Origin of the sequence: Azohydromonas lata, from assembly GCF_034427735.1 — a bacterium.
Lineage (GTDB): Bacteria > Pseudomonadota > Gammaproteobacteria > Burkholderiales > Burkholderiaceae_C > Azohydromonas > Azohydromonas lata.
The window spans coordinates 1-41835 of the sequence record NZ_JAXOJX010000056.1 but is presented as its reverse complement, the minus strand read 5'-3'; the positions used below and the strand labels follow the sequence as shown (position 1 = coordinate 41835).

Here is a 41835-nt window from a genome sequence, read left to right as displayed (position 1 = left end):
GAGCTATCGGGGAACAGAGACAAAGATTCTAGCAAGGATTTCAGACTTGGCAAGCGTTTTAATCACTTTTTTTGTCTGACGGCTCTTTGCGGGCCGCGTGGACTCTTGTGGATGGTTGAGTCCGCAAGAACCGAGGGCGGGAGTGTACCCGACGCTCCTGGGCATCGGGCACACGGCGCGCCTTACATGTTCTCGATCATCACCTGGCCGAAGCCGGAGCACGACACCTGCATGGCGCCTTCCATCAGGCGCGCGAAGTCATACGTGACCTTCTTGGACTGAATGGACTTCTCCATGGAGCTGATGATGAGGTCGGCCGCCTCGGTCCAGCCCATGTGGCGCAGCATCATCTCGGCGGAGAGGATTTCGGAACCGGGGTTCACGTAGTCCTTGCCGGCGTACTTGGGTGCCGTGCCGTGCGTGGCTTCGAAGCAGGCCACGGAGTCGGAGAGGTTGGCGCCCGGGGCGATGCCGATGCCGCCGACCTGCGCGGCCAGCGCGTCGGAGATGTAGTCGCCGTTGAGGTTGAGCGTGGCAATCACGCTGTACTCGGCCGGGCGCAGCAGGATCTGCTGCAGGAAGGCGTCGGCGATGGAGTCCTTGATGGTGATGTCGCGGCCCGTCTTGGGGCTCTTGAACTTGCACCACGGGCCGCCGTCGATTTCCACGGCGCCGAACTCGCGCTTGGCCAGCGCGTAGGCCCAGTCACGGAAGCCGCCTTCCGTGAACTTCATGATGTTGCCCTTGTGGACGATGGTCACGCTGGGCTTGTCGTTGTCGATAGCGTACTGGATGGCCTTGCGTACCAGGCGCTCCGTGCCCTCGATGGACACGGGCTTGACGCCGATGCCGGAGGTCTCGGGGAAGCGGATCTTCTTGACGCCCAACTCGTCGATCAGGAACTTGATGAGCTTCTGAGCCTTGTCGCTCTTGGCCTCGTATTCGATGCCGGCATAGATGTCCTCCGAGTTCTCGCGGAAGATCACCATGTTGGTCTTCTCAGGCTCCTTGAGCGGGCTGGGCACGCCCTTGAAATACTGCACGGGACGCAGGCAGACGTAGAGGTCCAGCTCCTGGCGCAGCGCCACGTTGAGCGAGCGGATGCCGCCGCCCACCGGCGTGGTCAGCGGGCCCTTGATGGAGACCACGTACTCGCGCAGCACGTCCAGCGTCTCGGCAGGCAGCCACACGTCGGGGCCGTACACCTTGGTCGACTTCTCGCCGGCGTAGACCTCCATCCAGTGAATCTTGCGCTCGCCGCCGTAGGCCTTCTGCACCGCGGCGTCCACCACTTTCAGCATCACGGGGGTGATGTCCAGCCCGGTGCCGTCACCCTCGATGTAAGGAACGATGGGGTTGTTCGGGACGTTGAGCGAGAAGTCCGCGTTCACGGTGATCTTCTGGCCGCCCTCGGGCACCTTGATGTGCTGGTACATGAAAACTCGCTCCTGTGTGGGGGTTATGGAAGCAGACCGCCATTCTATTCACGGCGGTTTCAAGTCCTGTGTCTTACATAAGACCAGGCGACACAGCCAACTTAGTCACAAAGCATCGCAGTGCAGCTTGACGCGAACTTGACGCCCTTCCTAGGGACTGTCCCCAGGTGACGACGCCCCCCGGCGCGTCAGCTCACGCACCAGGCGGCGATACGCATCCACAGCCCGTGGCCCAGCGCCCAAGCGGATGCGCACGCCAGCCCCAAACCGGCCAGGCGCACCGCCCAACCACCTGAGGCCAGCCAGCGCGAGCCCGGTGCGCCCAGGCGCCACCACAGCGCCGGCCCAAGCCACAGGCCCAGCGAGGAGCCCACTGCGAAGGCCGCCATGATGGACGCCCCGGAAGCCGCATGCTGTCCAAGCGCAGCCACCACCAGCGCCGACTGCAGCAGCCCACAGGGCCAAGCCACCCAGGCCGTGCCGGCCAGGCCGGCCTTGACCGGACCCAGCATGGGCTGCCAGCCGCCGGAGGACGTGCCGCCCTGCCCGGCTGCCACCGCGGGCGCCAGCCGCGTGCCGCGGCCCAAGTTCTCCAGCCACTGCGGTTGCCGCCCCTTGATCAGCAGCCACAGGCCCAGGCCCAGTGCGGCCACGTGCACCAGCGTCCACAGCGGACGCAGCGCCGGCGTGAGCTGTGAAAACCGTGCCAGCAGCGTGACGCTACCCGCCGCCACCGCACCCGCGGCCGCGTAGCCCAGCAAACGGCCCAGGTGAAAACCCAGCAGCGCCTGCTGCGGCCGCGCACCACCACAGCGGCCGGCCAGCGCGGTACAGGCCGCGCCGCACATGGCCACGCAGTGGGGCGATCCGGCCAGGCCCATCAACAGGGCGCTCAAGACGAGGGCTGCATCCATGACCGGAGAAAAAAACAGGCGCGGGTACTGCGGGGAGCTCGAAGCGAAGCCTTAAATGATCCGGGAAAAGCGCTCGCGCGTCTTATCGGCACGCAAATGCCGGTCGAACACCATGGCCACGCCGCGGACGAAGTACCAGCCGCGCGGCGTCACCTGGATGGCGTCGGACTCCAGCTCTGCCAGGCCCATCTCCACCAGCGGCTTGAGCGACTCCAGCTCCGCGGCGAAGTACTCGCGCATGTTCACCAGGTGCGCCAGCTCGATGGACTCGAACTCCACGCGGCCCTGGCACATCAGCGCCATGATGACCGCCCGGCGCACGAGGTCATCGCGCGTGAGCGCCAGGCCACGGACGATGGGGAAATGCCCCTGGCGCACGGCGTCGTAATACTCCGGCAGCGTCTTGGCGTTCTGGCTGTACGTGGCGCCCATGCGGCCAATAGAGGACACGCCCAGGCCTATGAGGTCACAGTCCGGCTGCGTGCTGTAGCCCTGGAAGTTGCGGTGCAGCCGTCCCTGGCGCTTGGCCGCAGCCAGGGTGTCGCCGGGCAGCGCGAAGTGGTCCATGCCGATGTAGGTGTAGCCAAAACCCAGGAAGCCCTGGATGGCGCCACCGAGCATCTGCACGCGGTCGCCCGGCGGCGGCAGTTGCTCGGGGTCTATGCGGCGCTGCGGCTTGAAGCGCTGGGGCAGGTGCGCGTAGGCATACAGCGCGATGCGGTCCGGCCGCAGCTCGCCCACCAGCTCCACCGTGCGGGCGAAGGACGCGGGCGTTTGCTTGGGCAGTCCGTAGATCAGGTCCACGTTCAGCGACTCGAAGCCCAGTGCGCGGGCGCTGACCACCAGCTCGTGCACGCTCTCGAAAGACTGCACCCGGTGCACGGCCTTCTGCACCTCGGGATCGAAGTCCTGCACGCCGAAGCTCAGGCGGTTGAAGCCCATGCGGGCCAGGTTCTGCAGCCGCTCGGTGGTGACCGTGCGCGGATCCACCTCGATGGAGATCTCCGCACCCGGCGCAATGCGGAAGGCCGAACGCATGGCCGCCATCAGGCGCTCGATCTCGGCGTCGGACAGGAAGGTCGGCGAGCCGCCGCCGAAATGCAGCTGCGACACCGACTGGCCCTTGCCCAGCACCGCCACGTGCAGGCCGATCTCGGCTTCCAGAGCCTGGATGTACTCCTCGGCCCGCTCGTGATGCTTGGTAATGACCTTGTTGCAGGCGCAGTAGTAGCAGACCGACTCGCAGAACGGGATATGGACGTAAAGGGACAGCGGGGGCGTGCCGCCCACCGTGGCGCCTTGTGCGCGTTGCTCCAGGGCCTGTGCGTACTCCACCGGTCCAAACGCCTCGACGAAGCGGTCCGCGGTTGGATAGGAGGTGTAGCGAGGCCCCGGCACGTCCAGTCGCTGGAGCAAGCTTTCGGTCAGGATGGGCCCGGGGGCGGATGTATCGCGTAGCATGGCGACACTTTGCCAAACCCGGGACACAAGAGCTTGATGTGCCTCAAGTCGGCAAGTTGAGGCGCCGCCAAGAATGGCGCCAGTGATTGAGGCATATCATGTTGAAGACCGCTGACTCTCCTGAAGAAACCTGCGCCCAGGCGGCCGGATGTGCCGCCACGGCATCGCGATGCAACATGAACAGCACTCTGCCGCCCATTCGCTCTGAACCTTTCAAGGTCGCCTGCTCCAGTTGCAACCTGCGTGAGCTGTGCCTGCCGGTGGGCCTGTCGCGCACGGACCTGGAGCAGCTGGACACCATGGTGGCCACGCGGCGCTCGGTGGTGCGCGGTGACACGCTGTTCCGCGCCGGCGACGTCTTCCAGTCGCTCTACGCGGTGCGCACGGGCTTCTTCAAAACCTGCGTCTCGGCTGAGGATGGCCGCGATCAGGTCACGGGCTTCCAAATGGCCGGCGAGTTGCTGGGCCTGGATGGCATCGGCAGCGACCGCCACACGGTGGACGCCGTGGCGCTGGAAGATTCCCAGGTCTGCGTCATCCACTACGGCCAGCTCGAAGAGCTCTCGCGCGAGTTCTCTGACCTGCAGCGCCAGCTTCACAAGATCATGAGCCGTGAAATAGTTCGCGATCATGGCGTCATGCTGCTGTTGGGCAGCATGCGCGCCGAAGAGCGCCTGGCGGCCTTTCTGCTGAACCTCACGCAGCGCCTTCAGGCACGCGGTTTCTCAGCCTCCTCGCTCATCCTGCGCATGACGCGCGAGGAAATCGGCAGCTACCTGGGCCTGAAGCTGGAAACGGTGAGCCGCACCTTCTCCAAGTTCCAGGAAGAAGGCCTGCTCGAAGTGAAGCAGCGCCAGATTCGCATCGTGAACCAGGACGGCCTGCAAAAGCTGGTCAACGGCGCCGCCTGCTGACGGCCCGCCCTACGGCTTCAAATAAAAATGGCGCCCGCGGGCGCCATTTTTGTTGCCGTCTTCGGCCGTGGAAACGGTCTTTCAGTGGCCATGGACGCCGTGCATGTGGCCGGCGTCGATCGCGTTGGGCGGGGTACCCAGCCAGTGGCCCAGGGCGCCGGCCGCGGCGATCACGGCCCAGAACAGGAAGAAGGCCAGCGAGTACACGCCGGTAGGCGTGAGCTCGGCCGGTATGGCACCGGCACCGAGCAGGTCGTGCGGATCCACCAGCGCGAACACCAGCATCTCCAGCACCGCGGCCATCAGGAACGAAGGCCAGGCCACCAGCATCACCGCTTGGGCACGAGGGGTTGTCGTCATGTCGATCACCTCCTGGCGGCCATTCTTGCGCGCGGCCGCCCTGCCCCGTCCTAGCGTTGACCCGGAGCTAGCGTTGAGCCGAAGAGGCTCCGACTGCGGCGGCTTCGGCAGCTGCCTTGTTGCGCGCCTCTATGGCGGGGCGCATGTCGCCTGAGGAATCTTCCGCGGGCTGCTGCGACTGCGGCGCCGCGCCGGAGCCTATGACCACGTCCGCTCCACGGATGGCGATGACGGCGGTGACGAGGGCCGCCACCACCACGGCCAACGGGCCACCCACCACCAGCCACATCATGCGCACGCGCCACCACGGCACGCGCTGGCCATTGCCGGCCTGTTTGTCGGTCTTGCGGTCCATCAGGGAATACTGCCTCGGTTCACGGGCACCGCGCCGGCCGGAGGGCCGACACGGCACGACGAACGTGGAAATGAAAACAGAGGGAGCACGGCGCGGGCCCGAGCCGTCAAGCCGCCCCAGGCCCATGCCGCCGCCCCCAAAAGACATCGCGCGCCAGAGCCGAAACCGGCTTGGCGCGCGCTTTTTCCTTTGGTTTGGCGGGGTGGCCGCTTATGCGGACATGAGCCCCCCGCCAAACACCGCTGGCGATTACTGCGCCGGCGTGGCGGCGCCGCCCTTGTTGGACAGGCTCCACACATAGGCAGCCAGCACGTGGATCTGCTCGGGGTTCAGGCGCGAAGCATGGGCCGGCATGACGTTGGTCTTGCCGTTGTTGACCATGTTCATGATCGCCTGCTCGCCCCAGCCGTGCAGCCAGACCTTGTCGGTCAGGTTGGGAGCGCCCATGGCCTGGTTGCCCTTGCCGTCGGCGCCGTGGCAGGCCGCGCACACGGTGGTGAACTTCTCCTTGCCCAGTTGGGCGTAGACCGCGTTATGCGGGCTGCCGGAGAGGCTCAGCACGTAGTTGGCAACGTTGCGCACGTTCTCGCCACCGCCGATGGCTTCGGCCATCGGGGGCATCATGCCCTGGCGGCCACCGGTGATGGTCTGCTTGATGGTGTCGTGCGAGCCGCCATACAGCCAGTCGGTGTCGGTCAGGTTGGGGAAGCCCTTGCCGCCGCGGGCATCCGAGCCGTGGCAACCGGCGCAGGTGTTGACGAACAGGCGCTCGCCGATGCCCATGGCCGCCGGGTCCTGAGCAAGCTGCTCGGCCGTCATGGTCACGTACTTGGCGTAGACCGGCGCCATGGCGGCGCGGGCCTTCTCCTGCTCGGCCTCGTACTGGCCACGGCTGGACCAGTTGAAGGCGCCCTGGCTGGAACCCAGGCCCGGATACAGGGCCAGGTACACCGCGGCGAAGATCACCGTGATGATGAACAGCCACAGCCACCAGCGCGGCAGCGGGTTGTTCAGTTCGCGCAGGTCCTCGTCCCAGATATGGCCGGTCGTGTTGTCGGCAGCCATGGGCTTGGTTTTGCTGGCCACCATCAGGACGAACAGGCAGAACGCCAGGCCGCCCACCACAATGGCGATCACGTACCAGGACCAGCCACTGTTGAAGAAATCACTCATTACTTACTCCCTTGGAAGCGGGCCGCGGCCGCAGCGACGGGCTCGTCATCCTCATCAATGAAGGGCAGTTGTGCCGCCGCGTCATGTTGGGAAAGCTGACGCTTGCTCCAGGTCCACAGCGCGAGGCCGATGAACAGCACGAAGCTGAACAAGGTCACGACGCTGCGCAGGACGTTGATGTCGAAGTCCATCGCTTTGGCTCCGGGGTCTGGTTTACTTCAGCGCGGTGCCCAGCACCTGGAGGTAGGACACGACCGCATCGAGCTCGGTCTTGCCCTTGACCTCGTCGGCCGCCTTGGCGATCTCGTCGTCGCTGTAGGGCACGCCCACCTTGCGAAGCGCCGACATCTTGGGTGCCAGGTCCGCCGGGTTGAGCGCGGCCTTTTCCAGCCACGGGTAAGCCGGCATGTTGGACTCCGGCACCACGTCACGCGGGTTGTTCAGGTGAATGCGGTGCCAGTCGTCGCTGTACTTGCCGCCCACGCGGTGCAGGTCAGGACCGGTGCGCTTGGAGCCCCACTGGAAGGGATGGTCGTAAACGAACTCGCCGGCCGTGGAGTAGTGGCCGTAGCGCAGCGTCTCGGCGCGGAAGGGACGCACCATCTGCGAGTGGCAGTTGTAGCAGCCTTCGCGGATGTAGACGTCCCGGCCTGCGAGCTGCAGCGCCGTGTACGGCTTGAGGTTTTCCACCGGCTTGGTCGTGCTGTGCTGGAAGAACAGCGGAACGATCTCAACCAGGCCGCCGAAGGCGACCGTGATCAGGATCAGCACGATCATCAGGAAGTTGCTGGTCTCAATCTTCTCGTGACCAGTCGGATTTGCGTGTGCCATGTCGGTCTTTCCTCAATCCAATCAGGCGTGGGCAGCCGCAACCATGGGCACCGGCGTCTCGACGACCTTGCCGCTGCGCACGGTCATGATCGTGTTCCACAGCATGATCACCATGCCGCTCAGGTACAGCAGGCCGCCGACCATACGGATGATGTAGAACGGGTACGTGGCCTTCACGCTTTCGACGAAGCTGTAGACCAGCGTGCCGTCGGGGTTCACGGCGCGCCACATCAGGCCCTGCATCACGCCGGCAATCCACATGGCGGCGATGTAGAGCACGATGCCGATGGTGGCCACCCAGAAGTGCAGCTCGATGGCGCGGGTGCTGTACATCGTCTTGCGGCCGAACATGCGCGGGATCAGGAAGTACAGCGAGCCGATCGAGATCATGCCCACCCAGCCCAGGGCGCCGGAGTGCACGTGGCCCACGGTCCAGTCGGTGAAGTGCGACAGGGCGTTGACGGTCTTGATGGACATCATCGGACCTTCGAAGGTCGACATGCCGTAGAACGACAGCGCAACGATCAGGAACTTCAGGATCGCGTCGTCGCGCAGCTTATGCCAGGCGCCCGACAGGGTCATGATGCCGTTGATCATGCCGCCCCAGCTCGGAGCCAGCAGCACCAGCGAGAAGATCATGCCCACGCTCTGCGTCCAGTCCGGCAGAGCCGTGTAGTGCAGGTGGTGGGGGCCCGCCCACATGTACGTGAAGATCAGGGCCCAGAAGTGCACGATCGACAGGCGATACGAGTACACCGGGCGCTCGGCCTGCTTGGGGATGTAGTAATACATCATGCCCAGGAAGCCCGCGGTCAGGAAGAAGCCCACCGCGTTATGGCCGTACCACCACTGCACCATGGCGTCCTGAACACCGGCGTAGGCCGAGTAGCTCTTGAACAGGCTCACGGGGATGGCGGCGCTGTTGACGATGTGCAGCAGGGCCACGGCGATGATGAAGGCGCCGAAGAACCAGTTGGCCACGTAGATGTGGCGCACCTTGCGGGTGCCGACCGTGCCGAAGAACACGATCGCGTAGGAAACCCAGGTGACGGCGATCAGGATGTCGATGGGCCACTCCAGCTCGGCGTATTCCTTGCCGGAGGTGTAGCCCAGGGGCAGCGTCACGGCCGCCGCGACGATGATCAGTTGCCAGGCCCAGAACGTGAACATGGCCAGGCCAGGCGCGAACAGGCGCGTCTGGCAGGTACGCTGCACCACGTGGTAGGACGTGGCAAACAGCGCGCAGCCGCCGAAGGCGAAGATGACCGCATTGGTGTGCAGCGGACGCAAACGTCCGTAGCTCAACCAGGGAATGCCGAATGTAAGATCAGGGAAAGCAAGCTGGGTGGCGACGAAAACGCCCACCAACATGCCCACCACACCCCAAAGCACCGCCGCCACTGCGAACATTCGCACGGGGGCGTCGCTGTAAACCGGTCTTCCCGGTTGCGCCGCTTGAGCCATCACTGGCCTCCTTCTTAGTGAGAATCCACCCGGGGCGCATTGTTCGGCGCCGAGCTTTCGCCAAGCTTGATTACCGTCAACGCTTCCCCATCCGTGTTCAGAATGCGCTCGCCTTCTCGTTCGAGATCGTCGAACTGCCCGCCGTGCAGGGCCCAGCCGAAGACGCCGATGATGATCAACACCAGCAGCGCCGACAGCGGAATGAGCAGGTACAGGATTTCCATCGTTCCTCAGCGCGCCAGGCGCAGCGAGTTGCCCACCACGAGCAGTGAGCTCGCTGCCATGCCCAGGCCGGCAGCCCACGGCGGGAGCCAGCCGGCCAGCGCCAGCGGAATGCAGGCCAGGTTGTAGAGCGCGGCCCAGGCAATATTTTGCCGCACCACACTCATGGCCTTGGCGGCAATACTGCGCGCATCGGCCAATGCTTGAAGCCTTTGTGAGGGCAGGATGGCATCGGCGTGCGCCCGCGCCACCAGCGCGCCCTCGCCCATCGCGAAAGACACGTCGGCCTGCGCCAGCACCGGCGCGTCGTTGACGCCGTCACCCACCATGGCCACCACTTCGCCACGCGCCTGCGCTTCGCGCACGGCCTGCAGCTTGGCCTCCGGCGTGGCGCCGGCGGCGGCCACGGGCAGGCTCAGGCGCTGAGCCACGCGCTGCACACGCGAGGGCGCGTCGCCCGACAGCAGCGCCGGCTCCATGCCGGCCGCACGCAGCGCGGCCATGGCGGCGGCGGCATCCTCGCGCAGCCGCTCTTCAAAACAGAAGGTCAGCAGCACCTGCCCGCGCGGGCCAAAGGCGGCCTGCAGCGCGTCGCTGCCGTCCTCCACGGGCGCATCAGCCACCCAGGAGGCACGGCCCAAGCGCCACTCCACGCCCTGGGCGTCCAGCGCGCTCAGGCCCTGGCCTGGTTGCTCACGCACCTGCGTCCAGCCGTCTGCAGAGGGCACCATGGCCGCATCCGCCCCGCCCTGCTCCACGGCCTGGACGAGCGCCCGCGACAGCGGGTGCGTGGACCAGCGCGCCATCGCCGCAGCGCGCGGCCGCAGCGCCGCAGCTTCGTGCGCGCTCAACGATTTGGCGTGAACGATTTCACGCAGCGCGAGGCTGTCCTCGGTCAGCGTGCCGGTCTTGTCTATGAAGAGATGGCGCACGCGCGCCAGTGCTTCCAGCGCATCCAGCCGCTGCAGCAGCACGCCGCGGCGGGCCAGGCCGCCGGCGGCGGCCACCATCACCGAGGGCGCCGCCAGCGACAGCGCGCAGGGACAGGTGACGATGAGCACCGACACCGCCACCCACACCGCGCGCGACGGATCGATGAAACTCCACGCCAGCGAGGCGCCCGCGGCCAGCGCGAGCACCACCCACAGGAAAGGCCGCGCCCAACGGTCGGCCGCGCGCGCCAGCGCGGGCCGCTCGGTGAGCGCCTGCTGCATCAAGGCCACGATGTGCTCGTAGCGCGTGTCCGCGCCCACGCGGTGCACGCGCATGCGCACCGGGGCGCCCACGTTGACCGAGCCGCCCACCAGCGCGTCGCCCGCGCCGCGCGGCACAGGGCGCGACTCGCCGCTGAGCAGCGACTCGTCGGCCTGGGTCCGGCCCTCCACCAGTTCGCCGTCGGCCGGAAAGCTCTCGCCCAGCGCCACCTGCACCAGGTCGCCCGGGCGCAGCGCGTACACGCTCACGGTTTCCAGGCTGCCGTCCTCGCGCACGCGGCTGGCGCTTTGCGGCATGCGCGCCAGCGCTTCTTCCAGCGTGGCGGCCACGCGGTGGCGCGCGCGCATTTCCAGGTAGCGCCCGGCCAGCAGGAAGCTCACGAACATGGACAGCGAGTCGAAATAGACCTCGTGGCCGAAGATGCCGCCCGGGTCGAAGGTCGCGCCGCTGCTGGCGATGAAGGTCACCAGCACGCCCAGCGCCACGGGGACGTCCATGCCTATGCGGCGGGTGCGAAGGCTGCGCCAGGCGCCCTTGAGAAACGGCGCGGCCGACCACCACACCAACGGAATGCTCAGCACCCACGAGCCCCAGTTGAGGAGCTGGCGCAGGTCCGGCGCCATCTCGCCAGGGCGGGCGACGTAGATGGGCGTGGCCATCATCATCACCTGCATCATGCAAAACCAGGCCACGAAGAGCCGCCAGATGGCCTGCCGGTTCTCCGTCACGCGCAGCGCCCGCGCGGGCTCCGCGGCGTCGGGCACGGCGTCATAACCGGCGCGGCGAATGGCCTGCACCATGTCGGCCACGCGCACGCGCTGCGGATCCCACTCGATGCGCGCCCGCTCGGCCGAGGCACTCACGCGGGCCGACTCGACGCCCGGCACCGCGGCCAGCGCCTGCTCGATGGTGTCGGCACAGGCGGCACACCACATGCCGGAGAGGCGCAGCACCGATTCGCCCATGCGCCGCCCCTGGCGGTCCACGCGCCAGCGCGTGAAGCGCTGCTGCTCTTGCGGATCGTCCAGTACGGCGAGGTCGTGCTGTTCGGCGGTGCTGGGGGCGAAGGTGGCGGTGGAAGCGTTCATCGGCGACAGGCGCGCGCCGGCCACAGGCCCGACGACGCCGGATAATCTAGGGTTCATCCCCTGGTGACGGCATGATCAAGATCAAGACACGCGCATCCCTTACGGGGCTGTTGGCCCTGGTGATCACCACCTCGCCTGCCATCGCGCAGCAAGGCCAGCCCCAGCAGCTCGAAACCATCACGCTCAACGCGGGCATGCACAACATCCGCGCCGAAGTGGCGCTCAGCCCGGAGCAGCGCGCCACCGGCCTGATGTACAGGCGCGAGATGGCGGCTCACGAAGGCATGCTGTTCGTGTTCGAGCAGCCGGCGCCGCAGTGCTTCTGGATGAAGAACACGCTGCTGCCGCTGTCCATCGCCTTCCTGGCCGATGACGGGACGGTGGTGAACATCGCCGACATGAAGCCGCAGACGCTGGACTCCCACTGCTCGGACAAGCCGGTGCGCTATGCGCTGGAGATGAACCAGGGCTGGTTTGCCAAGCGAGGCATCCAGGCCGGCGCGAAGCTTAAAGGCCCCGTCTTCAATTCGGTGCGCTGAAAGACAAAGGCCGATCGCGAGATCGGCCTTTTGACACTGATCAAGCCGTCATGCGGCACCCGCCCCGGAGCGCCGCCGGGCTTTGAGCCGCTCTTAGGCGGCGAAGTTGCCTTCCGCGAACTCCCAGTTCACCAGCTTGTCGAGGAAGGTCTCGACGAACTTGGGACGCAGGTTGCGGTAGTCGATGTAGTAGGCGTGTTCCCACACGTCCACGGTCAGCAGCGGCTTGTCGCCGGTGGTCAGCGGGGTGCCGGCGGCGCCCATGTTGACGATGTCCACGCTGCCGTCGGCCTTCTTCACCAGCCAGGTCCAGCCCGAGCCGAAGTTGCCCACGGCGCTCTTGACGAAGGCTTCGCGGAAGGCGGCGTAGGAGCCGAACTTGGCGGTGATGGCCTGGGCCAGCGCGCCGCTGGGCTCGCCGCCGCCATTGGGCTTCATGCAGCTCCAGAAGAAGGTGTGGTTCCAGATCTGCGCGGCGTTGTTGTAGATGCCGCCGGAGGACTTCTTGATGATGTCCTCGAGGGCCATGCTCTCGAACTCAGTGCCCTTCTGGAGGTTGTTCAGGTTCACGACATAGGCGTTGTGGTGCTTGTCGTGGTGGTACTCCAGCGTTTCGCGGCTGTAGTGGGGGGCGAGGTCGTCGTAGCCGTAGGGCAGCGGGGGCAGCACGTGTTCCATCTTTTCTCCTGTGTTCATTGATGCACGTCAAAAGACGCGCAGAGGGCAAAGCCGGGGTGATTGTAGGAGTGCACGAAGGCCCTCGCCGGGTGTGCAAGGGCCTTGGGCTTTGAAGGCCTTTCAGCGCTCCCCGTCGAGTTTCACCTGTTGAACCTGGGCCAGGGCTCGGCCGTCGCTCCACACGGCCTGCACCTGCTGTCCAGGCACCAGGCCGCGCGCGCAGACGATGGGGCTGCCCGCCTCGTCCGTGACCCAGGCGTAGCCGCGCGAGAGCACGCGGTGCGGGTCCAGCGCCGACAGCCGCGCTTCCACGCCTTGCAGCTCCAAGCCCAGGCGCTGGCGGCGCACGCTCTGGGCCCGCTGCAGCCGTTGCGCCAAAGCCTGCAACCGCACGGCGGCGCGCTCGCGCTGCACGCCCTGCGCGCGCTCCAGGCGCGCGGCCAGCCGCTGCGGTGCCTCGGCCGCGCGCTGCAGCGCGTGGCGCAGCGCGTGGCGGGCGCGTTCCTCCAGCCGGTCGAGCTGCTGCGCGTGGCGGGCCAGCACGGCGCCGGGGCGGGCGAGCTGCAGCGCGCGCTGGTCCAGGTCCTGGGCCTGGCGCTCCAGTTGGCGCTGCACCTGGCGGCGCATGCGCCGCGCCAGCGCCGCAAGCTGCTCCACGCACTCGGCCTGCGATGGCGCCACCAGCTCCGCCGCGGCGGTGGGCGTGGGTGCGCGCAGGTCGGCGGCGAAGTCGGCCAGGCTCACGTCGGTCTCGTGGCCCACGCCGCACACCAGCGGGATGTCGCTGGCCGCCACCGCGTGCACCACGCGCTCGTCGTTGAAGGCCCACAGGTCTTCCAGCGAGCCGCCGCCGCGGCAGAGGATGAGCACGTCCACCTCGGCGCGCTCGTTGGCCTGCTGCAGCGCGGCCACCAGCGCCGCCGGCGCCTCGGCGCCCTGCACGGGGCTGGGATAGATCACCACCTCCACCTGCGGCGCGCGCCGCGCCAGTGTGGTGAGCACGTCGCGCAGCGCCGCCGCGGCCAGCGACGTGACCACGCCCACGCGACGCGGAAAGCGCGGCAGCGGCCGCTTGCGCTCGGCGTCGAACAGCCCCTGTGCCTGCAACCGCTCCTTCAGGCGCAGGAACTGCTCATAGAGCGAGCCTGAGCCCACGAGCTGCATGCCCTCCACCACGAACTGCAGCTCGCCGCGCGGCTCGTACACCGCCACGCGCCCGCGCAGCTCCACCTGCAGCCCGTCGCGCGGATTGAAGTCCACCAGCGACGCGGCGCGGCGGAACATGGCGCAGCGCAGCGCGGCGGCCTGGCCCTCGGCGTCCTTGAGCGTGAAGTAGCAGTGGCCGCTGGCCGCGCGGGTGAAGCCGGAGAGCTCGCCGCGCACGGTGCACGCACCAAAGCGCGCCGCCAGCGCGTCGCCCATGGCCAGCAGCAGGCCGGCCACGCCCCAGACCTGGCGCGCCATCGTGCTCGGCTCGGCCATGCGGTTCTCCTGAAAAAAACAGTGCTTAAAAAAGATGCAGCCCAGCGCCCGCGCCCGGCTGACAAGCAGTTCCGAACGCTGTCCCTGCGCAAATCACAAACTTGTCCACAGCAACGGTGGACAGGTGGGGGTGCACGGACCTGCACGCGCCAAGCGCGCGGGGGCCCTTGGGCATAATTGACGGTTTGTCCGGGCCAGCGTTTGCAGCGTCTTTGAAGTCCCGGTTCCTAGTCATACACGTTCCGGGGACGCCTTGTTTTCGATCATACAAGCCGCCGGCTGGCCCATCTGGCCGCTGCTGCTGTGCTCGGTGCTGGCCTTGGCGCTGATCATCGAGCGGCTCTTGAGCCTGCGCAGCGCGCGCATCGTGCCGCCCAAGCTGCTCGACGAAGTCTTGGCCCTCGTGCGCGGCGGCCTGCCCGCGCCGGACGTGGCCGAGAAGCTCGAACAGCATTCCGTGTTGGGCCAGGTGCTGGCGGCGGGGCTGCGCAGCGCGCAGCGGGAGCCGCGCATCAGCGAGGAGCGGCTGCGCCAGTCGCTGGAGAGCGCCGGGCGCGCAGCCGTGCACGGGCTGGAGCGCTATCTGAGCGCGCTGGGCAGCATCGCCTCGGCCGCGCCGCTGCTGGGCCTTTTCGGCACCGTGGTGGGCATGATCGAGATCTTCGGCTCGCAGACGCCCGGCGGCGGCAACCCGCAGGCGCTGGCGCACGGCATTTCGGTGGCGCTCTACAACACGGCCTTCGGCCTCGTGATCGCCATTCCCACGCTGCTGTTCTACCGCCATTTCCGCGCCCGCGTGGACGACTACGCCCTGTCGCTGGAACTGGCCGCCGAGCAGCTCATGCCGCTGCTGCTGCGCCACACGGCACGCCCCGCTTGACGGCAGCCACAGCGAGCCCAGCGCCATGAATTTCCGCAAGCCGCGCCGCGACGAGCCGGAGATCAACCTGATCCCCTTCATCGACGTGCTGCTGGTGGTGCTCATCTTCCTGATGCTGTCCACCACCTACAGCCGCTACACGGCGCTGGACGTGACGCTGCCCACCGCCAGCACCAAGCCCGTGGATCAAAAGCCCCAGGAGATCGTGGTGGCCGTGGCCGCCGACGGCCGTTACGCCATCAACAACCGCGCCGTCGAGGGCCGCAGCGTGGAAGTGCTCGCGGCCGAGCTGCGCGCCAGCGCCCAGGGGCTGCAGCAGCCGCTGCTCATCGTCAGCGCCGACGCCACCGCCGCGCACCAGTCCGTGGTCAACGTGCTGGACGCCGCGCGCCGCGTGGGCCTGTCGCGGCTGACCTTTGCCGCGCAGTCCGGTGGCCAGCACTGAGGCTGCGGCCTCGCGCGGCGCGGGCTCGCGCCTGGCCGGCTGGCTGCAGCGCCAGTGGTGGCAAGCGGCGCCCTCCATCGTGGCGCGGCTGCTGTGGCCGCTGTCCGCCCTCTACGAAGCCCTGGCCGAGCGCCAGCGGCGCAAGACCGCGCCTGAAGCCACCGGCTTGCCCGTGGTCGTGGTGGGCAACCTCATCGTCGGCGGCGCCGGCAAGACGCCCACCGTCATCGCGCTGGTGCAGGCGCTGCGCGCGCTGGGCTGGACGCCGGGCGTGATCTCGCGCGGCCATGGCCGCCAGGGCGAGGCCGTGGCGCAAGTCCACCGCGACAGCGCCGCGCGCGACGTGGGCGACGAGCCGCTGCTCATACACCTGCGCAGCGCCGCCCCCGTGGTGGTGGGCCGCGACCGCATCGCCGCCGCGCGCGCGCTGCGCCAGGCCCACCCCGAAGTGAACCTGCTGCTGGCCGATGACGGCCTGCAGCACTGGCGGCTGGCGCGCGACGCGCAGGTCATCGTCTTCGACGATCGTGGCGCCGGCAACGGGTTCACCTTGCCCGCCGGCCCGCTGCGCCAGCGGCTGCCGCACGCCGTGCCGCCGCGCAGCCTGGTGCTCTACAACGCCGCCGCGCCCAGCACGCCGCTGGCGGGCTGGTGCGCGCAGCGCCGCCTGGCCGGCGCGGTGGAGCTGGCCGACTGGTGGGCCGGCCGGCCGTGCAGCCTGGCCGCGCTGCAGGCCCTGAAAGGCAAGCCGCTGTTGGCCGCAGCCGGCATAGGCGCGCCGCAGCGCTTCTTCGACATGCTGCAGGCTCAGGGACTGAGCTTCACGCCCTGCCCCGTGCCGGACCACCACGACTACGCCACGCTGCCCTGGCCCGCCGGCACGGCCGACGTGGTGCTGACGGAGAAGGACGCCATCAAGCTTGCTCCCGCCCGCTGCGCCGGGACGCGCATCTGGGTCGTGGCGCTAGACTTCGCCCTCCCCGACGCCTTCGTGGCCGCGCTGGCCCGGCTGCTTCCCGCTTCTTCCTTGTGAACCATGAGCCTTGACCACCGACTGATTGAACTGCTGGTATGCCCGGTGTGCAAAGGCCCGCTGGAGCTGCTGCGCGACACGCAACTGCAGCCGCGCGAGCTGCTGTGCCCGGCCGACCGGCTGGCCTTCCCCGTACGCGACGGCCTGCCCGTGATGCTGGAAAGCGAAGCCCGCGCCGTGGACGCGCCGGCCGCGCCGCTGGCGCCGGCCGCCGGCGACGCCGCCGCGGTATGAGCCTGGTACCGGCCAGCGCGGCCGCCACGGCCGGCGCCTTCACCGTGCTCATCCCCGCGCGGCTGGCCTCGACGCGGCTGGCCGACAAGCCGCTGGCCGACATTGCGGGCCTGCCCATGGTCGTGCGCGTGGCGCAGCGTGCCGCGCAATCGGCCGCGCAGCGCGTGGTGGTGGCGGCGGACGACGAGCGCATCGTGCAGGCCTGCGCCGCGCATGGCGTTGAGGCCGTGCTCACCGACAAGGGCCACGCCAACGGCAGCGACCGCCTGGCCCAGGCCTGCACGCTGCTGGGCCTGGACGGCGAGGACATCGTGGTCAACGTGCAGGGCGACGAGCCGCTGATCGACCCCGCGCTCATCGACGCCTGCGCCGAGCTGCTGGTGCAGCGCGAAGACTGCGTGATGGGCACCGCCGCCCACACCATCGAGAGCGAGGCCGACTGGCGCAACCCCAACGTGGTGAAGGTGGTGCTGGACGCCGCCGGCCGCGCCCTCTACTTCACCCGCGCCAACGTGCCCTTCTGGCGCGACGCCGTGCCGCCTGACGCGCTGCCCAGCCCCGCGCCGCTGCGCCACATCGGCCTGTACGCCTACCGCGCGGGCTTTCTGCGCCGCTACCCGACGCTGGAGCCCTCGCCGCTGGAGCGCATCGAGTCGCTGGAGCAGTTGCGCGTGCTGTGGCATGGCGAGCGCATCGCCGTGCACGTCGCGGCGCAGGCGCCCGGCCCCGGTGTGGACACGCCCGCGGACCTGGAGCGCGTGCGCGCGCTGCTCGCGCAAACCTGACGCAAGGGGCTCATGGCATGAGCCCATCAAGCTGACTTCACGCTGACACCCGCGCCGAGAGTGGGCCGATAACGTGAGGAGGATCACGCGGCACGGGGGGTTTTCCAGCCCTGCCGCCTTGCTTCGCGTCAGCTTGGTGCAAAGGCACGCGTGTTATTCTCATTCGAGACAATACCGGCCGCCCTGGCCGGTCGAAAGCCCTTCCCAGGGGCGCATTCCATCATTCAAGGAACCCAATGAGACTGATTCTTCTGGGCGCACCGGGCGCCGGCAAAGGGACGCAAGCCGCCTTCATCTGCCAGAAGTATGGAATCCCGCAGATTTCCACTGGCGACATGCTGCGCGCGGCCGTCAAGGCTGGCACCCCGCTGGGCCTGGAAGCCAAGAAGGTCATGGACGCGGGCGGCCTGGTGAGCGACGACATCATCATCGGCCTGGTGAAGGACCGCATCGCGCAGCCGGACTGCGCGCAAGGCTTCCTGTTCGATGGTTTCCCCCGCACCATTCCGCAGGCCCAGGCCATGCGTGAAGCCGGCGTGAAGCTGGATGTCGTGCTCGAAATCGACGTGCCCGACGAGAACATCATCGAGCGCATGGCTGGCCGCCGCGTGCACGTGGCGTCGGGCCGTACCTACCACGTCAAGTTCAACCCGCCCAAGACCGCAGGCGTGGACGACGAGACCGGCGAAGCCCTGATCCAGCGCGACGACGACAAGGAAGAGACCGTGCGCAAGCGCCTGGAGGTCTACCAGAGCCAGACCCGCCCGCTGGTGGACTACTACGCCACTTGGGCCGCCACCGGCGACGCCGTGGCCCCGCGCTACGCCCGCATCAGCGGCCTGGGCACGGTGGACGAGATCACCGCCCGCGCCATGGAAGCCCTGGGCGCCTGAGGCTCCCCCGCTCCTGCAAAACAGCCGCCTGCGGGCGGCTTTTTTGCGCCCCTGGCCGGCCAAGCTCCCCGCTCTTACCCCAGAGCAAGGAAAGTGATGTGGGCCTCCTACAAGCTTGCGATTGATTTAGCCCGCCGGCACCACCAGCCGCGGCACCGCCGCCAGCAGGCTCCTGGTGTACTCGTGCCGCGGCTCATGCAACACCTGCTCGGCACTGCCCAGCTCCACGATGCGCCCGCCCTGCATCACCGCCACCTCGTGCGCCAGGTAGCCCACCACGCCGATGTTGTGCGTGATGAAAAGATAGGCCAGCCCCAGGCGCTGCTGCAGCTCGCGCAGCAGGTTCAGGATCTGTGCCTGCACCGACACGTCCAGCGCCGACGTGGGCTCGTCGCACACCAGTAGCCGCGGCTGCACCGCCAGCGCCCGCGCGATGGCAATGCGCTGCCGCTGCCCGCCCGAGAACTCGTGCGGCCAGCGCTGCAGCGCGTCCGCGGGCAGGCCGACCTGACGCGCCAGCGCCTCCACGCGCGCGCGGCGCTCGCCGGCCGGGAGTTGCGGCAGCAACGCCTGTAAACCCTCCTCCAGCAGCTCAGCCACGCGCAGGCGCGGGTTGAGCGAGCCGAACGGGTCCTGGAACACGATCTGGGCCTGCGCCCGCGCTTCGCGCAGCGCATCGCCCTCAAGGCGGAACAAGTCCACGCCCTGCAGCAGCGCCTGTCCCGTCACCCGCGCCTGGCGGCGCAGCAACTGCACGATGGCTTTGCCGGTGGTCGTCTTGCCGCTGCCGCTTTCGCCCACGAGCCCCAGCGTGCGGCCGGCACGCAGGGTGAAGCTCACGCCTTGCACGGCGTCCACGTGGCCCACCACGCGGCGCAACAGGCCCTTGCGGATGGGAAAGCCCACGGACAGGTTGGAGACTTCCAGTAGCGGCGCGCCGTCGGCCTTGGGTGCGCCATCGGCCGTGGCGGATGCCGGCGCCGTGGCCTGCAGCGCCTGGGCCGTTTCGCGTGGCGTGGGCGGCACGGCGCCAGGGGCATAGAGGACGCAGCGCACTTCCCGGCCCGCGCCCGGCCGGAACAGCGGCACGGGCTCGCCGCACGCCGGCATGGCGTGCGGGCAGCGCTGCTTGAAGCGGCAGCCGCCCAAGCGCTCCGACAGGCCCGGCACGCTGCCGGCGATGGCGGCAAGCGGCTCGTCGCGCCGCTGCGCGTCCGGCAGCGCGCGCAGCAGCGCCTGCGCATAGGGGTGGGCCGGTGCGCGGAAGAAGTCTCCCGCCGGTGCCAGCTCCACCATCTGGCCCGCGTACATCAGCGCCACTTGGTCGGCGAAGCCGGAGACCAGCGCCAGGTCGTGCGTGATCAGCAACAGGCCCAAGCGCTGCTCGCGCTGCAGCTCGCGCAGCAGCGCCATCACCTGGGCCTGCACGGTCACGTCCAGCGCCGTGGTGGGCTCGTCGGCCAGCAGGTAGTCCGGCTCGGTGGACAGCACCATGGCGATCATCACGCGCTGCTTCTGCCCGCCGCTGAGCGTGAACGGGTAGCTCTCGAACGCGCGCTCCGGCAGCCCAACGCGCTGCAGCCACTGGCGCGCCCGCTCGCGCGCCTCGCGGCCGCGCAGGGGCAGGTGGCGCTCAATGGCCTCGACGACCTGGTCGCCCACCGTCATCACCGGGTCCAGGCTGGTGGCGGGCTCCTGGAAGATCATCCCGATGCGCTTGCCGCGCAGCGCCCGCATGCCGGACTCGGGCAGCGCCAGCACGTCTTCGCCTTCCAGCAGCACCTGCCCGCCGGTGATGCGCCCGGCCTCCGGCAGCAGCCGCATCAGCGCCAGCGCCGTGATGCTCTTGCCGCAGCCGCTCTCGCCCACCAGCGCCACGGTGCGGCCCTGCTGCAAAGAAACGGAGAGCGCATCCACCACGGCCAGGCTGCCGGCGTCGGTGTCGATGTGGACGTCGAGGTCGCGGGCCTGGAGGTGGCGGGCGGCGGCGGGTTGATGTTGGAGCGATTGGCTCATGAGTAGTGCGTGATATTGGCCACGAGCCGATACGGCATGCCTACTACTTCGTCATTCCCGCGCAGGCGGGGATGACGAAGTAGAAGGCGTGGCGTGCCAGCTCACGGGCAGGGCCCCACGGCTTGCGTCATGCGGTACGTCACGCTGCGCGTCATGCAATGCGTCATGACAGCCATGCTCACCCCCGTTGCACCCGCAACGCCCGCGCCCGCGGATCGAACGCGTCGCGCACCCCGTCCGCCAGCAGATTCGCCGACAGCACCAGCGCCAGCATGAAGAAGAAGGCGGACGTGAAGCTCCACCACACCAGCGGGTCGCGGCTCATCTCGCTGCGGGCCAGGTTGATCATGCCGCCGAAGCTGTTGAGCGACGGGTCCACGCCCACGCCCACGTAGCTCAGCACCGCCTCGTACAGCACCAGCGAGGAGAAATCCAGCACCGTCGTGATCAGCACCAGGTGCAGCGTGTTGGGCAGGATGTGGCGCAGCATGATGCGCCCGGCCGGCAGGCCGAAGGCCGTGGCCGCCTGCACGTACTCCATCTCGCGCAGCTTCAAGGTCTCCGCCCGCAGCAGCCGGCACAGCGTGGCCCAGCCCGTGAGGCCCAGGATGATGCACAGCAGGAACAGTCGCACGTCGCTGCGCTCGGCGCCCGTGGTGAACAGCTCCGGGTGCTGGTCCATGAACACCTGCACCATCAGCACGCAAGCCGCGATCAGCAGCACGTTGGGCACGGCCGACAGCACCGTGTAGAGGTACTGGATGAGCGCATCGGCCCAGCCGCGCAAGTAGCCCGCCACGATGCCCAACACCAGCGCCAGCGGCAGCGTGGCGATGGTGGCGAGGCTGCCGATGACGAAGGCCGTGCGCACGCTCTTGAGCGCCTGCACCAGCACGTCGTTGCCCGTGCGGTCCGTGCCCAGCACGTGGTAGTGGCCCATAAGCGCGATCACCGGCCCGGCCAGCAGGCACAGCGCCGTGGCGCACAGCAGCGCCGCACGCAGCGGCACGCGGGTGCGGTCGCGCACCACGTCCTTGAGCGCCCAGCGCCAGGGAATGCCCCGGCGGCGCGAGCGCCACCGCGCCGCCAGCGCGAACAGCCCCGCGGCCACGACCAGCCCCCCCGCGGCACCCAGCAGCGCCCGCGCCGCGATGTCGCCCGCGCGCTGCGCGTCCGGGTCCGTCAGGTGCGCGCCACCGTGCAACAGCCGCGGGAAGGTGCGCACCACGTCGCCGCCCTGCTCCACGCTCTGGCGGTTGAAAGCCACTGCCGCCAGCGGCGCCGAGTAGCTGGACTCGCGCATGGCGATGGGCCGCGCCAGCAGCACATCCAGCAGGCTCTCCGTGCGCGTGGCGTAGAAAATTTCACCCGCAGCGGCCGGCGGCAGCGCCCGGCGGAAGTGGATGCTGTCCAGCATCGCCACCAGCGCGAAGGCGGCAAAGACGATGAGCGCGCACAGCGCCGGCGCGTCGTTGAGCATGCGCCGCCACGGCGCGCGCAGCGGCGGCACGCGGCGCAGCCGCCAGCCGTAAAAGGCCAGCGCCACCACCAGCGCCCACAGCACCACGTCGGTCCACAGCAAGACAAAGCGCGGCATGGTGGACCTACTCCAGCCGCACCCGGGGATCGACCCAGGTGTAGGCGACGTCTATGAGCAGGAAGGCCGCCACGTAGAGCAGCGAGCCCAGGAAGACCATGGCCCGCACCACGGCGAAGTCCTGCGCCGAGATGGCGTCCACCACATAGGCACCCAGGCCCGGAATGCCGAAGAAGCTCTCGAACAGCAGGCTGCCCAGGAACACGTAAGGCAAATAAGAGCCGGCGCTGGTGAGGATGGGAATCATCGCGTTGGGCAGCACGTGGCGGATGAGCACGGCGGGCTCGGTGAGGCCCTTGGCGCGCGCCGTGCGCACGTGGTCCTTGTTGACCTCCTCCAGCAGCATGGCGCGGTAGAGGCGCGCCTCGCCGCCCAGGCGGGCGATGAGGCTCAGGGCGACGGGCAGCACCAGGAACTTCACCGCATCCAGCCCCGGCGCGAAGCCGGAGATGGGCACCAGCTTCAGCACGCGCGAGAACAGGAGCTGGCCGACGATGATGTAGAACAGGCTGCTGATGGAGAGCATCAGCACGCACAGCACCACGCCCCAGAAGTCGATGCGCGAGTGCCTGAAGAACACCAGCACCAGCGCAAAGCCCACCGAGGCGATGAGCTGGAGGATGAAGATGGGCACCGCCAGTTGCAGGCTCACCAGCATGCGCGTGCGTATCTCCTGGCCGATGTCCACGGCGTTCTGGGAGTCGGAGCGTCCGAAGTCCAGCCACAGCAGCGATACCGAGCGCTGCCAGAACACCGTGCGCGTGAGCTTGTCCGGCCCTTGGGCCTGCTCGTTCCACAGCAGCGGCTGGTCGTAGCCGCGCTCGGCCTTCCACTTCTCCACCTGCTCGGCGCTGACGCGGCGCCCGCCGATGTTCAGCCGCGCCATGTCGTCCGGCGTGTTGAGCGTGAAGAAGAGCAGGAAGGTCATGAGGTTCACGCCCACCAGCACCAGCAGCGCATAGGCCGCGCGGCGCAGCACCGCGTTGATCATGCGGACCCTTTCCCGACGTTCACCGCGCCCGCCGTGGGCACGGCGGTGCTGCGCCCGGCGGCCGATTCCCGCTCGCGCCACTGCCGCCGCAGCCGCCACAGCAGCGCCAGCGCCCCCAGCGGCAACAGCAGCAGCGGCCACCACACCGGCCGGTTCCACTCGGCCCAGCGCTGGGCGCGCTCGGCGGTGTCGAGCCGGTAGTACTTGGCCATGTCGCGCACCAGCAGGCTGGGCTTGCCGTTGTGCACCCAAGGCTGGAAGGCGGCGGCGGCGTAGGGGAAGACGCCCCAGGCCCAGGGCGCGTCCTGCCGGACGATGTCCACCATCTTGTCGATCACGGCCTGGCGCTCGGGGCCGTCGTCCAGCGCCTGCATGCGCTTGTAGAGCCGGTCGTACTCGGCGTTCTCGTAGTTGGCGGCGTTCTCGCCGTCATGCCCCGCCTTGGCGTTGGGGCCGTAGAGCAGGAACAGGAAGTTCTCGGGGTCGGGATAGTCCGCCAGCCAGCCCCAGCTGAAGATCTGCGCGCGGCCGTTGCGCATCTTTTCCTGGAACTGGTTGTAGTCCGTGGCGCGGATTTCGAGCTGCACGCCCAGCTTGCCGAACTGCCGCGTGAGCCAGTCCAGCTCCGCGCGGATCTCGGGCGTGGGCGCGCGCTGGAAGTCGTAGTAGAGGGTCAGCGGCTGGCCGGTCCTGGCGTCGCGCCCGTCGGGGTAGCCGGCCTCCACCATCAGCCGCCTGGCGTCCTCGATGGGGCGGCGCACCACCTTGCCGTCCACCACCTTGTGCGTCACCGGGTTGTGACCTTGCACCGTGCCGTGGCGCGAGCCGAACAGCCCGGCGGGCAGCGGCCCCTGGGCGGCCTCGCCGGCCTTGTTCACGAAGATGCGCTGGTAACCCTCTTCGTAGTCGATGGCGATGGAGAGGGCCTGGCGCAGCTTGCGGTTGCGCTCCTGCTGCTGCGGCGTGTCGCCGCGGCCGACCACCGGGTCGCGCCAGTTGAAGCCCAGGTAGTTGATGCTGATGTCCACCGACTTCGGAAAGTTGAAGCCGCGCTCCTCGTAGAGCTTGCGGGTGTCGGCCGAGTCGCGCATGTCGCTCAGGAACTCGATGCCCCACTCCGGCCGCTCGATCTCCGGCACGTCCAGGTAGCCCTGGATGAACTTGGCCTTGTGCGGCAGCTTCTCGCGCTCGTTGGTCGAGACGATGCGGTCCACGAAGGGCATGGTCTTGCCGCAGTCGTCCAGCAGCCCGGCTTCCCTGTCGCCGGGCATGCCTTCGCAGGGATAGGGCTCGCCGCGGAAGTTGGGATTGCGCTGCATGACGTGGCGGCGGTCCGTGACGCGCTCCACCAGCATGAACGGCCCCGTGCCCACCGGCCAGGTCGCCAGGCTCATGCCCGCGCCGGCCATGCCGGGCTGGGCGTAGAAGGCATCCGCCTCCCACGGCACGGGCGCCATGAAGGTCATGGCCAGCCAGTATTTCCACTGCGGATATTTCCCACTCAGCGTGATGCGCAGCAGGTGCTTATCCACCGCCTGCACGCCCTCCAGCGGCCACTGGCGCAGGTCCAGGAAGGGCTTGTCCAGGGAAGACGGCGGAATGCCCTTTCGCAGCTTCGCGTCCTCGGCACGCACGCGCTCGGCAAACGCCTTCATGCCCAGCACGTGCTCGGCCAGCACGCCGAAGATGGGCGCCTCCACGCGCGGGCTGGCGTGGCGCTTGATGGCGTAGACGAAGTCCTCCGCCGTCAGCTCGCGCGTGCCCTGGTGCTCGAACTGCGGCGGCGCGCGGCGCGTGCCCAGCTCGCCGGGCTTCATCGCGTGGTAGCGGTAGTGGCCGGCGTCGTCCGTGGCGAAGGCCGGGTGCGGCGCGTACAGCACGCCGGGCCGGATGGGGATGTCGTAGACGCTGAAGGCGATGCGCGCCGGGTCCGCGTCGTGCGGCAGCGGCTGGCGCTGCGCATCCAGATACCGGGGCTCCACGACGGCGGCCGCCGCCTTGGGCGTCAGCTCATACGGCCGCTTGAGGTAGTGGTAGCCGTAGAGCGGCTCGTAGACCTGGTAGGTGTAGGGCGTCTCGTTGTTGCTGTAGGAGGCAGTCGGGTCCAGCGTGCGCGGGCTGCGCTCCTGGAAGGCGTTGAGCAGCGTGTTGCTCTCGGCCGTGCCGCGCGGGTACGGGCTGTTGTCGCAGCCGCCCAGGCCCAGCGACGCCGCCAGCGCCAGCGCGCCCCACGCCGCCCGCGACGTGCGCCGCGGAGCCCGGGCGGCAACGTGGCCTAGTGCCCGTGGGCGTGCTCGCATCCGCATTCGGGATGGTGCTCGTGCTCGTGAGGGTGCGAATGCTCCCACCCGACGAACACGTCGCGCCTGTCCACCACGAGCTGCACCTTGCGGCCCACCGGCAGGCACAGCTTGGTGGGCACGTGGCCGAAGGGCAGCCCGGTGAGGATGGGCGTAACGCACACGGCGCGCACGGCTTCCACCATCTGCTTGAGCCCGTAGCCGCGGTCCAGCGGCGACTTCTTCCAGTCGCTGAAGTGGCCCAGGAGGATGGCCTTTTGCGCCTGCAGCACCCCGGCCTGCTGGAGCTGCAGCAGCAGCCGCTCGACGCGGTAGGGATGCTCGTTGACGTCTTCCAGGAACAGGATGCCGCCCCGGACCTTGGGCCAGTGCGGCGTGCCCAGCAGGGCCGACAGCACGGTCAGGTTGCCGCCCCACAGCACGCCCTTGGCCTCCAGCCCGTCGAAGCCGGCCTCGGTGCGGAAGCCCACGGCCTCCAGCTCGCCGGACATGGCCTCGCGGAAGACCTCGGGGGTGATTTCGTCGAGCTGGTCGTCGGTTTCCTTGCCGAAGTCGTCGATGGCCAGCGGGCCGGCCCAGGACTCGGCCTTGGTGTGGGCCAGCAGGCCGAGCTGCAGCGCCGTCACGTCGCTGTAGCCTACCCAGCGCGTGCCACGCTCGATGCTCCTGGCCAGCAGCGGCCAGTCGATGCGGTCCAGCAGCCGCGTGAGGCCGTAGCCGCCGCGCGTGGCCAGCGCCACGGAGGGCGCGGCCTCGGCGACGCGGTGCAAGGCCGCCAGGCGGGCATCGTCGTCACCGGCGAAGCGCTGGAAGCGCGCCAGGGCCGACTCGTCCAGGCTGACCTCGAAGCCGAGTTTTTGAAGCCGCTTGGCAGCCCGGCGCACCGGCGCCGCCTTCAAAACCACCCCGGAGGGGGAGAACAGGGTGAGGGAATTCGTCATTGAGGGGGATTGTGGCGCAGGGGGATGGGGGTTTTGGGAGCGGCGGTGAGGTGGTGTTGCGGCAGGGATGCGATGTGCTTCACTTCGCCGAACCCCACAGGTGCTGCGCTGCCCCGGAAAGCAGTTCTCAAGCGCATGCCGTGTGGCAAAGGCGCCTCGCCCCCGATCCGTGATGTCCGCGAAGGCGCACTGCTGTCCGGGGGAAAACGTAACGGTGACCGGCACCCTGCTCAATCAAGCGGCACGAGTGCTACGGGTGCAGGCCGCAAGAAAAAACGTCGTCATTCCGGCGAAGGCCGGAATCCACGAGTGCCGAGATGTCGCCCCGTTGCGCACCGCAGCGTGCCAACAGGCTTCACGCCAACACCTTGGTGCGCGTGGATCCCGGCCTTCGCCGGGATGACGACGTTCTTTCTCACGGCCGGCACTTATGGCATGCAGCAAGCGCCCTCTCCCGGGCGTCAGTCCATCAAGCATCGGCCGTCTTACCCCCTCGCCCCCGCCTCGTACCACCCCTTGCTGCGGTTCACGACCCGCACCACCAGCAGCATCACCGGCACCTCGATGAGCACGCCCACCACGGTGGCCAGCGCCGCGCCGGACTCGAAGCCGAACAGGCTGATGGCCGCGGCCACCGCCAGCTCGAAGAAGTTGCTCGCCCCGATCAGCGCCGACGGGCAGGCCACGCTGTGCGACTCGCCCAGCCGGCGGTTGAGCCAGTACGCCAGCGCCGAGTTGAAGAAGACCTGGATGAGGATGGGCACCGCCAGCATCGCGATCACCAGCGGCTGCCTGAGGATGGCCTCGCCCTGGAACGCGAACAGCAGCACCAGCGTGGCCAGCAGCGCCGTGATAGACCAGGGGCCGATGCGCGCCAGCGCCGCGTCGAAGGCCGCCTGCCCGCGCTTGAGCAGCGCCTTGCGCCAAAGCTGCGCGGCGATCACCGGGATGACGATGTAGAGCACCACCGACGTGACCAGCGTGTCCCACGGCACGGTGATGGCCGACAGGCCCAGCAGCAGCGCCACGATGGGCGCGAAGGCGAACACCATGATGGTGTCGTTGAGCGCCACCTGCGACAGCGTGAACAGCGGATGCCCGTTGGTCAGCCGGCTCCACACGAACACCATGGCCGTGCAGGGCGCCGCGGCCAGCAGGATCAAACCCGCCACGTAGCTGTCCAACTGCGCGGCCGGCAAGTACGGCGCGAAGACGTGGCGCACGAACACCCAGCCCAGCAGCGCCATCGAAAACGGCTTGACGGCCCAGTTCACGAACAGCGTGACGCCGATGCCACGCCAGTGGTGGCGCACCTGGTGCAGCGAGCCGAAGTCCACTTTCAGCAGCATCGGGATGACCATCACCCAGATCAGCAAGCCCACCGGCAGGTTGACCTTCGCCACCTCCATGCGGCCTATGGCCTGGACGGGGCCAGGCAGCATCTGACCCAGCGCGATGCCGGCGACGATGCACAGAAACACCCACACGGTCAGCCAGCGCTCGAAGACGCTCATGGGCGCCGGCTTGACGGCGGCAGCGGCAGCGGCAGCGGCGGCGGGAGCTGCCTTGCTCAGCGTGTTGCTCATGGCTGGATTCCCCGCTTCAGCTTCGGCCGATGCCGGCCAGCGCCGCCTGCAGCGCGTCGCGGCCCATGCTTTCCAGCGGCAGGGCCAGGAGTTGCAGCATGCGGTAGCCGATCGCCTGTCGCGTCAGCTCGAAAGCGCGGCGCTTGCCCTCATCGCCGCCCTCGGCGTTGGACGGATCGGGGTAGCCCCAGTGCACCTTCACCGGCTCGCCCGCGCCGCCGAAGAACACCGGGCAGGTTTCGGACGCGGCGCTGTCGCACACGGTGATGACGATGGACAGCGGCGGCGCCCCCTCGGCCGTGAACTCGTCCCAGCGCTTGCTGCGAAAGGCGCTGGTGTCCACCCCGGCGTTGTGCAGCGCCTCCAGCGCGAAGGGGTTGATGCGCCCGCTGGGCGCGCTGCCGGCGCTGTGGGCGCGCACCTCGCGCTGGAGGCGCGCGGCCAGGTGGTTGAGCATGCCCTCGCCCAGCACGCTGCGGGCGGAGTTGTGGGTGCAGAGGATCAGGACGTGGACGGTCATCGCGGCAGTGCGGGCGTGAGGGCGAAGGAAGGGAAACAGGGACGGCGAGGCAGCACCTCGCCGGCAGCGGCGGGCCGGACCTCGGCGCCGCCGCCCGCGTGAAACGTCAGCAGCAGGAGCCGGCGGACTTCACCGCGATGCCAACCGGCTTGCCGCGCGGCGTGCAGCAGGCGGCGGCCTGCGGCTCAGCGGCGGCCGGCGCCGGGGCGCAGCAGGCGCTGGACTCGGCCGGCGCGGTGGACACGGACGCGGCTTCGGTCGCGGGCGAGCAGCACGCGGCCGCCTGCGCGGCGGCGGCAGCGGGCACGGCTTCGGCCGCAGTCCCCTGCCCCGGCGTGCAGCAGGTTTCAGAAGCGTCGGCGGGCTCGCCCTCGCGGAACACGGGGATGCTGCCCAGCGTGTGGAAGTGTTCCCAGGCGATGCCTTGCGGGTCCGTGATCCAGTGCTTCTCGCTGCGGGCGTAGCAGCAGGTGGTGGCGCCCTCGTCCAGCAGCGCCATGTCGGCGGCCTCGGCGCGGGCCTTCATGGCGGCGAGCTCGGCGGGGTCGTCGGTCTGCACGCCCAGGTGGTCGATGTGGCCGGCCTCGCCGCGGGTGGAGATGGCGAAGTTCACGGCCGGGTCGTCCAGCATCCACTTGGCGTAGTCGCTCTCCAGCCGCGCCGGCTCGGCGGCGAACAGCTTCGAATAGAAAGCGACGCTCTTGTCGAGGTCGGCAACGTGCAGGTGGACGTGGAATCGCTTCATCTCGGGTCTCCTTGGGTGGTGGGGTGAGCGGCGGGCTCAGCAGCCGCAGGGCTTGGCCGCGGGCAGGCAGGCCGCGCCCTGGCAGCAGTTCTCGGTGAGGTAGGCCAGCAGCCCGTTCATCTGGTCGAACGCGGCGCGGTAGATGAGGTTGCGGCCGTCGCGCTCCTGCGACACCAGCCCGGCGTTGGCCAGCTCCTTGAGGTGGAACGACAGCGTGGAGGCCGGCGTCCCCAGCGCCTCGGCCAGCGCCCCGGGCGTGAGCCCCTCCTGCCCCGCGACGACCAGCGCGCGAAACGCCTGCAAACGCGCCGGCTGGGCCAGCGCGGCGAGGGATCGGACAACGTCTTTCTCTTCCATATTTCCAATTTACTAGAAATATCGGAGAAAGCAAAGCCCGGCGCGGCCGGGCTCGTTGGTGTGCAGCGGCTTCGCGTGCTCAGGCCGGATCGGCCCTCGGCGGCAAGCCGACCTCGCCCACGGCGGCACCCGCTTCCGCCGCCGCCAGCCGCAGCGCCTTCTGCTGCGCCCGCCGCTCGCGGAAGAAGCTGCGCAACAGATCGCCGCACTCGTCCCCCAGCAGCCCGCCTTCTATGACGGTGTGATGGTTGAGTTGCCGGTAGCCGAAGAGGTCCAGCACCGAGCCGGCCACGCCCGTCTTGGGGTCGGTGGCGCCGAACACTACGCGCTTGAAGCGTGCATGCATGAGCGCCATGGCGCACATGGCGCAGGGCTCCAGGGTGACGAACAGCTCGCACTCCGGCAGCCGGTAGTTCTGCAGCCGAAGCGCCGCCGCGCGCAGGGCAATGACCTCGGCGTGGGCGGTGGGGTCGTGTGTGCCAATGGGCTGGTTGAAGCCGGAGGCGATGACCTCGCCGTTCAGGACGATCACCGCCCCCACCGGCACCTCGCCCGCCGCATGCGCTTGCGTGGCCTGGGCCAGGGCAAGGCGCATGGCGGCCTCGTCGTTCAACACCGCGGGCGCGTTCATGCCCTTACCTCGCCGTTACTCACCGAAAGCCACCTGCACATACAACCAAAAAGCCCCGGCCGGGGAGCGGCCCGGGCTGCATCAAAACATGGAGGGCTGAATTATTAACCGAATAGCTGCGGCTCATCTGCCAGCAGCGAAAACCAGTCGAAGGCATAGCTGGCGATCAGGATAATCAACAACTCAGGAAAAGTGCGCCGCACCCGGCGCATGCAAAACTCGCCAAAGCTGAACATTCCCCAGTTTAGGTTCTCGAAAATGATGATGAAAGCCAAGAAGCCGGAGATGACGAGGAAATTTCCACGCCTATGAAACCGCCTTTGAGAGCGATCAGGACTGCATGGAATAGACAACCGACAGGACAAATATAGCTTTTAGGCCGTCCGTGTCAGGGACATTTAGAGAGAAGAGAATGATATTCTGTAGCAGACATGAATTAATTGGATCCTTTTTAATATATTTTTCCAGATAACCCCAACGACACACAGGCGAGCCAATAATGCGAGAAATAGACAAATCACCCACGATCTGCCTGGTAGCATGAAGAAAGATTGTGCGGACGGCAGACTGGCCAATGGCCTTTACGTTCCTATCGATAGCTCAAGTCCAGGACATCCTCATGAAAGAATGGAACGGACGCGCGCAGATTAGCAAATCTTCAAGCAAGATCTGCTGAATAAATCACTTGCAGGGTCAATGGCAACACTGATGCCTCTTTAAGCAGCCTCTTGTCCGGTCGCTGCTTTCTTTCTTAGTAAGCGTTCCACAAAGACCTTAGATATTTCAAACCCATTCGAACTGTGCCTGTCAGACCCCACTAAAGCGACATCCTCGCACCGGACCTTCGATCCTCTCAGGCTGCATTTTTCAACGCAAACATCCTTTTCCGCTGCCTCTGGATCGGATAGCGCTGATTAATGAGAGGCGCCGTCCCGCTAAAAACAAAAGGTCACTTCAAGACCGTTTGATAAACCAGTCTTACTACTTTAAAAATCATTTGCTTCCAAGAAAGTTTCACCCATTAATCACAAACCATCAAAAAAGCCGTTGACCCTAGGTTCCTAACCCATCGTCAACGGCCTTAATCAGACGTCAAGCGGTCTTTTCAAGCCGCTCCACCTTTATTCCCACTCAATCGTCGCAGGCGGCTTAGACGAAACGTCATAAGTCACGCGAGAAATCCCGCGCACCTCATTGATGATCCGCCCCGACACCTTCTTGAGCAGCGAATAAGGCAGCTCGGCCCAATCGGCCGTCATGAAGTCGGTGGTTTGCACGGCGCGCAGCGCGACGACGTAGTCGTAGGTGCGGCCGTCGCCCATCACGCCCACGCTCTTGACGGGCAGGAAGACGGCGAAGGCCTGGCTGGTCAGGTCGTACCAGCTCTTGTTGCTGTGCGAGTCGCGCGCGGCGCGCAGCTCCTCGATGAAGATCGCGTCGGCCCGGCGCAGCAGGTCGGCGTATTCCTGCTTCACTTCGCCCAGGATGCGTACGCCCAGGCCCGGACCGGGGAACGGGTGGCGGTACACCATCTCCGGCGGCAGGCCCAGCGCCACGCCCAGCTCGCGCACTTCGTCCTTGAACAGCTCGCGCAGCGGCTCCAGCAGCTTCAAGCCCAGCGTCTCCGGCAGGCCGCCCACGTTGTGGTGGCTCTTGATGGTCACGGCCTTCTTGGTCTTGGTGCCGCCGGACTCGACCACGTCGGGGTAGATCGTGCCCTGCGCCAGCCACTTGGCGTTGGTCAGCTTCTTGGCCTCGGCCTGGAAGACTTCCACGAACTCGCGGCCGATGATCTTGCGCTTCTGCTCGGGGTCGCTCACGCCCTTGAGGTGGCCCATGAACTGCCCGGCGGCGTCCACGTGCACGACCTTGGCGTGCAGCTTGCCGGCGAACATCTCCATCACCATGCGGCCTTCGTTCAGGCGCAGCAGGCCGTGGTCCACGAACACGCAGGTGAGCTGGTCGCCAATGGCACGGTGGATCAGCGCCGCGGCCACGCTCGAATCCACGCCGCCGGACAGGCCCAGGATCACTTCCTCGTCGCCCACCTGCTCGCGGATGCGGGCCACCGCCTCCTCGATGTAGTCGTTCATCACCCAGTCCGGCTTGCAGCCGGCGATGTCGAGCACGAAGCGGTTGAGCATGGCCGCGCCCTGCAGCGTGTGCGTCACCTCGGGGTGGAACTGCACGGCGTAGTAGCGGCGGTCTTCGTCGGCCATGCCGGCGAATTCGCAGGACGGCGTGGAGGCCATCAGCTTGAAGCCGGGGGGCAGCGCGGTGACCTTGTCGCCGTGGCTCATCCAGACCTTGAGCATCCCGTGGCCTTCGGCCGTGGTGAAGTCCTCGATGCCCTGCAGCAGCTGCGTGTGGCCGTGGGCGCGGACCTCGGCGTAGCCGAACTCGCGGTGGTCGCTCCACTCCACCTTGCCCCCGAGCTGGTGGGCCATGGTCTGCATGCCGTAGCAGATGCCCAGCACGGGCACGCCGGCGTCCCACACGGCCTGCGGGGCGCGCAGCTCGTGGTCCTCGTAGGTGCTGCCGTGGCTGCCCGACAGGATGATGCCCTTGGGCGCGAAGGACTTGATGAAGTCGTCCGACACGTCGTTGGGATGGATCTCGCAATACACGTGCGCCTCGCGCACCCGGCGCGCGATGAGCTGCGTGACCTGCGAGCCGAAATCGAGGATGAGGATCTTGTCGTGCATGAGGAGTGCTCTCAGGCCGCCGGGGAGGCGGCGGCGGTGGCGCTGCGCTGGCGTCGGAAGTGGCGCATGGCGATGACGGCCGACACGGCCTGCAGCAGCGCGCAGAAGTAGAAGGGAAGGCCTATCCAGATGTCGCCCTGCGGACGGTGCGACACCAGCGACAGCAGCCCGGCGCCGGTGAGCGGCGCCACGACGGCCATCAGGCTGCCAAGAGAGGAGACGGAGCCCATGGTGCGGCCCTGACGCGAGGCGTCGGCGGCGTTGGACACCAGGCTCTGCAACGAGGCCGTGACGGTGAAGCCCAGCACGTTGAAGAAGACCACGGCGTACATCATCCAGCCCACCGGCGCGAGGCCCCAGACCAGATAGCACAGCGAGGACGACACCAGCCCCAGCTGCACCAGCCGCTGCGGCGTGGTGCGCTTGAGGAACTGGCGCATCAGCCCGCCCTGCACCAGCACGGACATGACGCCCACCACGAACAGGCTCCAGCCGTTCTCGCGCGGGCCCCAGCCGAACTTCAGGCTGGTGTAGAGCACCCAGCTGGAGTGCATGGTGAACTGCGCCAGGTTGCCCAGGGCGATCACGGCCACCAGCGGGCCAATGCCGCGCAACTGGCTCAGCTCGCGCAGCGCGGACACGGGGTTGGCCCGCTTCCACTCGAAGGCGCGGCGGCTGGCGGCCGGCAGGCTCTCGGGCAACACGAACAGGCCATAGGCCGTGTTGAGCAGCGCCAGGCACCCGGCCACGTAGAACGGCAGGTGCACGTCGATGTCACCCAGCAGGCCGCCGGTGACGGGGCCCAGGATGAAGCCGACGCCAAACGTCGCCCCCAGCATGCCGAAGCGCTTGGCGCGCTCCTGCGGCGTGCTGATGTCGGCCACGTAGGACTGCGCCACGGCCGAGTTGGCCTGCAGCGCGCCGCCTATCACGCGCACCAGCAGCAGCGCGCCCAAGGCGGGCGCCCAAGCGGTGGCGAAGAAGGTGAAGGCCAGGCCGCAGAACCCGATCAGCAGCACGGGGCGGCGGCCGTAGCGGTCGGACATCGCGCCCAACAGGGGCGAGCCGAAGAAGTTCGCCACGGCGAAGCCCAGGCTCAGCATGCCGAACCAGAAGGCCTGGTCCGTCGCGCTGCCGGTGAAGTGGCCCACCAGCACGGGCAACACCGGGAAGATCATGCCGATGGACATCATGTCTATCAGCACCGTGACCAGGATGAAGGGCATGGCGGCGCGGCGGCCGGAGCCGCGGGTGCTGTTGCCGCCCTGCCCGGGCTGGTCGTTCTGGTCGGGAGTGGGTCCTGCAGTCGTCACGGCCGCGCCCGCTTATTCCATGCGGTAGTTGGGCGCTTCCTTCGTGATCTGCACGTCGTGGACGTGGCTCTCGCGCACGCCGGCGCTGGTGATCTCGACGAACTCGGCACGCTCGTGCATCTGCGCGATCGTGGCGCAGCCGCAGTAGCCCATGGAGGCGCGCAGGCCACCGGCCATCTGGAAGACGATGCTGATCATCGAGCCCTTGTAGGGCACGCGGCCTTCGATGCCTTCCGGCACCAGCTTGTCCGCGTTGGGGTTGGTGGTCTCGTCGTTTTCCTGGAAGTAGCGGTCGGCGGAACCGGCCTTCATGGCGCCGATGGAGCCCATGCCGCGGTAGCCCTTGTAGCTGCGGCCCTGGAACAGGAAGACCTCGCCCGGCGACTCCTCGGTGCCGGCGAACATGCCGCCCATCATCACGGTGCTGGCACCGGCGGCGACGGCCTTGGCGATGTCGCCGGAGTAGCGGATGCCGCCGTCGGCGATCAGCGGCACGCCCGTGCCCTGCAGCGCGGTGGCGACGTTGTCGATGGCGGTGATCTGCGGCACGCCCACGCCCGCGACGATGCGGGTGGTGCAGATGGAGCCGGGGCCGATGCCGACCTTCACGCCGTCGGCGCCGTTCTCAACGAGGGCCAGCGCGGCGGCGCCGGTGGCGATGTTGCCGCCGATGACGTCCACCTGCGGGAAGTTCTGCTTCACCCAGCGCACGCGCTCCAGCACGCCCAGGCTGTGGCCGTGGGCGGTGTCGACCACCAGCACGTCCACGCCGGCCTTCACGAGCAGCTCCACGCGCTCCTCGGTGCCCTCGCCCACGCCGACGGCCGCGCCCACGCGCAGCTTGCCGTGCGCGTCACGCGCGGCGTTGGGGAAGTTGGTCTGCTTGGTGATGTCCTTGACGGTCATCAGGCCGCGCAGCTCGAAGGCGTCGTTGACCACCAGCACGCGCTCCAGCTTGTGCTTGTGCATCAGGGCCTTGCCCTCTTCCAGCGAGGCGCCTTCCTTGACCGTGACCAGGCGCTCGCGCGGGGTCATGATTTCGCGCACGGGAGCGTCCATGCGCGTTTCGAAGCGCAGGTCGCGGCCGGTGACGATGCCCACCACCGTCTTGCCTTCCAGCACGGGGAAGCCGGAGATGCCGTGGTGCTCGGACAGCGCCTTGACCTGGCGCACGGGGGTATCGGGGGTGACCGTCAGGGGATCGCGCAGCAGGCCCGACTCATAGCGCTTGACGCGGGCCACTTCGGCGGCCTGCTGTTGCGGGCTGAGGTTCTTGTGAACGATGCCGATGCCGCCTTCCTGGGCGATGGTGATCGCGAGGCGGGCTTCGGTGACGGTGTCCATCGCGGCGGACACCAGGGGCAGGTTCAGCGAGATGTTGCGAGACAGCTTGGTGGCGAGGCTGGTATCGCGGGGCAGGACCTGGGAGAAAGCCGGCACCAACAACACGTCGTCGAAGGTGAGTGCTTTGCCAAGTAGGCGCATGAGAAGGCTCCAGACGCAAAAGCGGATTATAGGAAACCCCCCTTGCATGTTCCCTTCGTCCGGGTGCCACGGGGCTTGTGCAACGCATCACGCCGTGCACGGGCGGGAGGGCTCCCGCCGAAGAACAGCCCTCGTAAAACCCTGTCAGGCGGGGCGTTTGCGGCGTCCGCCCTGGGCCTGGTAGCGCACGCGGCGGGCCTCCTTGGGGTCCACCTGAAGGCCGCGGCAAAGCTCCACGCGGTCGCCTTCGCGCAGCGGGTGGTCTGCCGCTTCGGCGCGGCCCCAGACGCTGAAGGACAGGGACTGCACGCTGAAGTGCGGATATTTCGTGAGCAATCCGCTTTCCTGCACGGCCTGCTGCAGCGTGGCGCCGTCGGCCAGTTGCAGCCTCACCACGTCCACTTCGCGCGGCGCGGGGCTGAAGACGACTTCGACTTGCATAGGGAGCTTTCTTCTTCAGCGCGGGCCGTGGACCTGCTCGGCGCGCTTCACGAAGGCATCGACGAAGGTGTTGGCGATGCGATCGAAGACGGGGCTCACGACCAGCTCCAGCGCGCGGCTGGAGAAGGCGTAGCGCAGGTCGAACTCGATGCGGCAGGCCTTGGGCTCGGTGCCGGGGGCGCCCAGGGGGTGGAAGATCCAGGTGCCGTCGAGCATGGAGAACGGCCCGTCCACCAGCTCCATGCGGACCTCGCGGCCGGGGACCTGGGTGTTGCGGGTGGTGAAGTTGTGGCGCACGCCGGCGTAATGGAGATGCAGCCTGGCGGTCATCGCGTTCTCGGCGCGATCCAGCACCTCGGCGCGGTCGCACCAAGGCAGGAAGGCCGGATAGTCCTCGACGCCGGTCACCAGGTCATAGATCTCGCGCGGCGTGTACCACAGCAGGACCGACTTCTTCACGTGCTTCATACAATGGCGGGATTGTAGGGGCCGCGTCCGGCCCCATCTTTTTGCACATGCCGCCCTCCAATTCCGCACTCATCGCCGAGAACCGCCGCGCCCGCTTCGAGTACCACATCGAGGAGCAATTCGAGGCCGGCATGGTGCTTGCGGGCTGGGAGGTCAAGGCCATTCGCGCCGGCCAGATCCAGCTCACCGACGGCTACGTCGTCATCCGCGATGGGGAGCTGTTCCTCATCGGCTGCCGCATCAATGCGCTGCGCAGCGCCTCCACGCACGTCTTGCCCGAGCCTGACCGGACCAAGAAGCTGCTGATGAAGAAGGAGGAGATCCGCCGCCTCATCGGCAAGGTCGAGCAGCGCGGCTTCACGCTCGTCCCCTTGAACCTTCACTACAAGAACGGCCTGGTGAAGGCGCAGATCGCCCTGGCCAAGGGCAAGGCCCAGCACGACAAGCGCGAGACCGAAAAGCAGCGCGACTGGGAGCGCGAAAAGGGGCGGCTGATGCGGCACAAGGTGTCGACCAAGGCGTGATGCCTTTGCCGGCAGCCATGCCGGCATGAGGGCCACGGCAGTCATGCCGTCAGCCCTCCCCCTTCACCTCAACCCGTAACTCCCGCTGTGCCCCTGCACGCGCGCCTTGCGCGCGGCGATCCAGGCCATGGCGCGCAGCTCCACGTGGTGGTGGAACAGCGCCCCGGCGCACAGGCTTGAGCCCCATGCCACCGCGATGCCCAGCGCCTGCCACAGCGGCTCAGCCGGCATGAAGGCCGTGAACGCCGCGTTCACCACCAGGCACACCGGGAAGTGCACCAGGAACACGCCGTAGCTGATGCGCGAGACGTAGGCCATGGCGCGCCCAGCGCGGCCCTGCGCCTTGGGCACCCAGTGCGGGCGCCACTGCAGCACGCCCAGCAGCAGCGCCACCAGCGCCGCCACGGCAACGCGTTCGCGGAACTCGGTTGCCAGGGCAACCACCACCAGCACGCCCAGGGCCACGAGCGCCACCTTGCGCGGCCGGGGGCCGCTCCACCACGCCACCAGCACGCCCAGGCCGTAGGCGCCGAAGAAGTACGGCGCCACCTCGTCCCAGCCGGACTGCAGGTTGAAGTACAGCAGCGAGCCGCCCACGGCCAGCAGCACCAGGCCCGGCGCCATGCGGCGGCGCAGGCCCCCTTCGCGCTCCATCCACGCGCCCAGGGCCAGCAGGCCCAGCAGCATGGCGTAGAGCTGGAAATCGATGGCCACGTACCAGACGCCGGCCGAGAGGGCCTCGAAGTCCAGCAGGTCGTGCAGCAGCAGCACGTGCGCCAGCAACTGCGCCGGGCGCGGCGGGTTGGAGATGCTGTCGTGCTCCATCCACTCGCCGGCCAGCGCCGAGGCGGCAATGGCGATCAGCAGCATGGCCGCATAGGGCAGCACCAAGCGCGCGTAGCGGTCGCCCAGCAGGCCCCAGGGCGCGGCCTGCGGCTTGAGGCGGCCTTGCGGCGCCAGGCTGCGCGCGGCCAGGAAGCCGCCCAGCACCAGGAACACCTGCACCGCCACGCGGGCGTGCTGGGACAGCCATTCGAAGAGGCCCGGTGCCAGGGGCGAGGCCACGTCCGACATCGGCCCGTAGAAGGCCAGGTGGTGCAGGACGATCAACTGGCACGCGACGGCCTTGAGCGCATCCACATGCGCCCAACGGGAGGCGGCGGACTTCATGCTCGCTCGTTCAGGACGGCGAGCGCCTGCTCCAGGTCGGCGATCAGGTCTTCAACCGCTTCCAGCCCCAGGCTGAAGCGGATGAGCGTGCCGCGGTAGGGCGTGGGCCGCTCGCGCAGGCTGGCCGCGTCGTAGGGCACGGCCAGGCTGATGGGCCCGCCCCAGGACCAGCCGATGCGGAAGAATTTCAGCGCATCCACCACCGCGTCGGCCTGCGCGGGCGTGTAGCGCGCATCCAGCTCCACGGCGAAGAGGCCGGCCGCGGCCGAGCAGGTGTCGGCCCAGGCCTCGTGGCCGGGCGCGCCGGGCAGCGCGGGGTGCAGCACGCGGACGAACTCCGGCCGCTGCGCGCACCAGCGCGCAAGCTCGCGGCCCGCGGCGTCCTGCGCCGCGTAGCGCAGCGGCAGCGAGGGCAGCGAGCGCAGCACGGCTTCCACGTCGTTCAGGCCCACGCCAAGCCCCAAGCGGCTGTGGGCCAGGGCCAGGCGCTTGTAGAGGCGCTCGTCCGCCGTGACGACGGAGCCCATGAGCACGTCGCCGCCGCCGGAGGGATATTTCGTGAGGGCGTGCACCGTGAGGTCCACGCCGAGGGCGAAGGCGTCGAAGGCGATGCCGGCGCCCCAGGTGTTGTCCAGCGCGATCACGGCCTGAGGGGCGTGCTCGCGGATGGCCTTGATGAGCGCGCGCAGATCCGGAAACTCCATGGTCACGGAGCCCGCGGCCTCCAGCCACACCAGTTTCACCTTGGGCGAGAGCAGCGCGGCCAGCGAGGCCGGGTCCATGGCGTCGTAGACCCGGTGCGTGATGCCCCAGCTCCGCAGCTCATGCCGCGCCAACGTCTTGCCGGGCCCATAGGCGTTGTCGGGCAGCAACAGCTCGTCGTCCTGGGCCAGCAGCGCCATGTCCACCAGCGAGATGGCGGCGAGCCCGCTGGAGGCCAGCAGCGCCTGCTGGCCGCCTTCCAGCGAGGCGATGCGCGCCTCCAGCGTGAAGGTGGTGGGCGTGCCGTGCAGGCCGTAGGTATAGGCCGACTTGTCCAGCCAACTGTGCGTGCGCAGCGCCGCCGTGTTCGGGAAGAACACGGTGGAAGCCTTGTGCACGCCGACCACGGGCGAGGCGAAATCCGCCGGGGGCACGTAATCGTGATGGATCAGCGAGGTACTGCGCGACTTTTCGGTCATACGGGCATGCCAACCAGGTCGTGCCCTTCCGCGGCCACGATGCGCACGCGGGTGAACTCTCCCACCTTGAGCGTGCGCGAGGCTTTTTCGGGGGGGAGGATGCGCACGGTGCCGTCGATTTCCGGCGCATCGGCGTAAGTGCGGCCAACGCCTCCTTTGCGGCCCAGGGCCGGGGCGCTGTCCACCAGCACCTGCATGGTGGCGCCGACGCGGCGCTGCAGCTTCTGCACCGAGAGGGCTTCCGCGGTGGCCATGAAGCGCGCGCGGCGTTCCTCGCGCACGGCATCCGGCACGGCACCGGACAGCTCATTGGCCGTGGCGCCCTGCACCGGCGAGTAGGCGAAGCAGCCCGCGCGGTCGATTTGCGCCTCCTGCATGAACTGCAACAGGTAGGCGAATTCTTCCTCGGTTTCTCCGGGAAAACCCGCAATGAAGGTGCTGCGGATGACCAGCTCCGGGCAGATTTCACGCCACTTGGCGATGCGCTCCAGGTGGCGCTCACCACTGGCCGGGCGCTTCATGCGCTTGAGCACGTCGGGGTGGGCATGCTGCAGCGGGATGTCCAGGTAAGGCAGGATGCGGCCGGTGGCCATGAGCGGCAGCACTTCGTCCACGTGCGGGTACGGATAGACGTAGTGCAGCCGCACCCAGGCGCCGTACTGCTCGGCCAGCGCGCCGAGCTGCTCGCACAGCTCCAGCATGCGCGTGCGCACGGGCTTGCCGTCCCAGAAGCCGGTGCGGTACTTCACGTCCACGCCATAGGCGCTGGTGTCCTGGCTGACGACCAGCAGCTCCTTCACGCCGGACTCGAACAGCGCGCGGGCCTCGCCCAACACGTCGCCGATGGGGCGCGAGACCAGGTCGCCGCGCAGGCTGGGGATGATGCAGAAGCTGCAGCGGTGGTTGCAGCCCTCGCTGATCTTCAGATACGCGTAGTGCTTGGGCGTGAGCTTGATGCCGGCGGCACCTCGCGCCTCGGGCACCAGGTCCATGAACGGGTCGTGCGGCTTGGGCACGTGCTGGTGCACCGCGTCCATCACTTCCTGCGTGGCATGGGGGCCGGTAACGGCCAGCACCTTGGGGTGCACCTCGCGCACGAGGTTGTCGCCGCCCTGCTGCCCGGTGCGGGCACCCAGGCAGCCGGTGACGATCACCTTGCCGTTCTCGGCCAGGGCCTCGCCGATCGTGTCCAGGCTTTCCTTGACCGCATCGTCGATGAAGCCGCAGGTGTTCACGATCACGAGATCGGCCCCTGCGTAGGTCTTGCTGGTTTCGTAGCCCTCGGCGCGCAGCTGGGTGAGGATCAGCTCGGAATCCGTGAGGGCCTTGGGGCAGCCCAGGGACACGAATCCAATGGTGGGCGCCGCCCCTTGCGGCGCGGCGGAGGTAATGCGGTCAGTCATGGCGGGAATTGTCCCGCAAACTTCAAGGCTGACGTTTTGTCCCGGGAAAACCGGGCATGCCGGGGAACAAGGATTCGGCCTGTTTTTGCATCTGTTCCTGCATTTGTGTGAACAATTTCGTGGATTGCTCCATGTAATTGCTCATCAGGCCCTGCATCAACGGCGCCTGCCCGCTCAAGAATTGCGTCCACATTTCCGGCGTGTATTTCTGGGCGTCGTACAGCCCCCTGCCCTGCTCGGCCAGGCGGCTTTGCAATTCGACGAAGGTCTGCAGATTCTTTTCCAGGTAGGAGCCCATCAGGCCCTGCATGGCGTGGCCGTAGAAACGGATGATGTGCGCCAGCATCTGGGTAGAAAACATCGGCACGCCGCCGGTTTCCTCCTCCAGGATGATTTGCAAAAGAATGCTGCGCGTGAGGTCCTCGCCGCTCTTGGCGTCGCGCACTTCGAAGTCGTCGCCATCCAGCACCATCGTTTTCACGTCGGCCAGCGTGATGTAGGCGCTGGTCTGCGTGTCATAGAGACGACGGTTAGGGTACTTCTTGAGGATGCGCGGTCCGCCGTCCTGAGCGGTGTCCGCATCGCCAGCCGTACCGCCTGGACGCTTCAAAGGCATAAAGAGACCTCCGTAACAAACCCGAGGATTTTAGGCGCTCCACGATGAGACAAAGATGCGCCCAGCCAGGAATTCACAGTAGCAACACGATGGCAACGGCAGCTTTCGTCCCGACCGGGAGGACTGGAGCCCTCATCGCGGCTTGCGGCCGCCACCGCGCTGCAGCGGACCCGGCGCTTTCTTCTGCCGCCCGCTCACTTTCTCTTGCAGATCACGAACGACAGGGGCAAAAACGCTGCCGCCAAAGCAAAAAGGCCATCCACACGGATGGCCTCCAGCCTCGACTCCACACCTTGAACGCCGCGCCTCCACCGCGCGAGGACGGTGGTGGAGGTAAGCGGGATCGAACCGCTGACCTCTTGCATGCCATGCAAGCGCTCTCCCAGCTGAGCTATACCCCCGAAAATCGGAATATGCGCCGTTCAAGCCATAAAATCAAAAAT

At 68.0% G+C, this 41835-nt stretch carries 42 protein-coding genes and 1 tRNA gene; 9 read left to right on the top strand and 34 right to left on the bottom strand.

Features of this window, described 5'->3' with window-relative positions:
* Positions 1-182: 182 nt before the first annotated feature.
* The 3 genes from icd to hemN form a co-directional block, all read right to left on the bottom strand.
* Positions 183-1436, bottom strand: a complete 1254-nt coding sequence (gene icd / locus SM757_RS26025) for an NADP-dependent isocitrate dehydrogenase (RefSeq protein ID WP_066339622.1) — start codon at positions 1434-1436, stop codon at positions 183-185.
* A 188-nt stretch (positions 1437-1624) separates the two neighbouring features.
* On the bottom strand, positions 1625-2332 hold the full coding sequence (locus SM757_RS26020) for a sulfite exporter TauE/SafE family protein (RefSeq protein WP_307189682.1): 708 nt from the start codon (positions 2330-2332) through the stop codon (positions 1625-1627).
* 69 nt (positions 2333-2401) lie between these two features.
* Positions 2402-3811 carry an oxygen-independent coproporphyrinogen III oxidase gene (gene hemN, locus SM757_RS26015; protein ID WP_066339628.1) on the bottom strand — a complete coding sequence of 470 codons (1410 nt, stop codon included), beginning with the start codon at positions 3809-3811 and terminating at the stop codon, positions 2402-2404.
* A 176-nt stretch (positions 3812-3987) separates the two neighbouring features.
* On the opposite strand from hemN, the gene fnr reads away from it, so the two are divergent.
* Complete coding sequence (gene fnr / locus SM757_RS26010) at positions 3988-4725, top strand: fumarate/nitrate reduction transcriptional regulator Fnr (RefSeq protein WP_066339630.1); 738 nt, start codon at positions 3988-3990, stop codon at positions 4723-4725.
* An 81-nt stretch (positions 4726-4806) separates the two neighbouring features.
* On the opposite strand, the gene SM757_RS26005 is transcribed toward fnr, so the two are convergent.
* The 8 genes from SM757_RS26005 to SM757_RS25970 all read right to left on the bottom strand — a co-directional run bounded on the left by SM757_RS26005 (position 4807) and on the right by SM757_RS25970 (position 11433).
* Positions 4807-5085, bottom strand: coding sequence for a hypothetical protein (locus tag SM757_RS26005; protein WP_322467619.1), 279 nt, complete (start codon positions 5083-5085; stop codon positions 4807-4809).
* A gap of 67 nt (positions 5086-5152) precedes the next feature.
* Positions 5153-5440, bottom strand: a complete 288-nt coding sequence (locus SM757_RS26000) for a hypothetical protein (RefSeq protein ID WP_157119120.1) — start codon at positions 5438-5440, stop codon at positions 5153-5155.
* 249 nt (positions 5441-5689) lie between these two features.
* Positions 5690-6613, bottom strand: coding sequence for a cytochrome-c oxidase, cbb3-type subunit III (gene ccoP, locus SM757_RS25995; protein ID WP_066339633.1), 924 nt, complete (start codon positions 6611-6613; stop codon positions 5690-5692).
* The gene (locus tag SM757_RS25990) at positions 6613-6804 is read right to left on the bottom strand and encodes a cbb3-type cytochrome oxidase subunit 3 (protein ID WP_066339636.1); all 192 of its coding nucleotides are present in this window, start codon (positions 6802-6804) and stop codon (positions 6613-6615) included. Before SM757_RS25990 ends, ccoP begins: the two co-directional genes overlap by 1 nt.
* Before the next feature lie 22 nt (positions 6805-6826).
* Positions 6827-7444: a cytochrome-c oxidase, cbb3-type subunit II gene (ccoO, locus tag SM757_RS25985; protein ID WP_066339643.1), complete on the bottom strand. Its 618-nt coding sequence runs from the start codon at positions 7442-7444 to the stop codon at positions 6827-6829.
* Positions 7445-7465: 21 nt separating this feature from the next.
* Positions 7466-8908, bottom strand: coding sequence for a cytochrome-c oxidase, cbb3-type subunit I (ccoN, locus tag SM757_RS25980; RefSeq protein ID WP_066339645.1), 1443 nt, complete (start codon positions 8906-8908; stop codon positions 7466-7468).
* A 14-nt stretch (positions 8909-8922) separates the two neighbouring features.
* On the bottom strand, positions 8923-9132 hold the full coding sequence (gene ccoS / locus SM757_RS25975) for a cbb3-type cytochrome oxidase assembly protein CcoS (RefSeq protein ID WP_066339647.1): 210 nt from the start codon (positions 9130-9132) through the stop codon (positions 8923-8925).
* A 6-nt stretch (positions 9133-9138) separates the two neighbouring features.
* Entirely contained in the window at positions 9139-11433 is a 2295-nt protein-coding gene (locus tag SM757_RS25970; RefSeq protein ID WP_322467618.1) for a heavy metal translocating P-type ATPase, read from the bottom strand.
* Between the two features lie 71 nt (positions 11434-11504).
* Between SM757_RS25970 and SM757_RS25965 the strand changes: the two genes are divergently transcribed.
* Positions 11505-11972: a DUF192 domain-containing protein gene (locus tag SM757_RS25965; RefSeq protein WP_322467617.1), complete on the top strand. Its 468-nt coding sequence runs from the start codon at positions 11505-11507 to the stop codon at positions 11970-11972.
* 93 nt (positions 11973-12065) lie between these two features.
* Here the strand turns inward: SM757_RS25965 and SM757_RS25960 are convergent, their stop codons facing one another.
* Positions 12066-12650 (bottom strand): superoxide dismutase, encoded by a 585-nt coding sequence (locus tag SM757_RS25960; RefSeq protein ID WP_066339654.1) that lies wholly within the window; start codon positions 12648-12650, stop codon positions 12066-12068.
* Between the two features lie 120 nt (positions 12651-12770).
* Positions 12771-14132, bottom strand: a complete 1362-nt coding sequence (xseA, locus tag SM757_RS25955; RefSeq protein ID WP_322467616.1) for an exodeoxyribonuclease VII large subunit — start codon at positions 14130-14132, stop codon at positions 12771-12773.
* 253 nt (positions 14133-14385) lie between these two features.
* On the opposite strand from xseA, the gene SM757_RS25950 reads away from it, so the two are divergent.
* The 6 genes from SM757_RS25950 to adk all read left to right on the top strand — a co-directional run bounded on the left by SM757_RS25950 (position 14386) and on the right by adk (position 18402).
* Complete coding sequence (locus SM757_RS25950; RefSeq protein WP_322467615.1) at positions 14386-15012, top strand: MotA/TolQ/ExbB proton channel family protein; 627 nt, start codon at positions 14386-14388, stop codon at positions 15010-15012.
* 25 nt (positions 15013-15037) lie between these two features.
* Positions 15038-15457: an ExbD/TolR family protein gene (locus tag SM757_RS25945; protein WP_066339661.1), complete on the top strand. Its 420-nt coding sequence runs from the start codon at positions 15038-15040 to the stop codon at positions 15455-15457.
* On the top strand, positions 15444-16490 hold the full coding sequence (lpxK, locus tag SM757_RS25940; protein WP_322467614.1) for a tetraacyldisaccharide 4'-kinase: 1047 nt from the start codon (positions 15444-15446) through the stop codon (positions 16488-16490). The genes SM757_RS25945 and lpxK overlap by 14 nt, the downstream gene beginning before the upstream one ends.
* 3 nt (positions 16491-16493) lie before the next feature.
* The gene (locus tag SM757_RS25935; RefSeq protein ID WP_322467613.1) at positions 16494-16724 is read left to right on the top strand and encodes a Trm112 family protein; all 231 of its coding nucleotides are present in this window, start codon (positions 16494-16496) and stop codon (positions 16722-16724) included.
* A complete protein-coding gene (kdsB, locus tag SM757_RS25930; protein WP_322467612.1) occupies positions 16721-17509 on the top strand; it encodes a 3-deoxy-manno-octulosonate cytidylyltransferase in 789 nt (262 codons plus the stop codon). Before SM757_RS25935 ends, kdsB begins: the two co-directional genes overlap by 4 nt.
* A 236-nt stretch (positions 17510-17745) precedes the next feature.
* Positions 17746-18402: an adenylate kinase gene (gene adk / locus SM757_RS25925; protein WP_066339673.1), complete on the top strand. Its 657-nt coding sequence runs from the start codon at positions 17746-17748 to the stop codon at positions 18400-18402.
* A 126-nt stretch (positions 18403-18528) separates the two neighbouring features.
* Here adk and SM757_RS25920 read toward each other — a convergent pair whose 3' ends face one another.
* From SM757_RS25920 to SM757_RS25845, 16 genes are all read right to left on the bottom strand, one after another.
* The gene (locus SM757_RS25920) at positions 18529-20418 is read right to left on the bottom strand and encodes an ABC transporter ATP-binding protein (protein WP_322467611.1); all 1890 of its coding nucleotides are present in this window, start codon (positions 20416-20418) and stop codon (positions 18529-18531) included.
* Between the two features lie 178 nt (positions 20419-20596).
* A complete protein-coding gene (locus SM757_RS25915) occupies positions 20597-22015 on the bottom strand; it encodes an ABC transporter permease (RefSeq protein ID WP_322467610.1) in 1419 nt (472 codons plus the stop codon).
* A gap of 7 nt (positions 22016-22022) precedes the next feature.
* The gene (locus SM757_RS25910; RefSeq protein ID WP_066339685.1) at positions 22023-23006 is read right to left on the bottom strand and encodes an ABC transporter permease; all 984 of its coding nucleotides are present in this window, start codon (positions 23004-23006) and stop codon (positions 22023-22025) included.
* Positions 23003-25306, bottom strand: a complete 2304-nt coding sequence (locus SM757_RS25905) for an ABC transporter substrate-binding protein (RefSeq protein WP_322467609.1) — start codon at positions 25304-25306, stop codon at positions 23003-23005. Before SM757_RS25905 ends, SM757_RS25910 begins: the two co-directional genes overlap by 4 nt.
* Positions 25282-26247 carry an LD-carboxypeptidase gene (locus SM757_RS25900; RefSeq protein ID WP_322467608.1) on the bottom strand — a complete coding sequence of 322 codons (966 nt, stop codon included), beginning with the start codon at positions 26245-26247 and terminating at the stop codon, positions 25282-25284. The genes SM757_RS25905 and SM757_RS25900 overlap by 25 nt, the downstream gene beginning before the upstream one ends.
* Before the next feature lie 485 nt (positions 26248-26732).
* Positions 26733-27761, bottom strand: coding sequence for an ACR3 family arsenite efflux transporter (arsB, locus tag SM757_RS25895; RefSeq protein ID WP_322467620.1), 1029 nt, complete (start codon positions 27759-27761; stop codon positions 26733-26735).
* Positions 27762-27849: 88 nt separating this feature from the next.
* Positions 27850-28353, bottom strand: a complete 504-nt coding sequence (locus SM757_RS25890; RefSeq protein ID WP_322467607.1) for an arsenate reductase ArsC — start codon at positions 28351-28353, stop codon at positions 27850-27852.
* A gap of 106 nt (positions 28354-28459) precedes the next feature.
* Complete coding sequence (locus tag SM757_RS25885) at positions 28460-29098, bottom strand: ArsI/CadI family heavy metal resistance metalloenzyme (RefSeq protein WP_407655804.1); 639 nt, start codon at positions 29096-29098, stop codon at positions 28460-28462.
* Positions 29099-29134: 36 nt separating this feature from the next.
* Positions 29135-29455 carry an ArsR/SmtB family transcription factor gene (locus tag SM757_RS25880; protein WP_322467606.1) on the bottom strand — a complete coding sequence of 107 codons (321 nt, stop codon included), beginning with the start codon at positions 29453-29455 and terminating at the stop codon, positions 29135-29137.
* Between the two features lie 79 nt (positions 29456-29534).
* Positions 29535-30086: a tRNA adenosine(34) deaminase TadA gene (tadA, locus tag SM757_RS25875; RefSeq protein ID WP_322467605.1), complete on the bottom strand. Its 552-nt coding sequence runs from the start codon at positions 30084-30086 to the stop codon at positions 29535-29537.
* A gap of 104 nt (positions 30087-30190) precedes the next feature.
* On the bottom strand, positions 30191-30361 hold the full coding sequence (locus SM757_RS25870; RefSeq protein ID WP_322467604.1) for a hypothetical protein: 171 nt from the start codon (positions 30359-30361) through the stop codon (positions 30191-30193).
* Positions 30362-31207: 846 nt separating this feature from the next.
* Positions 31208-32791, bottom strand: coding sequence for a glutamine-hydrolyzing GMP synthase (gene guaA, locus SM757_RS25865; protein ID WP_322467603.1), 1584 nt, complete (start codon positions 32789-32791; stop codon positions 31208-31210).
* Between the two features lie 11 nt (positions 32792-32802).
* Positions 32803-34104, bottom strand: coding sequence for an MFS transporter (locus tag SM757_RS25860; protein ID WP_322467602.1), 1302 nt, complete (start codon positions 34102-34104; stop codon positions 32803-32805).
* Positions 34105-34116: 12 nt separating this feature from the next.
* On the bottom strand, positions 34117-35589 hold the full coding sequence (gene guaB, locus SM757_RS25855) for an IMP dehydrogenase (protein WP_066342395.1): 1473 nt from the start codon (positions 35587-35589) through the stop codon (positions 34117-34119).
* Between the two features lie 144 nt (positions 35590-35733).
* Positions 35734-36030, bottom strand: coding sequence for an RnfH family protein (locus tag SM757_RS25850; protein WP_066342394.1), 297 nt, complete (start codon positions 36028-36030; stop codon positions 35734-35736).
* Between the two features lie 15 nt (positions 36031-36045).
* Positions 36046-36498, bottom strand: coding sequence for a type II toxin-antitoxin system RatA family toxin (locus tag SM757_RS25845; RefSeq protein WP_066342393.1), 453 nt, complete (start codon positions 36496-36498; stop codon positions 36046-36048).
* A gap of 47 nt (positions 36499-36545) precedes the next feature.
* On the opposite strand from SM757_RS25845, the gene smpB reads away from it, so the two are divergent.
* Positions 36546-37022 carry an SsrA-binding protein SmpB gene (gene smpB, locus SM757_RS25840; RefSeq protein ID WP_066342392.1) on the top strand — a complete coding sequence of 159 codons (477 nt, stop codon included), beginning with the start codon at positions 36546-36548 and terminating at the stop codon, positions 37020-37022.
* A gap of 63 nt (positions 37023-37085) precedes the next feature.
* Here smpB and SM757_RS25835 read toward each other — a convergent pair whose 3' ends face one another.
* The 5 genes from SM757_RS25835 to SM757_RS25815 all read right to left on the bottom strand — a co-directional run bounded on the left by SM757_RS25835 (position 37086) and on the right by SM757_RS25815 (position 41793).
* Positions 37086-38192, bottom strand: a complete 1107-nt coding sequence (locus tag SM757_RS25835; protein WP_322467601.1) for an acyltransferase family protein — start codon at positions 38190-38192, stop codon at positions 37086-37088.
* A complete protein-coding gene (locus SM757_RS25830) occupies positions 38189-39373 on the bottom strand; it encodes a PLP-dependent transferase (RefSeq protein ID WP_322467600.1) in 1185 nt (394 codons plus the stop codon). The genes SM757_RS25835 and SM757_RS25830 overlap by 4 nt, the downstream gene beginning before the upstream one ends.
* The gene (gene rimO / locus SM757_RS25825; protein ID WP_322467599.1) at positions 39370-40776 is read right to left on the bottom strand and encodes a 30S ribosomal protein S12 methylthiotransferase RimO; all 1407 of its coding nucleotides are present in this window, start codon (positions 40774-40776) and stop codon (positions 39370-39372) included. The genes SM757_RS25830 and rimO overlap by 4 nt, the downstream gene beginning before the upstream one ends.
* 22 nt (positions 40777-40798) lie before the next feature.
* The gene (gene phaR / locus SM757_RS25820; RefSeq protein ID WP_066342388.1) at positions 40799-41392 is read right to left on the bottom strand and encodes a polyhydroxyalkanoate synthesis repressor PhaR; all 594 of its coding nucleotides are present in this window, start codon (positions 41390-41392) and stop codon (positions 40799-40801) included.
* Positions 41393-41717: 325 nt separating this feature from the next.
* Positions 41718-41793: transfer RNA gene (locus SM757_RS25815), tRNA-Ala, on the bottom strand.
* Positions 41794-41835: the final 42 nt, after the last annotated feature.

Coding starts and splice junctions, on each gene's coding strand:
- icd (WP_066339622.1), bottom strand. CDS start 1,436: ATGTACCAGCACATCAAGGTGCCCGAGGGCGGCCAGAAGATCACCGTG.
- hemN (WP_066339628.1), bottom strand. CDS start 3,811: ATGCTACGCGATACATCCGCCCCCGGGCCCATCCTGACCGAAAGCTTG.
- fnr (WP_066339630.1), top strand. CDS start 3,988: ATGAACAGCACTCTGCCGCCCATTCGCTCTGAACCTTTCAAGGTCGCC.
- SM757_RS26005 (WP_322467619.1), bottom strand. CDS start 5,085: ATGACGACAACCCCTCGTGCCCAAGCGGTGATGCTGGTGGCCTGGCCT.
- SM757_RS26000 (WP_157119120.1), bottom strand. CDS start 5,440: ATGGACCGCAAGACCGACAAACAGGCCGGCAATGGCCAGCGCGTGCCG.
- ccoP (WP_066339633.1), bottom strand. CDS start 6,613: ATGAGTGATTTCTTCAACAGTGGCTGGTCCTGGTACGTGATCGCCATT.
- SM757_RS25990 (WP_066339636.1), bottom strand. CDS start 6,804: ATGGACTTCGACATCAACGTCCTGCGCAGCGTCGTGACCTTGTTCAGC.
- ccoO (WP_066339643.1), bottom strand. CDS start 7,444: ATGGCACACGCAAATCCGACTGGTCACGAGAAGATTGAGACCAGCAAC.
- ccoN (WP_066339645.1), bottom strand. CDS start 8,908: ATGGCTCAAGCGGCGCAACCGGGAAGACCGGTTTACAGCGACGCCCCC.
- ccoS (WP_066339647.1), bottom strand. CDS start 9,132: ATGGAAATCCTGTACCTGCTCATTCCGCTGTCGGCGCTGCTGGTGTTG.
- SM757_RS25970 (WP_322467618.1), bottom strand. CDS start 11,433: ATGAACGCTTCCACCGCCACCTTCGCCCCCAGCACCGCCGAACAGCAC.
- SM757_RS25965 (WP_322467617.1), top strand. CDS start 11,505: ATGATCAAGATCAAGACACGCGCATCCCTTACGGGGCTGTTGGCCCTG.
- SM757_RS25960 (WP_066339654.1), bottom strand. CDS start 12,650: ATGGAACACGTGCTGCCCCCGCTGCCCTACGGCTACGACGACCTCGCC.
- xseA (WP_322467616.1), bottom strand. CDS start 14,132: ATGGCCGAGCCGAGCACGATGGCGCGCCAGGTCTGGGGCGTGGCCGGC.
- SM757_RS25945 (WP_066339661.1), top strand. CDS start 15,038: ATGAATTTCCGCAAGCCGCGCCGCGACGAGCCGGAGATCAACCTGATC.
- SM757_RS25935 (WP_322467613.1), top strand. CDS start 16,494: ATGAGCCTTGACCACCGACTGATTGAACTGCTGGTATGCCCGGTGTGC.
- kdsB (WP_322467612.1), top strand. CDS start 16,721: ATGAGCCTGGTACCGGCCAGCGCGGCCGCCACGGCCGGCGCCTTCACC.
- adk (WP_066339673.1), top strand. CDS start 17,746: ATGAGACTGATTCTTCTGGGCGCACCGGGCGCCGGCAAAGGGACGCAA.
- SM757_RS25920 (WP_322467611.1), bottom strand. CDS start 20,418: ATGAGCCAATCGCTCCAACATCAACCCGCCGCCGCCCGCCACCTCCAG.
- SM757_RS25915 (WP_322467610.1), bottom strand. CDS start 22,015: ATGCCGCGCTTTGTCTTGCTGTGGACCGACGTGGTGCTGTGGGCGCTG.
- SM757_RS25910 (WP_066339685.1), bottom strand. CDS start 23,006: ATGATCAACGCGGTGCTGCGCCGCGCGGCCTATGCGCTGCTGGTGCTG.
- SM757_RS25905 (WP_322467609.1), bottom strand. CDS start 25,306: ATGCGAGCACGCCCACGGGCACTAGGCCACGTTGCCGCCCGGGCTCCG.
- SM757_RS25900 (WP_322467608.1), bottom strand. CDS start 26,247: ATGACGAATTCCCTCACCCTGTTCTCCCCCTCCGGGGTGGTTTTGAAG.
- arsB (WP_322467620.1), bottom strand. CDS start 27,761: ATGAGCGTCTTCGAGCGCTGGCTGACCGTGTGGGTGTTTCTGTGCATC.
- SM757_RS25890 (WP_322467607.1), bottom strand. CDS start 28,353: ATGACCGTCCACGTCCTGATCCTCTGCACCCACAACTCCGCCCGCAGC.
- SM757_RS25885 (WP_407655804.1), bottom strand. CDS start 29,098: ATGAAGCGATTCCACGTCCACCTGCACGTTGCCGACCTCGACAAGAGC.
- SM757_RS25880 (WP_322467606.1), bottom strand. CDS start 29,455: ATGGAAGAGAAAGACGTTGTCCGATCCCTCGCCGCGCTGGCCCAGCCG.
- tadA (WP_322467605.1), bottom strand. CDS start 30,086: ATGAACGCGCCCGCGGTGTTGAACGACGAGGCCGCCATGCGCCTTGCC.
- guaA (WP_322467603.1), bottom strand. CDS start 32,791: ATGCACGACAAGATCCTCATCCTCGATTTCGGCTCGCAGGTCACGCAG.
- guaB (WP_066342395.1), bottom strand. CDS start 35,589: ATGCGCCTACTTGGCAAAGCACTCACCTTCGACGACGTGTTGTTGGTG.
- SM757_RS25850 (WP_066342394.1), bottom strand. CDS start 36,030: ATGCAAGTCGAAGTCGTCTTCAGCCCCGCGCCGCGCGAAGTGGACGTG.
- SM757_RS25845 (WP_066342393.1), bottom strand. CDS start 36,498: ATGAAGCACGTGAAGAAGTCGGTCCTGCTGTGGTACACGCCGCGCGAG.
- smpB (WP_066342392.1), top strand. CDS start 36,546: ATGCCGCCCTCCAATTCCGCACTCATCGCCGAGAACCGCCGCGCCCGC.
- SM757_RS25835 (WP_322467601.1), bottom strand. CDS start 38,192: ATGAAGTCCGCCGCCTCCCGTTGGGCGCATGTGGATGCGCTCAAGGCC.
- SM757_RS25830 (WP_322467600.1), bottom strand. CDS start 39,373: ATGACCGAAAAGTCGCGCAGTACCTCGCTGATCCATCACGATTACGTG.
- rimO (WP_322467599.1), bottom strand. CDS start 40,776: ATGACTGACCGCATTACCTCCGCCGCGCCGCAAGGGGCGGCGCCCACC.
- phaR (WP_066342388.1), bottom strand. CDS start 41,392: ATGCCTTTGAAGCGTCCAGGCGGTACGGCTGGCGATGCGGACACCGCT.